This window comes from Desulfatiglans anilini DSM 4660 (assembly GCF_000422285.1).
In the GTDB taxonomy this organism is placed as follows: Bacteria; Desulfobacterota; DSM-4660; order Desulfatiglandales; family Desulfatiglandaceae; genus Desulfatiglans; species Desulfatiglans anilini.
Genome location: NZ_AULM01000031.1, coordinates 1 through 43,048, shown reverse-complemented (window position 1 = coordinate 43,048; position 43,048 = coordinate 1). Strand labels below are relative to the sequence as shown.

Genomic DNA, 43,048 nt, shown 5'->3' with positions numbered 1-43,048 from the left:
GTTTTTCACGCTGCCACTGGCGCTTCCGGGCACGCTGGCATTCCTTCCGGGCGCAGTAGCGTTGGGTCTTGATGCGCGGATTGCGCTCGAAAACAGATCCGCAATGGAGGCATCGAATAGTCTCGTTCATGGTCGTCCTCCCCGTGGATGACAACCATAACACTTGTGAGCCTAATCTTTCGAGATTACACAAAAAGACGAAATAAAGAAGAGAAAGAAGCAGATCCAGGAAGAAAAGACAGGTTTTACATACAGGAAAGAAGGAAGAACCTGCAATGCCGGTTTTTCAGCCGCTCATTTTGGCCAGTTTTCTACCGGCTATGTCTGTCCATTTTTTGACCGGCGTTAATAAACATAGCGTTCCTCACTTGTAATTATGTCCAGGGAGCTCTATCTATAGATTTCTGCTGCGCGAATCCGGTGAATTTAACGGGAGCAGACCGGATAGCTTCGAAGCTGCATCGAATTTCCAATCGGGGCCAGCCGATCGGCGCGAATGCTGAGGGACTCTCGTCCTTCAGAACGGGATCGGCTGTTTGCCTAGGATGGAAAATGTCTTTCAGCCTGGTGCGTTTTTGAGCGAACCCTAGCGAACAGGAGGAGATAGGGCGAATTGCCGGGCCGGGATTCCACCGGTTGCCGCCGTGGCCCGTGCAACAGGCTGATGAAAAACGCCTATCGAAATGGCTACGCTTATCCCGTGTAAGGCCAGCACCCGATAAGGGTTCATGATTACACGGAATTTCGCAAGCCTTGCATCCAGCCGTTTTTAACAGCCTGCTCACAAGGGATTTTTTAGTATACAACTAGAGAACGCGCGAAAGAAGTCTCCGGACGCAAAGGCAGCCGAGGGAGAAACACCTTATCCATCCTCGTAGCAGAATCCTCCGTGAGAGGTAGACTTCGCTTTTGAAAAAGCGGGGGATTACGCACTCCAGAACACGATGTGAAAACAGCGGTTCTCTATATCGGAGCTAAGGTGAGGTTCAAAAAGTTCAGAATGATGAGCTTTCCTCATGATAGCGGTATGTCTAGAAGTTGGGTATGGGAGTGGAATATCGATTACTGAGCCAGATCATATATCCGTTTTTACAGAATATGTCAAAGAAATTATTAGAACAGCTGCGCGCAATCAGAAGCGCTCTGCATCATCAAGAACCCATTCGGAAATGACATCCCGGCGGACCCCCGCTTCCCATCCGGAAAGGAGGATTTTTCGTCACACGCTGCACGCGCGTGGTCCCGCCCCTGCTGGGCGGTTCCCGGTTTGTATACACCCTCCGCTTGCTTAGTCCCACCCCTTTGGAGTAAGGCCCGGCTTGAGCCATATTAGAAAACCAAGCGTTTGTGCTGAAGCGGCCTGTTGGTCAGCGCACCAGCAAACGTGCAGATGGACGCCGAGATGGTCCCGAAAGACCATTCCCGGATGGAAACGAACCTAGAAAGCGGGCAGGTCCTGATAGCGAAAGTGAGATGAAAATTTCCCTTGGATTTCAGGGAGATCGAGGAGACTGTCACCCTGGACTGCTGCTGCAGCTTCGGTGTATTTGCGGACACTTGCGCTGGTCGAAAGGCCTAGCCAGATAGCCATGGCGCCCGGAGAGACGCCTGTCTTGAGAAGATGGACGGCTGTCGTGCGTCTGATCATCTCAGGGGAAACCGCTCTGCACGTGAGGGAGGTCATCCGCGTGGCGGCTGCCGTCACTGCCTTGCGCAAACGGTCCTCGACACCGGAGCGAGTCAATATTTGGCCCTTCCGGTTCGGGAACAAAGGGGCGTCGCTCCCTATGCGCGCTGTTCCCAACCATTCGAGAATATGATGCCGAGTCATCGACCAAAGTGGAATCCTTCTTTCCTTCAGTCCCCCTCCGTGCAACCGGATGCTTCCAGAGCCGTTCAAGTAGACGTCGGATCGCCGCAGCAAAACGATCTCCGATACCCGGGCACCGCAGTTGTAAAGAGTTGCAAGCATCGCGCGATCTCTTGCTCCCGACCAAGTGGATGGATTGGGGGCCTGTATGATCGCCAGAACTTCTTCGTGGGATAGGCAGCTCATTTCGGGTTTTTTCAGGCGCTTTACTGGAATTGTCTGCAGGTCTTTCAGGATGAGACGGGCCTTGGGGTCATGGGCAGCGGCGAATGCCATGAACGAGCGCAGAGCCGCCAGGCGGATGTTGATCGTTTTCGGGACATTGCCGCGAACCGTCTCGAGATATTTCAGGAATTCAATGACAACAGAGGCGCTCAGATCGGCCGGGGTCAGATCGGATGCGTCCTTGGAATAGCGCGCTTCCATGAATTCCAGAAATATCCTGAGGGTATCGCGGTATGCAACAAGGGTTTTGGGACGTAAGCCTGATTGATCGGCAAGGTCTGAATAGAGAAATTTCTGCAATATTTTATTAAAACTTAATCCTCCATGCAAGCTTTTCATGATATTTCCCCACTAAGCAATGGTTTTTAGAATTATTGAATACCTGTCTTAAATGAGATTTCATCAGGAAATGGTTTTCTGGTGCAACCCCGTTTCCAATCCGGAAATGAGGAGCTTTTGCGAATATCCAGGAAATCAGGTGGTTGAGCTGAGATGACCTGTTGGTCGCCGCACAAGCAAACGTACAGATTGATGTCGAGATTGGCGAAAAAGCATTTTCGGATGGAAACGAATGAACTGTCAGCATTCAGCAGGTCCATCCGGGAATCGATTTTGACTGACCGGCTCAACCCAGGTTGGAATCCCCTTTATGGACGACCTGATGGAGCTGCAGACTGTTCGAGTAGGATAAATGATTTCCGTGTTGGAATCGTTCGAGAAGTTAAGGGCGATATATGATAGGAGTTATGTCGGAAAGTTTTGGCCGAATTCCTTCTTTCAATCATGCACTCAGCATAATCAAGTTGCTTTTTCGGAAAACGTTGAAGATTTACGGACTCAGCATAATTACCATTAATATTTTTACATAATTTGTCAGACGAAGAAAAAAAATCATGATGTAATATTAGTGATTGACAAATGTCTTATAATATGAAAAGAATCATGCCAAAGAGATATTGCTTAATGTAGAATACATGTATGGCATTATGTCATGTTTTATTATCAAAGTTACTGAAATTTGATTTGTATGTAACTGTAAATATATGAAAGTTTTGTTGTGTTAATGTAATTTTTTTTATATTGCGTTGCATATTTGATTTAAGAATGCCTTTGGTAGAATGATTATGTCTAGCAGGAAATGTTTTTTCGATTTCATTGCGTTCCCGACCGGGGCTTCTTTCCTGATGGGCGTTCCTTTTGGAGGTGATTGATGATGGTACTTCAGAGAGAAACGAGGAAAAGCAGTGATCTTCTGCACCGCTGGGCCATTTCTGCGTGTGTGCTCCTGTTACTGAGCGTCTGCCTTCCGACGTCTTTGACCGCGGCACAGGAAAATGAAATCGTTGCCAGGTGCCGGGTGGCGGCATCGTTGGATGATGCCGTCGAATCACTCGATAGCGGCTTTGTCGCCACAAACAAGAAATACACCTACGCGGGGAAAAACTATCTGCTTGCCTATCGATTTGACGAGGTTCAAATTCCCAGGAACGCGATCATCGAATCCGCCCAATTGTTTCAATATGCCTCCGGGTATGAGACGCGTTCGATCACGCTCCGGTATACGGGCGATGCGTCTGATGACTCGATGCCGTTTGACACCGCGCCTCATGGCCTCAGTGGTCGGAAACGCACGAGCGCAGCAGTGATCGATACGCCGGGGGCTTGGAACCATTATGATTTCAGCGCGAGTCCCGAACTGTCTGATATCGTGCAGGAGATTATTTCCCGCCCGGGGTGGGTCCAGGGAGGCGCTCTTTCCCTTATCGTCGAGGACCACGGTAGTGAAGGTATTCGCAAGGTGGACCATATCGATTACGTCACGGCCCATGCGGCTGAACTCGTCGTTCACTATCTTTACGATCCTTCCGACCCTTCGAACGACACCGTGCCCCCCGATGTGAGCATCCTCACGCCTCCTGCCGATACGAAAAGATCGGAACCCTGGATCGATCTCGAAGGTACGGCCTGGGACAACATCCTCGTGACAAAGGTCGAATGTGAGACCCGCTCCGGATACAAGGCGGCCGCAACCGGTACAGGTGAATGGTCCATCCTGGACGTGCCCTTGGTCGAAGGCGCAAACTCGATTACGGTACGGGCTTGGGACGGGTCCGGCAATTGCGGGACCGCTTCGCGCCACATCACGTATATCCCTCCGGACGGCCTTCTACAGGAGGCTTTTCTTTCTGTGACGGCCGGAGAGAACGATGCCTTCGAAAAGACTTACAACGGGGCCGTTGTGTCAAGTAACAGCGTAATTTTAATCGGAAAGGATCAGACGGCCGGCTTCCGGTTTCTGAATTGTCCGATTCCTCCCAACGCGGCGGTAGAAAAGGCCCACCTTCTGATGGCCTGCGCATCCGGTGTGGAGAACGACGTAAGTCTCAAATACGTCGCCGAGCGTTCAGCCTATTCCGAGGCCTTCGGCTGGAGGTCGTTAGATCTCAGTTCAAGGCTTTACACCAGCGAATCGGTGCTGGACCGCAGCCCCGTCTGGCAATCGGGCGTGTACAACGCAAGCCCGAACCTGAGGCAGTTGCTGCAGAGCGTGATCGAATTGCCGGGATGGCAGGAGGGCAATCCCATCAGCATTCTTGTGTATGACAACGGAAGTTCCTCCTACCGCAGCCTGCGAGCTTTTGAAGGGGATCCATCAGAGGCGGCTGCACTGTACGTTCAATACCACCTTCCGGGGGAGGATTCGGTGACAGCTGTTGCGGAGCCACAGGCGGTGGTGCCAGGGGAAAATGTCCATTTTCGGGCTGTTTCCTTTTATTCCGATCCCGTTGTTTCCTTTGCATGGGATTTCGGAGACGGAAGTACGTCAGCGGAATCTGAACCCGTGCACCGGTACGAAATGGAAGGCGCGTATACCGTACACGTAGAGGTTCTTTTCGCGGATGGCGCACTTTCCTCGGATACCGTCGATATCGTCGTGATGCAGGAGCCCGCCTATGAAGGATTTGCTGAGGGGTTCGGCGCTGCAACGACCGGTGGGTGGGGACATGAGGAATTCACGGCCAGCAGTCCATCGGAATTGGAGGCCATCCTCAGTGCCACCTGTTCAGCGGGTGGAAATGCATCCATCCGGCTTTCGGGTGATTGGAGCTATCATTCAGATATCCACCTGGACCAGTTGCAGAATGTTACCCTTGATGGATTGGGGTCTGGAGTCGTTTTCTCGGATATGACACTTTACGTCATTGGTTCTGAAAATATCATTCTTAGAGGATTGCGGGTCAGAAAATCCAGTTTCCCTTTTGATTGTGTCCAGATTAATTCATGCTGTAATATGATCATAGATCATTGTTCTATCGCTGATTCAGGCGACGGCAATCTGGACATTACCGGTTATAGCTACGGTGCAAGCAAGGATATAACTGTTTCGTGGTGTATTCTCGCAAATACGTGGAAACAAAGCCTCGTTAAATATAACGGGACAACCAATATCACTCTGCATCACAATTTGTTCTACAATAGCGGTGCAAGACTTCCCTCATTGAATGAAGGTGTTTTCGATTTGCGTAATAATGTTATGTACCAATGGGGAAGCTACGGAACACTACTGGCCATGGGTGCACGAGCCAACATCGTTAATAACGTTTACCGGCTCGCTCCGAACAGTACAAGGGGGCATGCCGCAATCTGGTATTTCGATGCGGCTTCGGCTGCCTGGATTGACGGAAATATCCTGCCTCCTCAGGAGTTGGACCTCTCCCGACTGTCGGCGCCCCTGGACGTACCTCCAGTTACCACTCAAACAGCAGAGGCGGCGTTTTCAGCTGTGTTGGATCAGGCTGGAGCCCTGCCGCTCGATCCGTATGATAAGGAGATCGTGATCAATATCCGAAGCGGCGTCTTCCCGCCGCTTCCCCATTTCCTCGATTGAGGTTGTATGGGGATTTGCAACAGTCGGGGAGGGTAGACTCTGAAAGAGGCATCCTGAACGGAAAATTGCATGCATGCAGGCCTTTGAAAAACGGCCACGTGAAAGGCTTGCAAAATCACTTGGAATAATAACCTCTTATGGATGCAACGCAGGGGGGCGGGTTGGGGATAACGCAGCGGATGTTTTTTTCCGCGGCTTGTTAAGCCAATTCCGGCCCGGTATTCTCCGGGGCAACTCTCAGGGCGCATGTTTCGATGAGGGTCTTGATGGCGGCCTGGCGGTCCGCTGAAAGGCGACCAAACTGAATGCCCATACGTCGCGTTTCCACCAGCCCGAATGAATGATCTTCTCTGGGGCAGCGCCGATCGTAGATTATTCTGCACGGAGTGTCTCGAACGACGAAATGACCGCCTATCATAAAGATGTCGACAAGATCAAAGAGGGTATCTATCGGTTGGCGCTCATTCAGAACGACGTACTGAACAGTCATGCCACCTGTACTGATATCCTTGATCAGGCCAAGTATTTTGCCAGCGTGTGTGAAAGAATAGACATCTTTGTCGAGTAAAAAGCGCTGGAATGCTCTTTTCTCTACAAATTGAATTTTATCATTTTCTTTCATCGCCTCCACCAATTCCTTTATTATATAATAATTTATCTGTAAAACATGCAGTACATATCCATATTGCATAGAGTGTAGTATTGCTTAAATAAGTTTGTATGCTATTAAAACTCTTTCTGATTATTTTAGTACGCGTTAATATGAGTTGGCGCATATTTCTATTATTATGAAAAAATTGCCAATAGACTTCATCCTTGACCGGATAATTTCACCTAGATCGGTATGAATAGATGGTTAATGGCATTTTATTGCTTGACGGGCTTTGCTCTCTATTTTATATTCCCGGCTGTCGCCGGAAGATCTGTAGAGCATCACATTCGTTGGTTCCGCCCGGGCAACGCTTCGGGAATGTTCGCAACGTCAAGACAGGAGGGGAACGCGATGTGAGAAAGCGATGAAGGGCCGTTCGAAAAAGGCAAACCATTCCGATAAGGATGGGACGCAAAGCCACCGGCCGCAGAACAGCGCTTCTGGGTGATCATGGGTCGGCGGTTGAGATGCGGGGCGCCTCTCTTGGGGATGCAGTCCGGGCAGTCAGCCGCTTGTGCCACTCCATCGTTCGCATCGGGAAGCGGTTCCGGTAGCGGGGTTGCTCGGACGAAATGCTTTGGTAGGACATCCTGTGGTCTATTCCATCATTTCGTCTGTATTCTGGGAATAAACCATCAGGAGGTGCAGAGGTATGTCTTACCGCAGCAAAGGCGAACATGTTTTTTGGCTGATCCTTTCTCTTGTCACCGTTCTTTTATGGCCCGGACTGCATCTGTTCAGTTCGTCCGCCGCTGCTCAAGGATTCGATGAGTTCATCGTATCCCTTCAGCCCGACCACAACGCCAAGAATCTGGATCCCCGAGCGCTCGCCGAAGGGGCTGGCGGCCGACTCAAAGCGGTTATGCCCAATAGGCCGCATTTACTCCTCATCCAAAGGCATCCCGGCATCCTTCAGGAACGGTTTCTCCAGGCCTTGAACCGATTTTCCGGTTTCATTCGTGTCGAACCGAACGCTCCGGTCTCTATCCCGGACCCGGCGCCGGATGCGATCCTGGATGGCGGCTCGATGGGCGGCGGAGCTTTTGCGGCCGCGATCCCGAACGATCCCTATCTTACCTGGGGGTATACCGATATCGAAGCGGATCAAGTGGCTTACTGGAGAGGGGAGGGGCCTGTGGTGGCGGTCATCGACACGGGCGTCGATTACAGGCATCCGGAACTGGCAGGGAGAGTGATCCCCGGCTATGATTTCCATAACGGGGATGCCGATCCTATGGATGACCACGGCCATGGGACACATGTCAGTGGTATTATCGCCGCTGCGGCGGACAACGGAGAGGGAAGCGCTGGAGTCATCGACAGCGTGAGGATTCTCGCCTACAAGGCTCTCGGGAGTGATGGTTCGGGTTCCACCTGGAACGTGATTCAGGCCATCTATGATGCCGCCGACCGGCCCGAGGTGCGCGTCATCAACTTGAGCCTCGGCACGTACATGGGGACCGTGATTTTTCACGATGCGGTCGATTATGCCGTTGACAAGGGGAAACTCCTGGTGGCGGCAGCAGGCAACAGCAACAGCACCGAAGCGAATTTCCCCGCTTTCTGGTCGCTTTATTCGGATGGGGTGATGGCTGTTGCAGCGAACGATCAGCGGGATTGCAGGGCTAGCTTTTCCAATTACGGCGAATATGTGACGATCTCCGCGCCGGGGGTGAGCATCTTTTCCACGTTGCCGGGGGGAGGCTATGGATCCTGGAGCGGGACCTCCATGGCGACGCCTTTTGTGGCGGCGGCTGCAGCCCGGCTTTTTGCCCAAAATCCGAACCTTACATATGGCGAGGCGGCGGAGATCCTCGAGGCGTTTTCGGATCGACTCCAGTTCGATGGTTCCTGCTGGCCCACCCTTCACCGCAATTTTGGAAATTTGAATCTCTTCCAAGCGCTTGCGGTGTGTCCGGGTGATCCCTCGGACAAGACCCCGCCCATGGTCGAGATCCTCTCTCCAACCTCCGAACCGAGTTGTCGCAGCGCAGAAAGCCCGGTGACGATCGCAGGCAGGGCGTCCGACGATTCAGGCATCGCCTATGTCACCTGGCAGAATGACCGGGGAGGCTCAGGGCCGGCAGAGGGTGGAGCGAACTGGTCCATCCCGGCCATGCAGCTTCAGGAGGGCGAAAACCAGATAACGGTCACTGCGTGGGACACCGCAAACAATCAGGGGAAAGCGATCATCCTGATTGTCTATGAACCCGATCCCTCCGTTTTGCGGACCATCGAAGTGCAGGTGGCGGATCGGTATATGGATTCACTCGAAAAGACCTATAACGGGATGACTTTGCCGACATTCGGAAGGCAATATGTTGGTGCGGGTTATATCAACGCTTTTCATTTCGATCGGCTTCCGATCCCCTTAGGCGCAAGCATCGTTTCGGCCAAATTGAAAATGTATTGCTGGGGATATGGGGATCGCAGCGTGGACCTCCTCTACCAGGGGGAGGCCGCGGATGACGCCTCTGCCTTTTCGGCGGTTTCCAGGGACTTGAGCGGCCGGCCGAAGACCTTGGCTTCGATCGCCGACCGGCCGGGTGTGTGGGTCAACGGGGCATACAATGAGAGCCCGGATCTGCAGAGTGTTGTACAGGAGATCGTTCAGCGGCCGGGCTGGCGAGAGGGTTCGGGGATGAATCTTTTCATCTCCGATCGGGGCAGTAACGCCTACAGGCGGGTTGCCGCATTCGAGCAGGACCCCGCGCAAGGGGCGCTTCTGACAGTGACGTACCGAATGACTGCTCTGCCTGAAGACGATGTGCCGCCGCAGATTCACATCACGGATCCGGTTATGCTCGGACCTCTGGTGACCCACCTGCTGCAGATCGATGTTTCCGGGACGGCCTGGGATAACGTGGGCGTCACCCGCGTGCACTGGTCGACGGACAAGGGGGTCTCGGGCCTAGCCGATGGGACGACGCACTGGCGCATCGACGCCATTCCTCTTCAGGAGGGTTTGAACACCATTGTGGTATGTGCCGATGACGCTGCAGGAAATGAAACCCCAAGGCTGATCGAGGTGTTTTCGGAGCCGGTGCCCGAGGGAGAACCTCAGACGATCCAGGTAGAGATCGGGACGGGTTCGGACGATGCCGGGGAAAAAACCTATAACGGCGCTGTCTCGACAATCGGGAAAACGATGTATATAGGCCAGGGGTGGATCAACGGCTTCCGGTTTGCATCGGTTCCCCTGCCGCCCGGGGCGGTGATCCGGGAGGCGTTTCTGCAGATTCCCTGCCGTCTTTATGGGACCAACCCCATCAGGATCAGGTACACCGGTGAGATGAGCGCACACTCCGACCCGTTCACGAGCGCTCCGCACGGCCTGAGTGCAAGGCCGAAGACGATGGCGGAGGTTCTCCATGAGCCGGGCGCTTGGGAGCAGAACGCATACAACGGGAGCGCAAACCTTTGCGCGATTGTCCAGGAGATCGTGAACGCACCAGACTGGCGGAGCGGCAATGCATTGGCCCTTTTTGCAGAGGATGCCGGGAGCGACCGCTGCCGAATGATTCCTTGCTTTGAGCTGGACCCGTCTCTGCCGATTATTCTCAGCATAACGTTTGTCCCATGAGTGAAGAGAGCCACCCTCCCCTCCCGCACCGCCTTCAGGACTGCGCGGTGCGGGAGGGGGATAAGCGGCTCTCCGTTCCGCTGCTCGTTACGCAACCGGCAGTCCGGTCGAGAGGCTGCCGGTTGTCTGTCCATGGCCTAGGGAAGGGCCAGCGTTTTGTCGGTGAAGATGCAGTAACCGCCGATGTTGCCGGTCTTCAGGTCGATGGGATAAATGATCCCCAGCAGGAATTCATCTCCGGACACGTATCCGGCGGCGTTGAGGGCTGCCACGACGCTGTTCTGCGTGTCGAAGCGGTCGAGGCTGACGAAAGTCAGGTTCGCCTGCAGTTGATCGGAGGCCGTGTTCCCGCTGGTGACACCCCCTGCGACCAGGGGTGCGTTCGGGGTGAAGATCGCGAGTCTCTCCACGGTTTCTTCACTGAAATTGACACCCTTGACCTGCAGTGTTCCATCCGATTTCAAGATGAAATCCGTGATGCACGCGCATTCGATGCCCGGCCGCACATAGCAGGTTTCGGTGGATTGGTTCAGGGAAATGCGCAGGGTGGAGACCTCCAGGAACGACAGTCCAAACCACTGGGTGACGTGTGGTGGCTGGCTTTTCCCGCGCAGGCCGATCGTTCCGTTCGGAACGTACACGAAACAGAGGCAGAAGTGGCCGTCGCCGGCATAGTAGAAGGCCGCCGGTTCGCCATACACGCCGACAGGATTCTTGTTTGCGCCTCCGTATGATCCGTCCGCACCTTCGACATACAGAATGACGTCGGTCGCCATGGTTGGATTGACATTGCCGTATTCCGAGAAGGTAACGAACTCCTTCACTCTCACTTCCGTGTTGTTTTCAAAAAAGACGTTGTATTCCCCGGACGGATAAAAAATGATGCGCCTGAAGGTGTAGACACCAGACTGGAGATAGACCTTGCCCTTGAAGCCGACGAACAAGTCGCGATAGGCTCCAGGAGGGACGACCTGACTGCCGCCGGATGGAATCACGACGTCCACGAGCCCAGGAACAATGGCACCTGGAAAAGCGGGAAAGGCTGGCAGATCCTTGAAGCCGGTGTCGTTCAACGAGTTGTTTCCCATGTCAATTTCGAGCAGGTCCGGACCGATCCTGCCTGCCGTTGCAACATCTAAATAGGAACCTGTTGCGGCATCGTAAATGATGTGACTCACTGCCGCGAAGTTCCCCAGACGGATATTGGGTGCAATCACTGCCACATCGGCCACGGTTGGAGCCCCGACAGGGATGCGGCATCGGGCCTTGCCTCCGATCTCGGCGAAATAGCGGCTGCCAAGATCCGTCCTTCTGCCTGCGCCCGTATAGGCATTTACGTCCGCTGCGCCCCTGATGATCAGTTGATCGTCCACCAGGATCATGAAATCTTCCAGCTTATACTCAGCCGCCTGAGAGATGGAGGGTATAAACCCGAGGAGGACGGCTAGCGTCAAGAGGGCGAGCAGACCCCGAAAGACATTTTGCCGGGTCCCCTTCAAGAAGTCCGTCGATCTTGCTTGATTTACCTTCATGATTTTCCTCCCTGATATAGAATAAATAGGGTTGAACAAAAATGCTCATGAATAAAAAAACCAAAAGTTTAATGAGTTCACCTCCTTTCAAGCAGGTGCAATTTATAAGCGGGCCCTATTAGAAAGAAGCAGGGCCTTCCCTTTTACGAGGAATCCCTGTGGGGATGCCGTAAACGGTTCAAAAAAGATTAGTGGTATTGGTTTGACAAGGGCTAAAAAGATAATTGTGGATTAATGGGAATTGGATAGTATGCGGAACAAAAATTTAATAGTACATTTTCAGATCGACATTAATAAACAATTATCAAAAATGTATATATATTATAGTAGAACAAATTTATACAAACTATAAGTAGTATATAAATGCAACAATATGCTAATATAAATAAGTTTTGAATTTTAAAAAAAAATACGGTGCCAGATTTCAAGGGTAACCAAAGAGTTTATCAGCGTGCTTGAACAGGAATAAAATGACGATCGGCCGGAAAAATACATTTCCAGTATATTTCTGATATTTTTTTTATCAAAATAATTGCGGTTCAGGGTTTTATTGTCATAAAGAATGTCGCAGATAAAATCTTTCAGCTGAGATATATACCACTGGTCCTTGGGTATTGAAAAACCTTTCTTCCGCCTGTTGAGTATTTCATCGGGAACCATGCCAGAAAATGCCTTCTTCATTAGATATTTTGTTTCTAAATTATTAATTCGATATTTAATAGGAATTGTTTGATAAAATATCAACAAATACTTATCGAGATATGGGAAAGAAGGGGTGATGGCGTTTGACGAACAAGCTCCTGCAGTCTTTGGTATGAGATCGTCATGTAAGTAAAAATAAATGTCATAAAAAAGATATTGTTCTATTGCGGAGCGATCCCTGACTTTTTCCATCTTAAAAATAATATTGCGATATGGATTGAACGCATTGTGTATAGAAAAAAATTCTTCTGTATATAAATGCCGCTTTAATAGCAAACTTATAATGTTATTGCTGTAAAATTTTTCTTCAAAAGGAATCGACGTTGAATAGATTTTTCTTTTTATTTTATCCAAGTAATTATCATTTGAGGTGGAAATCGGCATTTTTTCAAATATTTTTTTAACGCCAATTTTTCTTGTAAATTTTTTTAATAGATTATCGTTATGCATTGCCAGTTGGAAATTTTTATGTTGATCACTTCCAAGCATCAACTGATCAGGTCCATCTCCAGTCAATACAATATCGGAATAATCGGCCGCTGTTTTTGCGGCAAAATACGATGGGAAGACAGAGGAATCTTTAAACGGGGAGTCAAAATGATAAGTCATTTTTTCGAAAAGGGGCTGGATATCTTCAGGCTGTATGGTTTTTGAAATCCAGTCCATTGCGTATTCTTTTGCAATGAGACCTGCATAAGGAATTTCATTGAAAGACGGCTCTGTAAATCCCATCGTAATCGCCTTGAATGCGACATTGAATCTCGTGCTCAGGAGCGAACATATACCGCTGGAATCGACACCGCCACTTAAGTAAGCGCATATTCGGTTATTATATTTTGTTCTTTTTTTAAGTGAATTCGTCAATAGAGAGCAAAATCTACTTATATAATGATTTTCAGAATGAATATCCTCCGTTTTAAAGGTGAATAACCAGTAATTGTGCTTCCGAATTTGATTTTGTTGTACTTTGATAGTTGTGCCTGGTTCAATTTGCATTATATTTTTGAACATTGTTTCAGGATGCGGTACATAGCCAAATGTAGGAAAATCATTGATACCTGCATAGCTTATTTCTGGCACAAATAAGCGGGATACAATGATCGATTTTATTTCAGATGAAAAAATGAAATGATTTTTACTGCTATAATAATATGTTGATTTTAATCCAAGCATATCTGTTGTCAACAAAAGTGATTTGTTTTGTGAATCCCAAATTAAACTTCGAAATTCTCCGTCTAAATACTGCGCATACTGTGCGCCATGTTTGATGTATAATGCTTTAAGTATATTGTGATAGGCATAATCGTTTTGGACAATATCGTTGAAGCCAAGCTGCTCTTTTAAATCATCGATGTTGAAGATTTTTCCATCCAGGTGTGGAAGGATAGAGTGGCTTTCAAGTTCACGTTTGGAGTTGGCTGTATCAGGGGGTTCTTGTCTATGTGGAAAAAAAGCAATGGCGATGTCCTTTGTGACATAGGTGAATGGCTTTTGGTCCGGATGATTCCGTAATGGTTTTGTCATGCCATCTAGAATGAATTTTTTTGCCGGTATGGACAAATCGTATTGTGCATCCGTAAATCCACATAAAAAGCTCATATTCTTGCCTTTTGATAGCTATTTGGTGTGTTTCTGGTGAGTTCAGTAAGTGAAATGTTTATTGGGTATCGATATATTAATCGCATTATGTGTGACATGTCGCTTTTTTGGATTTTCGGGTTGCAGATGATTTCACCTACGCATTTGCGAACTTTTCTGTAAGAGGGTTGCATTTATTGACTTGCGAAGGCGGTTTGACTGTGCTCTCTAATGGGATAAAGCAATGGCTGCAATGCTTTATGTGGAGAGGAAGAGTATTCGGCGGAGGTATCGAATACCTTTGCGTCCTCTTCCATGTGTCGCGTCATAGCGTCGATGATGCAGCAGCGTAATGCTAGGTCGAAATAATCCACTCTCTCTCGTAGGTTGAGTGTTTTTTGTATGGCTTTTACCACGCGTGGATGCAAGAAGGGACGGAGTTTACGAGTCAGAGGGAATTTCTGGGTGATTGGTTTTGAGCCATTGTTATGCAAATGCCAAATTGCAGCTTCAATCAGAACGGGCGGGAATATTCCCCGACAATGCGTCGAATGGAGGAGATCGTGCATGAATTCCAATACGTCCTTCCGTTTTAGATAGCTTCGTCCGAGATCTATAGCTGGGTATTTTGCGAACGGGACATTTGGAGAACATGACGTGACAGCGGCCCGAAAGAGTGTTTTCTCGGTCCGAAGGTTATCCGGCAGGCGTCTGACAAAGTGTATGATCTCGCGTGATATGAGAGGAGTCATGATCTCGACGTAGGGCTGCTTCAATTCGTTCAGAGCGGAAAGCCAAACTGGGAAGAGATAGTCCGTATACAACCGGTCACGCCACATCTCCAAGGTTTCAGATGCCCTTCGATTCAAACTGCTTGGCCATTTCTGGGTATACGAATCTGTTAGCCCCATATTTTTTAAATCATCATAGTCACTCAGCATGGTTGCCAGGCAGAATTTTCTGAAGTCCAGTTCAGAATACAGGGTGCGGCTTCCAAAGCACTCATCACCTCTGATGATACCTTTTACGTTTCTTGAGGATAGCTGTCGCCAGAGTTCGAAACCATCCAAGTATGGCTCGAACTGGTCGATTCTGCCTTCTCCAGCTGTGAGGAATCGTTCGAATACGGTACTGAAGCCTTCTTCAGAGATTTCGGTGTCAAAATAGGTATGGTTTACATTTAACACCTTGCAAAGATTTGTGGCCACCGCAGCATCGGTCCACCGGTGTTGTTGGGCATTGGATTTACCCCAGGTCACACAGCGAAGATTTTTGTAGTTACGGTGGAACTGGAGCAGAAGCATGCGGCTGTCATAACCCCCTGACAGAGGAAGGACCCAGTCTTGCGGATCGATTTTTATCCGGTCAAGGGCGTTTTCGATAATATTTTGTAATTCCTGAAGAAGCATCGATTGTGGACGATTTTGTGGCGAAAATGTGGTTTCTCCCGATGTCAGGTTCGTGCGCCAGGATAACCTGTCTAGATACAGGCGGCTGTTGAGTGGGAGCGCTTTGATGCGACGGTCCCATGATATTCCTGGGCCGATAGTGCCGGAAGATAGCATCCAGGCATGTGCTTCTTCGTTGGGCTCGAAGGAGCCGAGGAAGTGTACAATGGCCCTCTGCGAAGTAGAGGCGATGAAAAGGGAGGGTGTCTTGGTATACCAGATTGCGCGTGAACCCATCAGGTCCGTTGCCAATTCGACGGCCTCGTGCGAGGAGCGAAACAAAGCCATCGAACCGTCTGGGATGTCCTTTCCGGGTCTGCCCCACTCATGATCAGCTTCGAACAGGTAACCCATGGCAACACTGCCGTCCTGGATTTGTATCAGATTATTCGGGTTGAAAATTGCGATATGCACGCCGGCCTGATGGATGATTTTCAGGGAGGAGGGTGTAAAATTGTCGGGCATTAATCGTTTTGCCAATATAGCCGCTTCTTCGGAGAACGACGTTCTTTCCAGACCGTGGCGTCGGCACAGTAAAATCAGTTTTGCCATTGTCGAATCCTCTCTAGAACCATCCTGAAATGATGTCCCTGTAGAGCCCAGTTTCCAATCCGGAAATGAGGATTTTTGTTCACACGCTGCGCCTGCTCAGGTGCACCGTTTCGCGGCTGGTCCCGGTTGTGGCAATATCAAGGGAATCAATTCTTTGCGCGGAGGAGCCCAGCAGGTCGCTGCACAAGCAAACGTGCAGATTGATGCAGAGATTGGCAAAAAAAACCATTTCCGGACGGAAATTGTCTAGTTGTGGAATTAGATAATCCAGGATTGATTTATCTGTTAAATGCCAATTCAAGCTTTGATGTGGTGTAATTGACCTGAGAAAGAGGCGACGTCCCTCTGTATAATTTCTCAGAACCTATTTGAACAGTTATTGTGAAATTTGTAATGCTTTTACAAAGAGCGATATATTGCTCATTAGACATGGAAGCTTTCAAATCTGGGAAAAAGTTCCATTTATCAAGGAAGACATAAAAATAGACAGAAGTCGAAGTTGCATCCATGAATATAAGTTCACGAATGCCAGGACCACCCGAAACGTAGCGATACTTGGTGGTACCCTCAACAGTTCCAGCGGGAATTGTTTGGGAAAATTTCGGGAGATCGGGGTCTCCGAATTCGATCGAAACCGTGACATCTTCGTTGAAAGGCATACTGAATATTCCATCAGGACCTTTTTCCAGGTACGACACGTCGCTCCCTCGGTCATAATTATCATACCCTTGGAAATAGAACGTGAATTTGGCTTTTCTGTTTTCCATGTCGGAGTATTCACCCGGAGGTGGCTCCGGTGGAGGGGAGGGAGGAGTGTAAGTTACCAGCAGGGTCATGCTACTTTCATTTCCGCGGGCGTCCACCCCATAGATCATGACAAGATTTTCCCCTTCCTCCAAGGGGATACCGTTGGCGTGCCATGCCCAGTTCATCCAGTCCGATGTCGAGCCCGCGGCAATATCGCCCTGGGATGAATTGGTTGACCAGCTGATCATGACGATGCCACATGGTTCGAAGGCATAACCGGAGAGATCTACGCTCGGGGAAGATGTCGTAAAATGACTTTCGGAGGTTGGAGCCGTTATGGCCAGGTTCGGTCCTTCAACGTCGTCGACGCAGGCGACTGAAGCGTTTGCTCCTTGCATGCCAAAGAGAAGCATGCCGAAAACACAAGAGATCGCTAACACACCGATAACCAAGTACCTGATAAAATTTCTTTTCATTACGTCCTCCGAATAAATAGTGTTTTGTTCAATCTGGTTTTTGATGGATTAGATCGACATGTTTTGCCAAACAATAAACAAACCAACTTGTAGCAACCAAGAAAAATTTGTTCTAGCAATTGTTTTTATATATAAATCTAAATTCCTTGAAAAGACTGTATATTTGCCATTTGATATGTTCCATTTCTTCCTTCTCGAAAAATTTCATCAAAAATAAAGACAGGGGATAAAGCGTCATAAGTGCAAAATTAATAATAATGCGAAAAAAAAGGCTTATCTCCGGGAGGCGCGACCATATAAAAATGACAATTCCAAACGCTATGACATTTTTCATCATTCTCGTATATTGATAATTTATGGGGTATAAGGCCTGACTTATGAACCATGCAAGGACAGTACGCAATCCATAGGCTATCATAGTCGCCCATGCAGCGCCTATGATCCCATGATGTGGAATGAGAAATAGACATAATACGATATTCACGGTTGTTGTTATTAAAAGCAATGGAATTAGATAAACGGTTTTTTTCATCAAATAAAAACTTCTGCTTGGAATAAAAAAAAGAAATTGAAGAACTGATGATAATGCAATGATATGAACGATTGGTAAGGCGGTTATGTATCTACTTGATCCAAATATAAAGAGCAATTCTTTACCCATCATAATGGTTGCTAAAGCAAGCAAGAGAATCAGTGCAAAATTGTATGTAGTTACATAAGCGAATATTTTCTTTGCCTCCTCCTCATTTTCATCTGTCGCTGTTTGATAGTAGAAAGGGAGCACTGCCCAATGAATGCCGTTGATGACGAGTTCGAAAAGGATGCTGCCGATCGCGTAGCCTACTGCGTAAACTCCCACCATGGCCAGCGCGACGTAACGTTGAAGGATCAGTTGATTGGCCATCTTGAGCGCCCAGTTCCCGAGCCTTACAGGGCTGTCCGGCAAACCGAAGAGCAGGGCTTTCTTCATCAGCGTCCATGAAAACCGAAAGCGGAGATAGGGGTAGAGATAGTAGAGGTAAACGACATAGAGGATGGCGGATGCAATGCATGCCCCGAGGATGGGGCCCAGCGCCTCCATGCGGTATACCATGACAAAGAGGAGGGAAAGACTCACGATCAGAGTCATTTGCGCCAGATTGAGCATCACGAAGCGCTTGGCCTTCCCCTCCGCTCTGAACAGGGTCCTTGGCAGGATGCCGATGGCCGCTAGGAGGACCGTGATGAGTGTCAGGATGCCGTAGGGACGAAAGGGGATGTCCTCGATGAAATATTCCCACAGCGGGGCTCCCAGAATAAGAAGCGGAAGAGATACGCAGATGCCGAAGCTCGTGGTCAGGAAAAACAGCGTCGAAAAGAGCAACTCGCGCTCTTCATGCGTCTTGCAGTCATAGTAGAACCGCATGGAGGACGCGGGGGTACCGACTTCGTAAATGACTGCGAGAAGGTCGCGGACAGTTCTGACTATCGAAAGCACTCCATATTCTTGAGTCGACATGCACCGTGTAAAGACGGGCATCGTAATGATCGAGAAGGAGCGCATGAGGATGTTGCCGAGGGTGTAGACTGAGGATTCGCTAAAGAGCCTTTTTAGTTTGTTGTACATATCGCCTCGGGGCGGATCGGCGGGAGAGGTTGCCAGCGCACGGGGTAGTGCGGGGTATAAACAAGCGCTTAGGTCTAGGCAGAGTTTGGGCAAAAGGACCATTGCCGGACGGAATCCAGGTTATATAGCAGCCATTCTAATCGATGGTTTCAGGGTTGCCCGATTGGCTTCGTCGGCTGGCTGGAGGCTCTGTTTTGAACCGTAGTAATCCAGATACCATCGAATAAACCTGGGGACGCCTTCTTCGACGGTCGTAGGGGGCAGATAATCGAAATCGCGTTGGAGGTCGCTGATGTCAGCATAGGTGGCGGGTACGTCTCCTGCCTGCAGCGGCAGATACTCCTTGACGGCCTCCAGACCGAGCGACTTTTCGATCACCGCGATGAAGGCTAGGAGGGGGACCGGTTGGCCATTGCCGATATTGTAGACCCTGAACGGGGCGTAACTCGTACCCGGGTCCGGTCTGTCGCCTGACCAGGCCGGATCGCCCTTCGGCGGGCGCTCCATGACCCTGACAACGCCTTCGATGATGTCATCGATGTAGGTGAAATCCCTTTGCATCCTCCCATAGTTATAGACGCGGATGGGCTCTCCGGCCAAAATCGCCTTGGTGAAAAGGAAAAGGGCCATGTCGGGCCGGCCCCAAGGGCCATACACCGTGAAAAACCGCAACCCCGTACAGGGAAGTCCAAACAGATGGGCATAGCTGTGGGCCATCAGTTCATTGGACTTCTTGCTGGCTGCGTAAAGGGAGACGGGGTGGTCCACATTCTGGTGGACGGAAAACGGCATGCCCGTGTTGGCTCCGTATACCGAGCTCGATGAGGCGAAGACCAGATGGGGCACGCCTTGATGACGACAGGCTTCGAGGATGTTCAGGAAGCCGGCGATGTTGCTTTCGATATAGGCGCCGGGGTTTGAGAGGGAGTATCGCACCCCTGCCTGAGCTGCGAGGTGAACGACGACATCGAAGCGCTGGCGGGCGAACACCGTCCGCAAGAGGATGGGATCTTTCAGGTCGATCCGGTGGAACACAAACCGGGAGGATTGCTTGGTCAGCTGTTTGAGGCGATCGTATTTTATTTGAATGTCATAGTATTCGTTCAGATTGTCGATTCCGATGACCGTGTCACCTTGTTCCAGCAGCCTGAGGGCGAGATGAAAGCCGATAAATCCCGCAACTCCAGTCACGAGCACACATCTTGAATCTTTGGATGTCATCCTGAATCCTTTCGTAGGTTTTGGTTTATGTTTCAGAAATTCAGCTGATGGGATACAGGAAAAATGTCGGATAAAAAATCAGGACGGAAAACGCAAAGAATGATGTCGAAGCGTATAAGAATAAAGCTGTTATACGAATGATGGTTCCAAGCTTCCGTAATAGTGGGGGTTAATCGAATCGGCCTCCATTTTAATATATTTGTCATTTCTAATGCCATTGTATTTCCTGATGATCAAGTCTGCAATCATCTCATATGATTCGACAAATAGTTTGTCGATATCAATGCTGTCGATCATATTGTCGTTCCACACAACCGTACTTTCCTGTACAGTGTTTTTTATCTGATGGAATTTATCCCCCAACGCACTGATCTTTTTCTCGAGGGGAACCTCCTTGTTGAACGCGACGTTCATCAGAAACAGGTATTGAATAACACGGGGGACATGCCGGTTGTGTGACATGATCGGAACTACAACAAATTTCCGCTTGTCTCGACGGCCTTTACCAACGAGAACGTGTCCGTTTTGTACGACGATCTTTTTGGTCCCCACAAGACGACTGTCCTGTTCGACACGGGAGGGAATATCCTTCAGCGCGCCGTCTTTGCTGAGCACGCTGATCGTCGTTTCGTCGACGGGTTCACCCAGAAGGTTCAGATGATCGATGCGATAGAGGATCGAGCCTTTGATCGCCGAAATCACCGACTGCAGATTTCTCAAAAGGATCACGTTGCGGTTCGAAAGTTGCGCGACGTCGAATCCCTGGGCCCCCAAGCGGTCGAAGAAAAGGCCTTTCGCCCTGTCGTGTTCGCTGATTCGGCTGGTGCCGACCGTGACGGTCTTGGCCTGGTGCTTGATGGCGTCGATCGGCCGTGCCAGGCCGTTAATGCAGCTGTCCAGGCAGGAAAAGAGTTTGTTCAGGATATGGGTTGCCGTCCCCTTTACGCCGAAATCCAGTTCGAAGTCAGAAGCGGGCAGCCTTCCGGCCAGGTATTTTAGAAGGAGAATCAGGTCGGAGGCCGGTCGGAGGCCGATGACCGCGGGAATCCGTTTGCTTGCCTTCAGTGCGCGGAACTGATGGTAGAACTTTATGATCTCCTCCCTGAAGGTGTCTTCGAGCAGGATTTCATAGACGTCCAGCCCCTTGGCGGAATAGGCTTCGATTCGATTGCGCAGACTCTCCCTGAAGTCAAAGAGCAGGTTGCTGATATCGTTGATCGTCAGGGCTGCGTAGTACCCCCACAGGTGGCCGACGAGGGTGTTGACGATGGGGGACAGGTGCTGTTTGATCGCCGGCACATGAAAGATATCCTCGGCATAGGGTTCGAAGCGGTCCTCCCCTTCGTTGGCGATAACGATCGGCAGGGCGTTGTGGGCCCTGAAAATGGCGGTGTCCTTGATGATGTCGCCGATGACCTTGCCGTTGGTGCCGGCGGTGCAGACAAAGATCAGAGGCTCGGAAGAGAGGTCGATGTGTTTCTTGTCTTCGACGTAATCCGATGAGATGGTTTTGTAACAGAGTTCGCTCAGTTTGATTCGGATCTCATCTGCTGACGCCTTGTTGGGCCCGCTTCCGACGGCGGCCCAATACGTCCTGCTCGCGGCAAGACGGCGTGCCGAGGCCTCGATCTTGGGCGCCATCTTCAGGATGGTCTGCATGTGCTCGGGGATCTCGATCAAGCGCTTGATCTCCTCAGAGATGAAGGTGCGATCCCGGCAATCGCCGATTTCCGCGAGGGCGAGCCCAAGCAGCGCGCCGGCGATGATCTGACTGTAGAAGGCTTTGGTGGAAGCAACGGACATCTCGATATCACGCCCGCTGCTCGTGTAAAGGACGCCATCCACCTTGAAGCAGATCTCCGAGTCCCTGCGGTTGACGATTGCGAGCGTACAGGCGCCCCTGCTCCTCGCCATATCGACGGCGAGGATGGTGTCCGTCGTCGTTCCCGATTGGGTGACGGCTACCACGCAGGTGTCGGACATCCCGCATTCCCCTGTCGTTTCTTCCATTCTAAAGCCGCTGAGTTCGCTGGACTTGTAAGAGCAGACCTGCAGGCCTAGAGGAAGGAGATAGTGGTCCGTGATTTCAGCGCAGGCCTGGGCGGCGACGCCCGCTGTGCCCTGTCCGATGAAGAAAATGCGGCGGATCTGTTTTTGGCGCATTCCCTCCTTCAGAGAGGGCGGGATTACTTCTTTGACCGGTGCAATTCCATATAATTTCCCCGGCTCTTCGAGAATCCGCCAGCGATTGGCAAGAGTTCTCTCGACCGAGGAGGGAGATTCGAAGATCTCCTTCAGGAAATAGTGCGGAAAATGCTGCCGATCAATGTCTCTGGAGCGTATCTTTGTTGTTCGGAGTCGGCTTTCCGTAACGGTCACAGGGGTTCCTTCGTAATGAAAGAAATCGACGACCGACGGCCACTCATTGTCCGCTTCTTGACGAATGACACAGATTTGCCCTTCCTTCTGCCCCTGCATGCGATAGTATTGCGCGGTTTCTTCAACGAATCCGTATACCTCGGATGCGGGCATGATGCATTCTTCTCCTATGCCGACAAAGAGGGATTGTCCTCCTCCCTTCTGGGCCAAAAAGACGGTCCCCGGCGCCAAGTCCGTGTGCATCGCTATGGCGTGGGACCCTTCAAAATCGTTCACGGTCCTGCGAAATGCTTCTGCCACATCATGGCCGGCCTGAATGTATTTGTGGACCTGGAGGGGGATGATCTTGGTGTCCGTCGTCAGCTCCGGATGTATTTGATTTTGATAGGATTTCAAGAGCTCCTGGTAATTATCGATATCACCGTTCAAGCAGGCATGGATGATCCGATGCTGACAGCTGTTCGGGCCGGTGGTGCGGCTGTCGACCGGATGGCAGTTGGGTTCCGTGATCGATCCAACGGACGCCCATCTGGTATGGGATGAGATGGAGCAGTGCCGATGTTCGAAAGGCGCGATCTGCTGGAGGATCCGATCGTTTCGGATGGATTCCCTCAGGGACCTGACATTGTCTCCCAGTCTGCCTACCTCTGCAGCGACTTTGTAAGTAAAAGCCACTCCGATCAGATCCGCTGAAGGGCTGCCGATGGTGATGTCTCCATTTCTGAGAACATCGCCGGAAGTCCGTTTTTCGAACTCCCTGCTGCCATCCATTTCACCGATCCACCGTTTCAACTCAAGAAAATCCTCGCTTTGAAGATAGATCATAAAGGAGATTCCAGCAGAGTCCCGTCCTCGCACCTCCAGCCGATCGATGCTGTTCAAAACCGTATTGAGATTCTTGTAGAATCGAATCGTTTGAAATGACGGATTCTCAATGGTGTTCAAAAGATATTTTACATTGGCTACGTTCCGAAGGAGTTCCTTTTCGAGACACCAGGAAATGTCTCGGAGCCATTCGATACGGCGCACCATCATGTCCATATCATCGGTGTTGAGTCGGCCCATCAGGTCGGAACAGCGTTGGCCTTCTGTGCAGATGACCCTCGAAAGACGACAGACCCATTGAGCGAGGACCCCTTGCTTCTCTGTTTCGAGAAAGATTCGACTGAAGGGGATGCTGAGGGTCAAGTCCTTCACCTGCCGGTAGAGATCGGAAAGGAATGCGTCTCCGCCCAGGTAGTCCGGAGTAATTTTCCCCCCGTTCCGGCCTGAGTGGGAGAGGCTCCCCTTTTCGATATTTTCAAAACCTTTCAAGATTGGATCGAGATCCAGTCGAGGGAATTCCCTCGGTTTCAGAGCGATCAGGCCAGCCAGACCACAGCAAAGGATACCGTCCTGCAAGGGGAAAAGAACAATGGATCCTTTCGGCACGCTCCTCGGGTATTTTGCGATAAAGATACGCAGCGAAAGGAGTTCCGCACACTTCCTTGCAATCCTTTTCAGCAGGAGGCCCAGTGAGGATAGTCTTTTCGATCGAGGATTCATGATTTTTCCTCCGAGGAAGATGGCCTTACCAGCATTGCCTCAGGCCTATGATGCGGATTTCTCCATCATCCCAGATATTCCCGTTAACTCCGCACATGTCGATCACATCGGCGCTGATCTCTATATCGCGGTTCATATGTACGTCGCCTTCTCTGACAGTGAATTTGACCCAGCAGTCACCATCCAGAGATGAAGTCGATATGGCGACGTCGCGGTTCAGACGGATGTCGCCGCTCTCAAGCGCTTTGAAATTGATGTGCGAGTTCCCGATGAGGTTGCAGTTCCTTCGGATGTTGATTTCGCCCATAAAGGTGATCAGGTCGATATGGCGGCCAAATATCGAAGCGCCTTCTTTCAGGATGATTTCGGAACCGGGTCGCGTGGTTTCGAGGTAGACGTCCCCGTCCCAGTTTTCTGTGCCGTCACCCCCAAGCAAGATCTTTCCATTGTAGCTGATGAATATGTGGTTGCGGGCGACAACCTGGAGATCGTTTCCTTTCAGTTCGGGAAAGGCCGAGCTGACAATGGGGGAACACAAATCGCTGATGATCCTGCCGCCGTTCGTCAGGATGAAAGCCCCGCCTTTGAAGAGGGTTTCGGAACGCGTCGCCGGGTATCCCATGATCTCCAGGGGATGCTCAACCACCAGGGTCCCGGTGTATTCCGTCTTCCCCACCGGACATTCGAAATACCCGTCCCCGTCCCGGTCGTAAAGGATGAGATCGGGAACGTGGTCCCCGTCCGTGTCGTACTCGACCTGCTCCAGCAGATACGAGACATGGAGGCGGGCCGCGTACTCCGGCGCCCTTTCGCTCATATAGATCCCCCGGCAGGCCGGGCTCACGGAGCCGTCCGCAAATACCGCGAGGGCATGCCCGCAGCGCCATCCCGGCCGGTCGACGATCTCCTGAATAACCGCTTGAAGCGAGGGGCTCGAGTTCCATCCCCACAGGCTCCAGGATCCAGGTGAATCCAAGATGGAGGAGTTCGTCTTTCTGCGGTTGGCGATGTCACCCACGCTTGTCGTGAAAGGAACCGAATCGTCGGCCGCTTCCCCGAGGTAGCGAACCGTCAAGGGAGCGCTTTCCTTCTGATTGCAGAAAAGCTCCAAGACTGCATCGACTATCTTGGCCCCTCGGGGCAGGGGCATGTTCTCGAAACGCCACCCGACCAGGTATCCTTTACCCAGATAGGCATAGTTGCTCGAGACATTGGCGGTCAGATTATACAGCTTTGCGTAAGCGTCGCTTTCTTTGGACTGCACGACGACTGTATCGTTTACGATGCCGCCCAGCGCGGGCTGGGCAAACAATGCCAGTATCAAAGAGGCGCCACACAGGATCACTCTGCAAAACCACGGCATTTCTTATCCTCCTTTCATCTGAAACAGGAGATGATGGGCTCCGGCATGGGGATGGTGTAAAAGACCGAATGCCGCCGTCAGCCCTTCAGCATTCGGCGCCAGGGGACTGAGAGCATCTGCGCCAGGAGGTGGAGCGCGGGCGCCGGATCATCCCGTGCTGATATGGCGAAGGTCTTCTTGCCGCGGTAGGATGAAAGCCATTCGCGGACGGTCATTCTCCCGGCGCGGAGATAGTCGATCGATGAGCGGAGGTCCCTTTCCTCGTGGATCCATTTGACCGGACTGCGCGGCTCGTCGAGTTCGGGCAGCGGGAGCCCGACCAGGTGGCAGTATGCCAGATAGGTCAGATTCTGCCCGCATGCGGTGCTGATCCCGTGGGGGAACCATGTTCTCGCGGTCACTTCGATGATCTTGTAGGCGTTGTCCCTCAAATCCAGACGGAATTCCACCGATCCATAGCCGGTGAATTTCATGGCCTGCAGAATCTCGATGGACTTTGAGGCAATCCATGGATCCCATAGACTTTGCGCCATGCTGGATGTTCCGAAATCCGGCGGATACTGACGGAGTTTGCGGCCCGTAAAGATCCCCAGCGGTTGGGAGGTTTCGTCTAGATAGGTCAGGGAGAAGGAAAGCCGGTCGTCCCTGCCCGGGATGCGCTCCTGCACGATAAGATCCTTGTGCAGCGGTATCAACCGGTCTTGCATCCTCAAGAGGTCTTCCCTGCTTTGCGCGGTAAAGAGCTTCTGATCCGGGAAAAGCTTCCGCCACCCGAGATTGGGTTGGAACGGTTTGACGATGCAGGGGTAACGGACCTGGTCTGCGATCCCCCGCCATTCATCCATCGATTGCGGGAAAAAGGTCTGCGGTATCGGAAAGTTTTTGAGAGCGGCAAAGGTGTAAAATTGCCGTTTGTTCAGTGTGAGCCGGACGATCTCTTTTTGCGGGAATGAAAAATGGTAATACGGAGCCAGCCTTTCCCGCTTTTCGCTGACCAGTTCTAGGCTGAAATCCCCGGAGGGGAACAAGACCCCGCGCCGCGGCAGGCGTTTGCCGAGGTCCACGAGCAGGTCCACCAGCCCCTCGCCGGACTTGAAATCCGTGCACAGGAGCCTCCGGCAATAACGTGTTCTTGCGGTATACTGTCTGAGATTGCGATCGATTCCGATCACCGGGATGCCTTGTCTCCCCAGGGATCTGACGGTGGCAAGGCCGTTTTGACCCAGGCCAAGCACGACGGCTGCAGGAAGGTGGTCGGAGTACATTGCCGTGTCCTCTCAGAGGGTTTGGGATTTGAGGGTTATGAACGTTTAGGCTCCGGCGTGATCCAGCCGTGCCGGTGCATCATGCCTCGTTTCCCGGCCGACCCAGAAGTTGAAGTTCGCCAGGTTGCTGTAGGTTCTGTATATCCCCTTGCGTTTCAGGGACCACGGGTCGTCTCCTGTCCGGATGTGTCCAGGCACGGATGTTGCCGCGGAAAGGTATCCTGTTTCCTGAAGCAGCTCTTTGAGCGTCTTGTTGAAATTCGGGTAATCCCCGGGATTGGGATAGCTGAAGTGATCGATCGGCATATCCAGCGCCCTTTCCAGCATGTGCTTGGAGCCTCTGACTTCTCTATCTGCCTCTTCGAGGGAGATAAAGGGAAGGGTGGCTCAACGTGTGGGAGCCGAACTCCATACCTGCTGCGCGCATCTCCCAAATATCTTTCCAAGTCAGCATCAAGCTGTCGAGCTCTTTCATCTCGGAAACACTGAGCGCAGTTTTCCTTGATATCTCCGACAAAACCGCTTCTCTATCGGAGCGATTCATACGTACCATCATTTTCTTAAGACTGTTGTATGTTGCATCTTTATTAAACTTGTCATCAACAAGAAAAGATACTGAAACAGATGAAAGATTGAGCAATGTCTTTTTTGTTTTGTAAATGAAAAATCGTAGCTCAGACGGCCATGGCGGTCGTCTATCTATGCAGTCGACTGTTAAATAAAAAATTGCTGGAATGCTGTGTTTTTTTAATATTGGCAATGCATAGGTGTAATTATCACGATAACCGTCGTCAAAACTTACAACGAACATACATTTATTGCTTTTCAGGTTGTCTTTATGTTTTGCTAAAAATCTGGTTAGACTTTGTGGTTGATAATATTTCTTCATAAATGACATTTGTTTATCGAAATCACGCACTGTCACGGACAAGCTGGGTGAAACATAAGGCAGAGATGATCTCTTTTCAGCGGTGACTGAATGATATTGGAGGATCACCCCACTGATATTTCTGTCATTACCGTTGAGCCTGGGGCTCAGACAGGATCTCAAGAGGAAGGCCTGTTTCACCAGCGATTTTGGAAGGGCCAGCAAGATTTCCACGGTCAGGTCCTCGTTACGGAATGGTCTCGATGGGTAGTTCCGATGCTAAATCCAGAGGAAAATGGTTGGTTTGTAAAAATGGAACGCTTCAGGGCGTTTTCATGCCGCTTCACCAGGGAGGGTAATGCCCCTGAAAGGGTGCTGTTTCCGCAGGTGAGGAGCGACGGCGAACATGAAAACATCGAGGAAAAGGGCGGGATGGGGGTCCTTCAGGCGGGCCTGAGTTTGACGGACCTGACGGGGAAAAGATGTCGCAAGCCTGAAAGAAACCCCATCCCCCACGCCAGATGGATAGAGAAGAAGACCACCGGCAGGACGAATCCTGACCGGGACCCGCGTTTTGCCGCTGTATGCACGGACACGAAGAGATTGGCCAGCGCGTAGGTGCCCCCGACCAGCAGCAGGGGAAGCAGGTGCAACGGGGCCATGGCGATGGCGGTAAAAAGGCTGAGGACGAATAGCGGCGGGATGATTTGGCGGTAGACCAGCGATCCAGGGTGCTCCGCCAGCATTTTCACCTTCCAGCTGCCGTAGCGGAAGTATTGCTGCAGAAGGTTTTTCAAACAGGAACGCGGGAAATAATAACATTTGAGATCGGGAGACAAGAGGATGCCTTCCCCTCTCTGGCGCAGCCGGTAGTTCAGTTCGTAGTCCTCGTTAACAAGATACGTCTCGTTATAACCGCCGATCGCAAGGAGGGTTTGCTTTTTCCAACACCCGAACGCCACCGTATCCACCCAGCGTTGTGATTCGGCATAACGATAGTAAGCGTTGCCCACACCGAAGGGCGAACTGACGCCCATGGCAATGGCCTTGCCTACCAGCCCCTTACCGATGGGATGGATGACCCCCCCGACGTTTCCGGCTTGTGTTTTCAAAAGCAGCGTGACTGAATTCATCACGTAGTTGATGTCATAGAGGGTGTGGGCATCGGCCCGTATGACGACATCGCCTTTCGCCTCGCGGATCCCGATATTCAGGGCGGAGGGGATGATGCGCTTTGGATTTTCATGAAGGCGTATATTTCTATAGCGGGCTGACAAGTTCTGGACGATATCGCGCGTCCGGTCCCGGCTTAACCCATCGATCACCAGGATTTCCATCCGGTCCTGGGGATAGGTTTGCTCAATGAGCGAAGCAAGGCAGTCAGCAATGGATTCTTCTTCGTTGAAGGCCGGAATAAGGATGCTGACCATCGGCAGTGAGGGATCATTGGATCTGTTGTCACCTGTTTGACGAGAGTGCCAGGTAGAAGACCGCAATGGCGTACGAAGGGATTCCATGAGAATACCTCTGGCTATACAGTGTACCTCTTCCCACCCCTTCGGGGCGGGTCCCGGTTTGTACAATCGCGGAAATCGATTTTTTGCGCAGCGGCGGCCTGCAGGTCGCCGCACAAGTAAACGTGCAGATAAACGCCGAGACTGGCCAAAAAGACCATTTCCAGATGGAATCTAAATAGCGTGTGGTGTGTGTATATAATATTTCATATTTTGAATTGATCTGCGTTTTCTCCGATAATCTTACAATCGTCAGCAAGGCGAATAGTCTTTCCAAGGCGTGCATGGAAAACAGCCTTCCCAAAAGGGTGAATCTTGTCAAGGTTGCATGTATCGATACGAATTTTTTTCATTTCGCCAGAGAGGTCTTCAATCATGTTGGCCAGACGGGCGGCGGAATCACCGTCAAAATCACCTTTCAAGCGAATGTGGACTGTTGCGCAATTTTTCCTGAGATTAATCCTAAAATTGCTTGCCATGGCATCCTCCTACCGGATCGTTGACAGGGGATTTCACAGGATGCGCATTCAGGACTGCGATGGAGCGGCCCTGCCCAATGGACTCAGGAGTCTCACATCCCCTTTGGCGCCGGGCGAGGCGGCCGGCGCTCCATCCTCGCGGAAAATCTCGACCAGGGCCTGAATATTTTTGCTGCGATCGAAGGCTTCGTGTGCACGGACATAGCCTTTTTCGCCTAATGTTGTCTGGAGAGACGGATCCTCGATCAGCGATTTCAAGGCTGCGCTGAGGGCTTCGGGGTCTCGCGGAGGGACGAGCAGGCCGTTTTCCTTATCCCGAATCAGTTCAGGAATACCCGCTACCCGCGTGGAGACGACGGGTATCTTCATGCCCATCGCTTCTACCAGGACGTTCGGTATCCCGTCTTTCTGAATCCCTTCGCCTCCGCTCATCTTGATTTCGATGATTTTCAGACGCCCCAGATCCACATTCTTGCGGAAGAATCGGACGTGCTGCACGACGCAAGGCAGAACGAAGATATCGGCCAGGGCGTAATAGTCGTCGATCAGCTTCTCCTGAGTCATCGAGCCGGGGAGAAACACCGCCTCTTGAAGGCCCAGTTCCTGAATCCTCTTTTCGAGGAAGGTCCGCTGCGGCCCTTCGCCGACGATGTGACAGGCAAAGGGAACTTCTTTTTTCCGGAGCAGGGCCAATGCCTCGAGCAGAAAAGGAAAACCTTTTCTTTCGTGAAGATCTGCTACAGCGAGCAGAAAGGGCCTTTCCTCGGAGTGTTTCCGGCGAAGCTCGGGCCGGAACTTCTGGAGATTGGAGCCATGGTAGTTCACGATAATTTTCTTCATTTCGGATGCATTCAGAAAAGTAGACAGGAATCTCAGTGCATCGCGGGTGCAGGTCAGGACGAAATCGGCCTCCTGCACCTTTTGCTTCACCATGGTCTTGATCATGCTGGTGTCGCAGGCGTGGGATGTAAAACTGAATCGCAAACCCGTCAATCTGGAAACCGCAAGCGCCACCGTTGTCGGATAGCCTGACCAGTGGGCATGGAGGTGGTTTAGAGGGGTCTCCTTCAGCATCGAAGCGATGTGCACTGCCTGTGGATACAATGCCATCGTTTTGAGGAAGTGCACCGGGTTCGAGAGGGTGTGGCGGATGAGGAAGCCGAGGGTGCCAAAATATTTCCTCGGCCTTCTGACCATCCAATGGAAATTGGAGGCTGCACAGGCACCAGAATGGATCGGATCGACATAAACCGTCTTTTTCATCAGTTCTTCGGATTCTTTGTGGAGTTTGACATCGAATGGCCGCCGCAGGGAGTAAATTTTACTATTTGGGAATTCATCCATTAAAATCTTGATTTCACCAGCGACAAACGTTTCTGTGAGCGTTGGGAAGGTTGACATGATAAATGCAATTCTTTTCATAGTAACCCCCAATTATAGTATGAAGAAATAGATGAAATGGATACCTTTTGCTTGAATTTGAATTGGAGATTAAGAAAGGTGTTTTTCAGAGTTTACCAAACATTTGCAAAAGTCTTCTGAAAAGCAAATTGCGCCCAGCCCATCCAATCACAGCCACCGGTCAATTTCGCTCTGAAAAGCGGAATATCGTCATGTCTACTGATGCCGATCCGCTTCAGACTTAGGATGTCGTCGGATATTCGATTTCTTCCAGTCCGTGATGTGCAGGCGAGCTTATAGCCGCATTCCACGAGATGCCTTCTGGTGTTTTTGTTTACATCGCCATAAGCATAACTACCGCCTGGATATGAAAAGAACAGAATTGGCTGTTCGAGCCGTTCTTCGAGGATTCTTTTTGACTCGCGTAGTTCGTATACGATCTTGTCATCCGGCAGACGGCCAAGATGAGGATGTGACATGGAATGGGATCCAAAGGTGATGAGTCCGGATTCTTTCATTTCATTTATTTGATTCCAGGAAAGCGGCCTGAACTCCTTTTCGAATTCCTTTTTTTTGGCAATCAGGGGACGATCCCATTCGTAAAACGAATTCGTTCCCGTGTACTGCACAGTCAGGAAAACGGTTGCCGGGAGCCGGTATTTGCATAAGACCGGATATACATTTGTGTAGAAATTGGCATAACCGTCATCGAACGTCAGGATAACCGTACTTCTAGGCAAGTTGTTCTTGAATTGGCTGGTGTCATAAAAAGACTGAAGCGAAATCACCTGAAAACCGTTTTCGAGCAAAAATTCGATCTGTTCTGAAAAAAGTCCAGGCGATACATTCCAAAATGCATCGATCCCTTCGGAGACATCTGTGATTTTGTGATAAAGAAGAATGGGGATTTTCTTATGGGTTTGGAACCGTGATTGAAGTGTCGCTGTCCAATAGAGCGGCGTTGCGGAAATTTTTATCAATTTCATGAAAAGCGATTTTATGAATATTCTTGACCCCATGGTTTATACCATACAGTGCTTTCATGAAAGAATATTTGTATAGTTCGTAATACGTTCAATAGATATTCAAATTGCTTAATTTTTTGATTTTGTGAGATATATTCCCGATTAAATTCAGTTTGATTTTGCGAATCACTTTTATTTTTTTGGCTTCACGTCTGATGTTTGCGGCCATTCTGATTCCGGAGAACGGAATTTGAGAAAAAGTCTTTCTGTTTCTTACCAGAACTCTGACGTTCCACCGGTGGCTGCTGGTCCACTTGTATTTGTAGGGCTCTTCCCCGCGCGTAAAATCGAATTCATGGAAGCGCTTCATGTCAAAAACGGATTCCAGCAATCGCGCCAGAATTTGTTCGCCGGGGAAATACCGCTCATACTCCGGGTTATAAGCCGTAATCAACCAGGTGAACTGGGTTCCGTGCATGGCGGAAAGCGTAAAGGCGACGATTTGCCCCTGGGCCTCCAAGGTCAACAGGTGCAGCCGTCCATCACGGCAGAGGTCCGCGCTGACGTCCTGATAGAACTGTCTTTCTTTGGTTCCTGCAAAACTGAGGCTGAGGTTTTTGCCTGTCCAGCGCTTTTCATAGACCTCGACCAGGCAGGGAAAGACTTCCCTTACAGTTTCCGGATCGTCATATTGCCGAAAAACGGCCTCGCTTCCTTCAGCAAGGCGGCGGAGGCGCCTCGTGAGATCCTTGCGGGTGGATTTGGATCTTGTGTTTGCGTAATAGACCGGCCAGTCGTCTCCATTGACCGGGAGGAAAGGGCAAAGAATGGACGGCTCGACCTGGAAAGGGTAATCCTGTTCGGTCAGCACTGTGCGCAGAATCGGGAGATTTCTGGAATCTTCAGGAACGTCCATTAAATCCATGACATCCCACTGGAGATGTTCGCCGGCAAAGCGGAAAAGACGTTGCGTACATTCGTAGCGCAACTCAGGGTCGAAACAGAAGTCGAGATGATCCGCGTGCCGGGATCCTAGAAAACGCAAAATCTTGAAAGGAAAGCCCAGAACATGGGTGGTCGTGGTAAAAAGAGGCACGATCCCTGCCAGGCGGTTGCCGTTCAGGAAGAGGATGGTTTGCATTTGCCTGCCGTCGCTGAAATGTTTCCACCAGTTTTCGATCCATTCCGGAGAGAGAAAGAGAGGGCTGCTCCCGGTAGAATGCTCCAGGAGGGTCTTCCACTGAGGACGGTAGGGTTTCAGATCATCTGGGTTGCTGATCAGTTGGATTTGCATACGGTCTCCTTCCGACAGTTCCGTCGAATCCCGGCGAACATCGCCGGGTTCTTCTCGATTCCGTTCAGCAAGAGCCTTTTTGAGCCTTTTGGACTCATACGTCATGGCGTCGACGGACACTGTCCCGGACGGGTGCCCCGGATATTTGTCAAGCCGCCCGCGTTCCGTGAACGACGATGGCGTAGTTGTCGAAGCGGCGGACCGAAGGGGCCTTGAGCTTTGCCTGCCTGATCCATTCGTGGATCTCTTCGGTCGAATAGTAATGGACATGGGGATAGAAAAGGCGGTCCATCCAGTCGGTGCAACAGGTGCTGAAGCTGCACGAAGCATACAAACGGACATGGGTGGGGACGAGTCTCCTCCATCCCTCCGGTATGGGCAGGGCCTCGGATAGTTCCCGATAGGGCAGGATCAGCAGGCCGTAGTCGACGGCACCCAGAATGAAGGCGATGGCGCGTACAACCGGGTTCGGGAGTTGGGTCGTGACCTTCCGGATATGTCGGAGGGCACCATGGGCTTTTTTTCGTTCGCTGCTGTACAGATAGGCGAGGATCATTCCATCTTCGGCCAGAAAGGGAACCATGGATTGGAAGGCTTGAGGTGGATCGTTTGTGTGCGGCAAGGCCCAAAGGCTGTAAATCAGGTCCAGGGAATTCCGTCTGAAGGGGAGATGGAACATGTCCCCTTGAATGACATGGATGGCCGGATCGGAAAAGGTGTTTTCAAAGGCGGCATCGACCGCGTTGCTGAGGTCCATTGCAAAAACGGCCCGGGCCCCGCGCCTTGACGCTTCCATGGCATGCCGCCCGGCGCCGCACCCTGCGTCGAGCACGGTCTTTCCCGCAAAGCGCCCTTTGGGAAGATACCCGACTCCTTTTTCAAAATTATCTTCCCGATAATCCTTGAATTCGTTCCACTCGTAGCTGAAGCGGTCAATGGTTTTGCTTTTGTTCTGTATTTCGAGCGCTTTGTTCACAGAGCCTTTTTCGCCTTCTTTGAGGGTAGGCAAATGTTCCTCGTGGCGCTGGAAAAAATCAGGGTAATACTCGAGAAAGATATGTCTGAGCTCCAAACCCAACATTCGAGGGACGCCCCTGATGACGGGATACCATGCCCCGCATGGACAGGAAAGCATTCCCTCCATGATTTCCATGTGTTGGCATGGACCGCACGGGAGCCGGTCCAGTGTCTCGGGGAAATCGCTATGGAGTCCGCACCAATGTTGGCACAGCGGTCCAGGATGTTCGCCGGCAGCTTTCGGATCATGGGTTTCCACCCCGAAAGGCGTGAGGTTCAAGTTCGATCCGCAGTTCGGGCAGGCCAGTTTATCAAGGATATATACCTTCATGATCCTCTCCGTTCGTGTTCTCTGGTTGCGATTGCAGCATCGACCGGTAGAGCCCTTCGAACTGTGCGACCATCCGCTCCACCGTGAATTTTTCCAGAATGCCCTTTCTTCCGTTGCGTCCCATCCGGAAGCGCAATTCCGGATCATCGAGAAGCGTCACTGCCTTTTCTGCGAACACCCTTGCCTGTAAAGGGTCTACGAGGAAACCATTTCGGCCGTCCGTGATCAGTTCAGAAAGGCCTCCCTTTCTGGCCGCCACGCAGGGGATTGCGTTCAGCATCGCTTCCATGATGACATTCGGAAATCCTTCGCCCGTGCCGCTCCCGTTTGACGTAGTCAGGATGAACACGTCAAACACCTTCAACAGGTCCGGAACGTCCGGCCTCTGGCCGGTAAAGACGACGTGCCGGCTTATTCCAAGGTCCGATGCCAGCTGCTTCAACGCCTTTTCAAGGGGCCCTCCCCCGACCAGGAGGAATCGCGTATCCGGGCGGTCTTTCAGGATTCGTTCGGCGATGTTGAGAAAAAGGGATTGATTCTTGATAGGAACGAGGCGCCCGACTGTACCCACTACGGGACAGGCCGGCGGGAGGCCCAGGTCTTCCTTCAGTTGCGTGATCGAGCAGTCCTGTGTTTTGACCGGCCTTTCGATGCCATTATGAATCACGACCGTTTTCGCGAGGCGCGGATAGCGGTTGTTCAAATCCGCGTTGAGTGTTTCTGAGTTGCATACGACTCTCTCGGCCAGGCCATACGCAAGCAGACATTTCAACTCCTGAAGCGGGTGAAGGCTGTCTCGGGCCGGATCAAAGCTGCGGTAGCTGCTGAGGACACGGCCTTTACGGCTGATCATGGAACTTAGAACGGCGTAAACATTGCCAGGCATCTGGAACCCGTGAACGACATGCGGATCCGTGTGGTTCAAGATTCGGGTCAGCCTCCACAGGCGGCGGATCTCCCAACTTCTGCGTCTGGTCAATTCGATCACATCGATGCCGAGACGCCGTATCTTGCCGACCCAGTATCCTCCTGCCGAGAGGGTCACCACGCGCGGCGAAAAGCGCTGCCTGTCAAGGTGCTTCAGGAGCAGATACAGTTGTTTTTCCGTGCCGCCGATGTCGAGGCTTCCGATGACGAAGAGGATCCTTACCGGTCGAGTGATGCGCCCGTCGGAGGCGCTGTTCTTCTGCATGTTCGGTGAGAAGGGATTCATAGAGCCTTTCCATCCTGTCTACCATGCGCCGGGTGCTGAATTCGTCTTCGATCCGCCGTCTTCCCGTCCGTCCCATTTCCCGGGCGACATGGGGGTTGCCCAGGATCTGGAGAACGGCATCTGCAAGGGGCTCCGGTTCCTTTGGAGGAACCAGAAAACCGGTGCGGCCGTGTGCCACGGTTTCAACGTTCCCCCCCACGGCCGTTGCGACGGCGGGAAGCCCCATGGCCATGGCTTCCAGCAGGGCGTTCGACATGCCTTCGATCACGGAGGCGCACACATAGACATCGAACCCAGCGGCCAGCCTTGCGGCATCCTCACGCCAGCCGAGGAAACGCAATCGTTCGCTGATCCCCAATGCGCCGGCCATCTCCTCCATTTGGGCTCTCAGAGGACCGTCTCCTATGGCGACGAAATACGCATTGGGGGATCTTCTTGCCACGGAGGCGGCCATCCTCATGAAACAGGGGTAATCCTTTTTCCAGAAAAACCTTGCCACGGTTCCAACGATCAGACCATCGTCCGGGATGCCCCAGGATCGCCGGAGGGTCATTCTTTCGATGGATCCCTCGATGGGCGGGCTGGCGCTCGTGCCGTTGGGGATCACCACCATTTTATTTTCGGGGCAGCCTTCCGTTTTCTGGGCGAATCTCAAAACGGCCATGGAGTTGGCGGTGATTTTGGAGGCGAGCCGATTGGTCAATCGGCACGCGATCTTCTGCAGGCCGTGGTAGGTATCCAGACTTCGTTTGCTGGCGATGAGGATAGGGACACCGGCGAGGCGGCCGGCCAGGACCCCGAGCAGGTTTCCTTCGAAGAGGTACCCGTGGACGAGATGGATGTCAGCGGAGCGCATCAATCGTGCCATTCGGATGAGCCTGGCCAGGTTCCTCGGACTCGCGAAGCCTCCCTCCATGCCCATACTGATCATCGCCACGTCACTTCGCCGGTACTCCTCATAAAGGGATTTGCCGTATCCGTTTCCGAGGCAGAAGAGCCAGGGTCTGAAACGCCTCCGGTCAATGTGGCGAAGGACCTCGATCAGGTGCCTTTCAGCGCCTCCCATGCTCAAGTCATGAAGGACATACGCAATTTGGATCATCGGAAAAGGTGTCCTATGGAGAGGGGATGAGTGGGAAGTCAGGCGGAGCGGGCCGTTTGCAGATGGATCTTTTTCATGGTGGCCGTCAACCCGAGCAGGAGAAACAGGATCAGTTCGAGCCACGCTTCAGTGAAAAGGGAAAAGACCATGAAGAGGATAAAGGTTGTCCGGACGGTCTTGATCATCCAGGGTGGCGGAAGTCCTGTGGCGTGGCCGCGGTGCTCCATCCACCGGAGATCTTTCCACGTCACCCAGAAAAGAAGCAGGTAAAGAAGAAGTGCGACGATCCCTCCGCTGGTCAAGGCCCAGAGGAAAGCGTTGTGGGTTGGAACGGTTTTGTGATCATAGTCGATTCTTCGAATCCATCGGAAGTTTCCGGGTCCGACTCCGATCAGGGGATTTTCATACAGAAAGATCTTCCATCCGACCAGGAGGGTCCGATACCTCTGCAGCAGGGATTGTGAGGCCTCTTTTTGAGTCGGGTCGATATTGAAGACCGTGATTCGCTCGAGGTTTTTCTGCGGGACGAAATGGATCGCAGCCGAACCAATCAGGACGAGAACGGCCGCGGTGGCGAACACCTTTCTCTTGCTGAGGCCGGATTCGAGGGTGATGACTGTAAATAGAACGAGGACATTGATCATTGCGTTGCGGGACGCGGTCAGGAAAATTACGCCCAAGAACAGCAGACCCATGACGATGAAGCAGAGCCGGGCGGAAATGGATCGGGCTGTTTGAAGGAGGTACCAGCTCATGACCGTGCCCATGAGACAGTAGAAGGCCAGATGATTGGAGTTTTTGGCCATGTTGACGCCGAAGGTGGCTACGGCCCGGTAATCGGCGGCTGGCTGCATGAGGTTCGTAATGGATGAAACGGCAGAGAACAGGATGACGACATAGAGGATCCAGAAGACATGGCTCGCCTGTTTTGTGTTGACGATGAAAAAAATCATGAATGTCACGAAGGCCGCCTGCGAGAAGAAGTCCCAGAGCTCCTTGTTGGTTCTGTCGATGGATGCCAGCGATTCAGGATGGGCGGGAGCCAGGTAGGTGGCGATGAGGAAAATCAGACCGATTGCAGCGAGAATGGGGATCTGCCGAATGCGCAGCAACCAGGGGAATTCGCCCTTGAGCAGCTTGACGGCGAGCAGAATGCACAAAACGGCTCCCAGGACATTGTTTGGTGTCAGCCTGCCGGTATCGGGCAGATAGGAAGAATAGGAAAAGAGGAACGTGATTAACAATGCCAGGATGGCCAGGTTCGGCCGAAGTGTGACGACCACAAGCAGAGCGGTTGATAAGGCTATGGCAAATGCAATCTTTTCAGCACCCGAAAGGGCCACGAATAAAGTGACGCCCATAAGGATCAGGAGCGTACCGATCTTTGGAATGGAAAGAGAAGTCCAATTCACGATTTACCTCAAATCGATTCTGCTTTTTTGAAAAACGATTGTCGATATGGTTACGTAGTCTTCAATGTCAAGAAAGAATGGCGCCTAAGACCCGCGTTTGTATCTGGTCCAATGTGCTGCGTGCCTTTTTCACCAAATCGGCTAAAATTCCCATTCGTAGAACCAGAATGACTCCATCCACACTCTTGGCCAGCGGCAGGCAGTTCTCTGAAATCACCGGCGGGCCATCGAGAATAATCATGTCGTAGTACGATTGAAGCGTTTTTATAGCCGACTCCACACGCAAGGGGTTCAGACGTTCACGGTCTCCGTTTTCCATCAGACCCAGTTTCATGCCAAACAGGCGTGGGTTGCTCGACGGCATGACATATTGGTCTACGGGCTGATATTCTCGGAGAAAATCAGAAAAGCCGGGCCGTCGTCTGCCCACTTCATATTTATAGAGGCCCGGCGAATCCACGTTTGAATCGACAACAAGAATTTTCAAAGGTTCGCTTCGTGCGATCGTTGATGCGAGGCTCATCGAAAGCAAAAGATTATTGTCACAAGATAAACCGCATATGAGAATCGATCGAATTTCTTTCATTCCCAGAAGAGTAAGGTTCTTGTAAAGGCACTCAAACTCCTGGCGTGTATTTTCGTGTGAATCAATTTCGAGCGCAGGAATTTGCAAATAGCTTTCGCGCTGCTTTTCATGGGCTTCTGAATCTTTCAACTCATTTGATTGGTGAGTCGTATCCCCTTTGTTTTTATTCAAGAGTTCATATATTTGGCTCATTATATTCCTCCTTTAACTTTGCAAACAAGGGGATTTGTGAAAGAATATGAATAAATGATTGTGCTTCACTAATAGATTCATATCTCATTGATTCGATCTGATAAATTTTCCGTTCGGATGTAATGTCAATTTCTCTAATATATAGATCTGTTTTTATTTTAGCTTTGATGTGTTTTTCCCATGTATCTATTCTGGTGCGCGACCCGCATGAAAATACAATGACAAAGTATTGTTCGCTGCTGTCTTTAATCAATGCGGGGCCGGATATCATGTTCGGAAGGTTGATGTAAGTATCTTTTACGATCACATCGAGGTCTTCGAGATCTGGATTGGCCGCCTTGATGACGGCCAGCACATGGCTGTTCACATGGCCATAGTTGTCCCTCGCCAAGGATGTGATCGTGTCGCCCGGATAAATGCGCCTTTTATAAAAACCTTCGGCAGGAGGAGCATCGAGCGGATTCTTTCGGTCGATTTCCTGATGCGGGCTGTCCTGGGACGTCTTCAACGCGTTCAGATAGGCTGCGATCATTTGCTGGCTCTGTACCGGTCTCGTCGGCATTTCGATTGGCCGCGCCTCTTCAAAGGGAGAGGTCGATTCTTCTGCCGGCTCTTCCTGCGCTGCGTTTGTCGGTGTCACGTCCGTGAACTCGCTTGCAAATGGCTTCAGTCGGGATGCTTCTTCTTCTCGGGGCGTCTCATCGGGAGGAACATCATAAGGCGAGAATAGTGCTTCACCGTAGGACGCCTTTTGCACGGATGTAAGGGTGGGTCGCCCGTCAAATTCAGGGTCGCTTCCCAAATGGGACCGGTGTGTTGCGACGGACAGGGGTCGAGGCTGATTTTCGGTGTGCAGGCTTCTGAGAGTGGTTGTCGGATCCTTGGGGTGCACCAGGGCCTGATTGACTTCTGCATTCATGTGCTGATATCGGTCGATCAATGTGGCCGCAGGGGCGAACATCAGGATCAGGAGAAAGACCGCCAGTCCCATCGCCCATCGCCATGCAAAAGCCGGCAAAGGCCTCGGCGGCGTCAGAGCCGCCGGTTCTTCGGAGGTTTGTTCCGGGATGCCGGTCTGCAAGATCTCGTTCTTCTTTTTGTCGTTTTCTTGCTGGCGGCTTCCTTCATCCTCCCTGTGCGAAAGCATAAGGTCGTCGGCAGCTTCCTGGATGATCGCCGCATCGATCTGAGGGCGGTTCAAGGCGCAACCTGTCAGAAGGGCATTCTCACAGAGAGAGTTAATGATACGGGGAATGCCCCGGCTGTAATCGGCGATCAGCTTCACCGCCTCGTCGGTGAAGATCGTCAGCCCCAGGTGGCCGCCGGCTACGCGTATCCGGTGGGCGATATAAAGGGGGATTTCCTCGAGGGAAAGCGGTTTCAGATAGAACGCTAAGGCGATGCGCTGTTTGAATTGCCTCAGTTGAGGGAGGTTGAGCTTTTCTTTCAGTTCGGGCTGGCCCGACAGGACAACCTGGAGAAGCTTCTCTTTCGGCGTTTCCAGGTTCGACAACATCCTTATAAATTCCAGTGACTTCACGCCCAGGGCCTGGGCCTCGTCAACGAGCAGTGCGACGATATGACCCTTGTCGTTGGCGGAGACCAGAAAGTCTGTGAGCGAAGCGAGCCGTTCCGAGATGGTTTTGGCCCCCCCCGCAATCCCGAACTCGGTTGTCATGGCGTCGAGAATTCCGTGGAAACCAAGGCCGGGGAAGGAGATTTTCGCCAACTGGACCCGCTTCTCGAGGATGCCGGTCAAATGGTTGATCACCATGGTCTTCCCGGTTCCTACCTCGCCGATCAGGCAGATAATCCCCTTTTGCTCCAGAATCCCGTATCTCAGCACAGCCACCAGTTCTCTGTAGGTGGAATTGCTGTAAAGGAAATCCGGATCAGGGCTGATGCTGAAGGGCTTTCTGCTGAACCCGTAAAATGCGTTGTACATGGCGATCAAGACCGTTGATTTTCGTGGTGTCCGTTTGTGATGGAACCCAGTACGGGTATGCCCAGAATCTCCTGGATCTGATCCGGACGGCTCAGGCGGGGTCTGAAGAGCTCCAGAATGAGGGCAAACACGACTGCGATGACAGCGCCGAGCCCCGTTCCGGCCGCCACCGACGAGAGAGTCGCCAGGCGCTTTTTCTGCTTCAATTGCGCTGATTGGATCACATTCAGTGAAGTGATCTCCCGGCTGTTCATGGCCTCGACGAAACGGGCGTCATCCAGCTTTCCGAGATAGAAGTTGTGCATCTTTTTCCCGGAGGCCACTTTTTGTTCTGCTTCGATGAATTGGTATTCGACTGTGTCGAGATGCGCCAGCCGGCCCTCGTCAGCCAGAATCATACGGATCAACTCATTTCTGGATTTCTGCACCCCATCCAGCTCGGTGGAAAGATTCATCTCTGCAGTCCGAAGACTCTCACGTAACGGATTTATCGCAAATGTGCGTTTTCCTTCGACCATTGGTTCGTGTTTATGTATCTGCTTGTAAAGAAAGGCAATTTGTGTATCGACATCCTTGACTTCACGGGAATCATCGACATATTTGGTCAAAAGATTGGATTTTTCCAGTTCAAGCAAAGCAATTTGATTTTTGATCGATATAACTTCAGGGTTTGCGATCATTTCAATGTTGTTGTTAATTTGCAATGGCTGACTATGAAGTTTATCCTGTATGTATTTTATTTGAGCATCCAGCTCAGCGATTTTTAGATTGGCCGCGTTCATGCGAATTTTCGTATTCTGGATGTTTTGGATTAAATCGTTTTTAACCGTTTCGATATCGGCATACATTCCTTCCCTGGATTTCAAGAGATTTAAATGACCAATGCTCTTATTAAGCTCACTTTCGATTTGCACTACTCTATCGTTATAAAAATCAAATACATTCTCTCCTTCTATATTTTTGCTGTAATATTCTTTGTATAATTGAAGAAGCGTATTCAGCACCATTTTGGCGGATTCTGGATCTGAATCAGTATAAGAGATTTCTATGATAGTGGATTCCGGCATAAGGTAAGCTTCGATTCCTTGTTGGACTTTTTTGATGGCTTCATCTTCTTTTTCCGGATACTTTGCAATGGCAAGGTTTTTGACAACCTTCTCGATCAGCGTATTGCCTTTCAAAATTTCAATTTGAGAATTCATCCGTTCGATGGCGATTGTGCTGCGCGAAGCACGTTCCGAAAGTTGGCTTGACAGCTCGAGACTCAATCTATGGTTGTTTTCAAACATAATTTTTGCAACTGCTGTTTGCGGTTCTGGCTTTGTCAACGATATAAGCGTTAAAGGTATTGCAATTATTAAAAAAACAATCATTATTAATGATCCACGAGATTTAATGGCATAAAATACTTTATCAAATTGATAATTCCAGTCATTTATATTCGTGTTAACGTTGCTCATGATCGTCACCTCCATTCAATTTGGAGATATGTACAATAAAAAATAATTTCAAATTGTATATATTATAATTGAAAATAGGCATGTTATCTCATATTGTAAACGTCATAGTTCATGCTGAAAGGAAGCATGCGCCGGATATATTGATCGACTGCCTGATTGGCTTTTGCAACGCCGGTTTTTGGCACAAATATAACGTGATTTGGTTTAAGCGTTACGGATGCAATCTGCTGAAGATCCAGATCCCTCAAATAGGCCGCATTTTCACCGAGCTCGATCAAGTAGATCTTTTCCCATTGTGCGGCATCGGTGAACCCGTGTTGGTTGGCAGAATATGCTGTCGGGAAGGGGCCGTATTTTTCACAAACGCTTGACTAGAGGGGGTCGGATGTCGAATTATTCTGGCTTTGGGAATAGGGCGGAAGCGGTCATAGAAAACAATTGGGGTAAAGGATGTAGCAGCACCCTTTACCCCGAAAAACAGTGAGTAAAACTCACAACCCGTACTCTATTGATAATATTTGTCGGGGTATGCGTCAAGAGCCTTTTCAGGCTGGGTCGAAAATATCTCTGGCCCAGACCGCCATCCTGCCCCAAGTGCGAAGGGAGGCTGTGGGGGCATGGATATAGCACGGCCTG

General features: G+C 51.0%; 28 protein-coding genes and 1 riboswitch. Of the genes, 2 read left to right on the top strand and 26 right to left on the bottom strand.

The features are described 5' to 3' along the window. Window positions 1-1,438: 1,438 nt before the first annotated feature. Complete coding sequence (locus tag H567_RS0116710) at window positions 1,439-2,434, bottom strand: tyrosine-type recombinase/integrase (protein ID WP_028322269.1); 996 nt, start codon at window positions 2,432-2,434, stop codon at window positions 1,439-1,441. 871 nt (window positions 2,435-3,305) lie between these two features. Between H567_RS0116710 and H567_RS29905 the strand changes: the two genes are divergently transcribed. Further along, window positions 3,306-5,984 carry a PKD domain-containing protein gene (locus H567_RS29905; protein ID WP_028322268.1) on the top strand — a complete coding sequence of 893 codons (2,679 nt, stop codon included), beginning with the start codon at window positions 3,306-3,308 and terminating at the stop codon, window positions 5,982-5,984. A gap of 199 nt (window positions 5,985-6,183) precedes the next feature. Here the strand turns inward: H567_RS29905 and H567_RS0116700 are convergent, their stop codons facing one another. Next, a complete protein-coding gene (locus H567_RS0116700; RefSeq protein WP_028322267.1) occupies window positions 6,184-6,606 on the bottom strand; it encodes a PilZ domain-containing protein in 423 nt (140 codons plus the stop codon). Window positions 6,607-7,010: 404 nt separating this feature from the next. After that, window positions 7,011-7,068, top strand: a riboswitch (cyclic di-GMP riboswitch). A gap of 220 nt (window positions 7,069-7,288) precedes the next feature. Between H567_RS0116700 and H567_RS27410 the strand changes: the two genes are divergently transcribed. Further along, window positions 7,289-10,219, top strand: a complete 2,931-nt coding sequence (locus tag H567_RS27410) for a S8 family serine peptidase (protein WP_051185055.1) — start codon at window positions 7,289-7,291, stop codon at window positions 10,217-10,219. A gap of 137 nt (window positions 10,220-10,356) precedes the next feature. On the opposite strand, the gene H567_RS0116690 is transcribed toward H567_RS27410, so the two are convergent. The 24 genes from H567_RS0116690 to H567_RS25525 form a co-directional block, all read right to left on the bottom strand. After that, on the bottom strand, window positions 10,357-11,751 hold the full coding sequence (locus H567_RS0116690; RefSeq protein ID WP_028322266.1) for a hypothetical protein: 1,395 nt from the start codon (window positions 11,749-11,751) through the stop codon (window positions 10,357-10,359). Window positions 11,752-12,150: 399 nt separating this feature from the next. After that, on the bottom strand, window positions 12,151-14,052 hold the full coding sequence (locus H567_RS27980; protein ID WP_084517461.1) for an asparagine synthetase B family protein: 1,902 nt from the start codon (window positions 14,050-14,052) through the stop codon (window positions 12,151-12,153). A 173-nt stretch (window positions 14,053-14,225) separates the two neighbouring features. Then, entirely contained in the window at window positions 14,226-16,031 is a 1,806-nt protein-coding gene (locus H567_RS25570; protein WP_051185054.1) for a hypothetical protein, read from the bottom strand. Between the two features lie 278 nt (window positions 16,032-16,309). Next, entirely contained in the window at window positions 16,310-17,254 is a 945-nt protein-coding gene (locus H567_RS0116675; RefSeq protein WP_028322264.1) for a hypothetical protein, read from the bottom strand. Window positions 17,255-17,366: 112 nt separating this feature from the next. Further along, complete coding sequence (locus tag H567_RS0116670; RefSeq protein ID WP_028322263.1) at window positions 17,367-18,860, bottom strand: lipopolysaccharide biosynthesis protein; 1,494 nt, start codon at window positions 18,858-18,860, stop codon at window positions 17,367-17,369. Window positions 18,861-18,980: 120 nt separating this feature from the next. Then, window positions 18,981-20,081, bottom strand: a complete 1,101-nt coding sequence (locus H567_RS25565) for an NAD-dependent epimerase (protein ID WP_084517457.1) — start codon at window positions 20,079-20,081, stop codon at window positions 18,981-18,983. A gap of 129 nt (window positions 20,082-20,210) precedes the next feature. Next, complete coding sequence (locus H567_RS25560) at window positions 20,211-23,774, bottom strand: SIS domain-containing protein (RefSeq protein WP_161626646.1); 3,564 nt, start codon at window positions 23,772-23,774, stop codon at window positions 20,211-20,213. A gap of 256 nt (window positions 23,775-24,030) precedes the next feature. Continuing rightward, window positions 24,031-25,368, bottom strand: coding sequence for a hypothetical protein (locus tag H567_RS0116655; RefSeq protein WP_028322262.1), 1,338 nt, complete (start codon window positions 25,366-25,368; stop codon window positions 24,031-24,033). A gap of 77 nt (window positions 25,369-25,445) precedes the next feature. After that, window positions 25,446-26,633, bottom strand: coding sequence for a carboxylate--amine ligase (locus tag H567_RS0116650; protein WP_028322261.1), 1,188 nt, complete (start codon window positions 26,631-26,633; stop codon window positions 25,446-25,448). A 45-nt stretch (window positions 26,634-26,678) separates the two neighbouring features. Further along, window positions 26,679-26,960, bottom strand: a complete 282-nt coding sequence (locus H567_RS0116645) for a polysaccharide deacetylase family protein (RefSeq protein ID WP_028322260.1) — start codon at window positions 26,958-26,960, stop codon at window positions 26,679-26,681. A 22-nt stretch (window positions 26,961-26,982) separates the two neighbouring features. Beyond that, window positions 26,983-27,735 carry a polysaccharide deacetylase family protein gene (locus tag H567_RS25555; protein ID WP_035254868.1) on the bottom strand — a complete coding sequence of 251 codons (753 nt, stop codon included), beginning with the start codon at window positions 27,733-27,735 and terminating at the stop codon, window positions 26,983-26,985. Between the two features lie 209 nt (window positions 27,736-27,944). Beyond that, a complete protein-coding gene (locus H567_RS25550; RefSeq protein ID WP_084517453.1) occupies window positions 27,945-29,018 on the bottom strand; it encodes a glycosyltransferase family 2 protein in 1,074 nt (357 codons plus the stop codon). Between the two features lie 203 nt (window positions 29,019-29,221). Beyond that, window positions 29,222-29,494, bottom strand: a complete 273-nt coding sequence (locus H567_RS0116630; RefSeq protein WP_028322258.1) for a hypothetical protein — start codon at window positions 29,492-29,494, stop codon at window positions 29,222-29,224. Between the two features lie 48 nt (window positions 29,495-29,542). Further along, window positions 29,543-30,757 (bottom strand): glycosyltransferase, encoded by a 1,215-nt coding sequence (locus H567_RS0116625; RefSeq protein WP_161626645.1) that lies wholly within the window; start codon window positions 30,755-30,757, stop codon window positions 29,543-29,545. A 251-nt stretch (window positions 30,758-31,008) separates the two neighbouring features. Beyond that, window positions 31,009-31,881: a polysaccharide deacetylase family protein gene (locus tag H567_RS27405; RefSeq protein ID WP_028322256.1), complete on the bottom strand. Its 873-nt coding sequence runs from the start codon at window positions 31,879-31,881 to the stop codon at window positions 31,009-31,011. An 88-nt stretch (window positions 31,882-31,969) separates the two neighbouring features. Next, window positions 31,970-33,154, bottom strand: coding sequence for a GNAT family N-acetyltransferase (locus H567_RS0116615; protein WP_028322255.1), 1,185 nt, complete (start codon window positions 33,152-33,154; stop codon window positions 31,970-31,972). A 148-nt stretch (window positions 33,155-33,302) separates the two neighbouring features. After that, window positions 33,303-34,235: a class I SAM-dependent methyltransferase gene (locus H567_RS27400; protein WP_051185052.1), complete on the bottom strand. Its 933-nt coding sequence runs from the start codon at window positions 34,233-34,235 to the stop codon at window positions 33,303-33,305. 247 nt (window positions 34,236-34,482) lie between these two features. Next, window positions 34,483-35,586: a glycosyltransferase gene (locus H567_RS29200; protein WP_244155496.1), complete on the bottom strand. Its 1,104-nt coding sequence runs from the start codon at window positions 35,584-35,586 to the stop codon at window positions 34,483-34,485. Beyond that, a complete protein-coding gene (locus H567_RS0116600) occupies window positions 35,573-36,817 on the bottom strand; it encodes a glycosyltransferase (RefSeq protein ID WP_028322254.1) in 1,245 nt (414 codons plus the stop codon). Before H567_RS0116600 ends, H567_RS29200 begins: the two co-directional genes overlap by 14 nt. A 38-nt stretch (window positions 36,818-36,855) precedes the next feature. Next, entirely contained in the window at window positions 36,856-38,229 is a 1,374-nt protein-coding gene (locus tag H567_RS0116595) for an O-antigen ligase family protein (protein ID WP_028322253.1), read from the bottom strand. A gap of 67 nt (window positions 38,230-38,296) precedes the next feature. After that, window positions 38,297-39,007, bottom strand: a complete 711-nt coding sequence (locus H567_RS0116590) for a tyrosine-protein kinase family protein (protein ID WP_028322252.1) — start codon at window positions 39,005-39,007, stop codon at window positions 38,297-38,299. Beyond that, complete coding sequence (locus tag H567_RS27395) at window positions 38,991-40,952, bottom strand: ExeA family protein (RefSeq protein ID WP_051185051.1); 1,962 nt, start codon at window positions 40,950-40,952, stop codon at window positions 38,991-38,993. The genes H567_RS0116590 and H567_RS27395 overlap by 17 nt, the downstream gene beginning before the upstream one ends. Window positions 40,953-40,957: 5 nt before the next feature. Continuing rightward, the gene (locus H567_RS0116580; protein WP_028322251.1) at window positions 40,958-42,412 is read right to left on the bottom strand and encodes a GumC family protein; all 1,455 of its coding nucleotides are present in this window, start codon (window positions 42,410-42,412) and stop codon (window positions 40,958-40,960) included. Window positions 42,413-42,495: 83 nt separating this feature from the next. Further along, on the bottom strand, window positions 42,496-42,690 hold the full coding sequence (locus H567_RS25525) for a hypothetical protein (protein ID WP_035254864.1): 195 nt from the start codon (window positions 42,688-42,690) through the stop codon (window positions 42,496-42,498). Window positions 42,691-43,048 lie beyond the last annotated feature (358 nt).

Coding starts and splice junctions, on each gene's coding strand:
- H567_RS0116625 (WP_161626645.1), bottom strand. CDS start 30,757: ATGAAAAAGACGGTTTATGTCGATCCGATCCATTCTGGTGCCTGTGCA.
- H567_RS0116630 (WP_028322258.1), bottom strand. CDS start 29,494: ATGGCAAGCAATTTTAGGATTAATCTCAGGAAAAATTGCGCAACAGTC.
- H567_RS27410 (WP_051185055.1), top strand. CDS start 7,289: ATGTCTTACCGCAGCAAAGGCGAACATGTTTTTTGGCTGATCCTTTCT.
- H567_RS0116590 (WP_028322252.1), bottom strand. CDS start 39,007: ATGAGCCAAATATATGAACTCTTGAATAAAAACAAAGGGGATACGACT.
- H567_RS25550 (WP_084517453.1), bottom strand. CDS start 29,018: ATGGAATCCCTTCGTACGCCATTGCGGTCTTCTACCTGGCACTCTCGT.
- H567_RS0116690 (WP_028322266.1), bottom strand. CDS start 11,751: ATGAAGGTAAATCAAGCAAGATCGACGGACTTCTTGAAGGGGACCCGG.
- H567_RS0116580 (WP_028322251.1), bottom strand. CDS start 42,412: ATGAGCAACGTTAACACGAATATAAATGACTGGAATTATCAATTTGAT.
- H567_RS0116700 (WP_028322267.1), bottom strand. CDS start 6,606: ATGAAAGAAAATGATAAAATTCAATTTGTAGAGAAAAGAGCATTCCAG.
- H567_RS27980 (WP_084517461.1), bottom strand. CDS start 14,052: ATGAGCTTTTTATGTGGATTTACGGATGCACAATACGATTTGTCCATA.
- H567_RS0116710 (WP_028322269.1), bottom strand. CDS start 2,434: ATGAAAAGCTTGCATGGAGGATTAAGTTTTAATAAAATATTGCAGAAA.
- H567_RS0116670 (WP_028322263.1), bottom strand. CDS start 18,860: ATGTACAACAAACTAAAAAGGCTCTTTAGCGAATCCTCAGTCTACACC.
- H567_RS0116645 (WP_028322260.1), bottom strand. CDS start 26,960: ATGCTGGAAAGGGCGCTGGATATGCCGATCGATCACTTCAGCTATCCC.
- H567_RS0116675 (WP_028322264.1), bottom strand. CDS start 17,254: ATGAAAAGAAATTTTATCAGGTACTTGGTTATCGGTGTGTTAGCGATC.
- H567_RS25570 (WP_051185054.1), bottom strand. CDS start 16,031: ATGGCAAAACTGATTTTACTGTGCCGACGCCACGGTCTGGAAAGAACG.
- H567_RS27405 (WP_028322256.1), bottom strand. CDS start 31,881: ATGAAATTGATAAAAATTTCCGCAACGCCGCTCTATTGGACAGCGACA.
- H567_RS0116600 (WP_028322254.1), bottom strand. CDS start 36,817: ATGATCCAAATTGCGTATGTCCTTCATGACTTGAGCATGGGAGGCGCT.
- H567_RS27400 (WP_051185052.1), bottom strand. CDS start 34,235: ATGTTGGGTTTGGAGCTCAGACATATCTTTCTCGAGTATTACCCTGAT.
- H567_RS0116655 (WP_028322262.1), bottom strand. CDS start 25,368: ATGCCGTGGTTTTGCAGAGTGATCCTGTGTGGCGCCTCTTTGATACTG.
- H567_RS0116615 (WP_028322255.1), bottom strand. CDS start 33,154: ATGCAAATCCAACTGATCAGCAACCCAGATGATCTGAAACCCTACCGT.
- H567_RS25565 (WP_084517457.1), bottom strand. CDS start 20,081: ATGACATCCAAAGATTCAAGATGTGTGCTCGTGACTGGAGTTGCGGGA.
- H567_RS27395 (WP_051185051.1), bottom strand. CDS start 40,952: ATGTACAACGCATTTTACGGGTTCAGCAGAAAGCCCTTCAGCATCAGC.
- H567_RS0116650 (WP_028322261.1), bottom strand. CDS start 26,633: ATGTACTCCGACCACCTTCCTGCAGCCGTCGTGCTTGGCCTGGGTCAA.
- H567_RS29905 (WP_028322268.1), top strand. CDS start 3,306: ATGATGGTACTTCAGAGAGAAACGAGGAAAAGCAGTGATCTTCTGCAC.